General features: G+C 67.9%; 46 protein-coding genes (2 of these 46 only partly in view). 27 read left to right on the top strand and 19 right to left on the bottom strand.

The features are described from left to right. From HWY37_RS11055 to HWY37_RS11030, 6 genes are all read left to right on the top strand, one after another. On the top strand, positions 1–444 hold the 3' portion of the coding sequence (locus tag HWY37_RS11055) for an ABC transporter permease (RefSeq protein WP_176088627.1). Its footprint begins 375 nt before the window's first position; only the last 444 of its 819 coding nucleotides appear in the window; its start codon lies beyond the left edge, outside the window; the stop codon is at positions 442–444. Between the two features lie 67 nt (positions 445–511). Beyond that, complete coding sequence (locus HWY37_RS11050; RefSeq protein ID WP_175207917.1) at positions 512–1,594, top strand: ABC transporter substrate-binding protein; 1,083 nt, start codon at positions 512–514, stop codon at positions 1,592–1,594. Positions 1,595–1,628: 34 nt separating this feature from the next. Then, on the top strand, positions 1,629–2,447 hold the full coding sequence (locus tag HWY37_RS11045; protein WP_175207918.1) for an ABC transporter ATP-binding protein: 819 nt from the start codon (positions 1,629–1,631) through the stop codon (positions 2,445–2,447). Between the two features lie 12 nt (positions 2,448–2,459). Beyond that, entirely contained in the window at positions 2,460–4,745 is a 2,286-nt protein-coding gene (locus HWY37_RS11040; protein ID WP_246302255.1) for an alpha-ketoacid dehydrogenase subunit alpha/beta, read from the top strand. A gap of 17 nt (positions 4,746–4,762) precedes the next feature. Continuing rightward, positions 4,763–5,215 carry a VOC family protein gene (locus tag HWY37_RS11035; RefSeq protein WP_176088626.1) on the top strand — a complete coding sequence of 151 codons (453 nt, stop codon included), beginning with the start codon at positions 4,763–4,765 and terminating at the stop codon, positions 5,213–5,215. 64 nt (positions 5,216–5,279) lie between these two features. Further along, the gene (locus HWY37_RS11030; RefSeq protein WP_176088625.1) at positions 5,280–6,668 is read left to right on the top strand and encodes an alpha/beta fold hydrolase; all 1,389 of its coding nucleotides are present in this window, start codon (positions 5,280–5,282) and stop codon (positions 6,666–6,668) included. Between the two features lie 13 nt (positions 6,669–6,681). On the opposite strand, the gene HWY37_RS11025 is transcribed toward HWY37_RS11030, so the two are convergent. Next, complete coding sequence (locus HWY37_RS11025; protein WP_175207921.1) at positions 6,682–7,620, bottom strand: LysR family transcriptional regulator; 939 nt, start codon at positions 7,618–7,620, stop codon at positions 6,682–6,684. A 286-nt stretch (positions 7,621–7,906) separates the two neighbouring features. Here HWY37_RS11025 and HWY37_RS11020 point away from each other — a divergent pair, with 286 nt between their 5' ends. The 3 genes from HWY37_RS11020 (at position 7,907) to HWY37_RS11010 (ending at position 11,068) form a co-directional block, all read left to right on the top strand. After that, entirely contained in the window at positions 7,907–9,265 is a 1,359-nt protein-coding gene (locus HWY37_RS11020) for an MFS transporter (protein WP_175207922.1), read from the top strand. Continuing rightward, positions 9,262–9,756, top strand: a complete 495-nt coding sequence (locus HWY37_RS11015; RefSeq protein WP_176088624.1) for a GAF domain-containing protein — start codon at positions 9,262–9,264, stop codon at positions 9,754–9,756. The genes HWY37_RS11020 and HWY37_RS11015 overlap by 4 nt, the downstream gene beginning before the upstream one ends. 64 nt (positions 9,757–9,820) lie before the next feature. Beyond that, positions 9,821–11,068 carry a metal-dependent hydrolase family protein gene (locus tag HWY37_RS11010; RefSeq protein WP_176088623.1) on the top strand — a complete coding sequence of 416 codons (1,248 nt, stop codon included), beginning with the start codon at positions 9,821–9,823 and terminating at the stop codon, positions 11,066–11,068. A gap of 4 nt (positions 11,069–11,072) precedes the next feature. On the opposite strand, the gene norR is transcribed toward HWY37_RS11010, so the two are convergent. Next, complete coding sequence (gene norR / locus HWY37_RS11005) at positions 11,073–12,602, bottom strand: nitric oxide reductase transcriptional regulator NorR (protein WP_175207925.1); 1,530 nt, start codon at positions 12,600–12,602, stop codon at positions 11,073–11,075. Positions 12,603–12,753: 151 nt separating this feature from the next. Here norR and ytfE point away from each other — a divergent pair, with 151 nt between their 5' ends. The 8 genes from ytfE (at position 12,754) to HWY37_RS10965 (ending at position 21,411) form a co-directional block, all read left to right on the top strand. After that, positions 12,754–13,434, top strand: coding sequence for an iron-sulfur cluster repair protein YtfE (gene ytfE / locus HWY37_RS11000; RefSeq protein WP_176088622.1), 681 nt, complete (start codon positions 12,754–12,756; stop codon positions 13,432–13,434). A 61-nt stretch (positions 13,435–13,495) separates the two neighbouring features. After that, complete coding sequence (locus HWY37_RS10995) at positions 13,496–14,413, top strand: DUF808 domain-containing protein (protein WP_176088621.1); 918 nt, start codon at positions 13,496–13,498, stop codon at positions 14,411–14,413. A 190-nt stretch (positions 14,414–14,603) separates the two neighbouring features. Continuing rightward, entirely contained in the window at positions 14,604–15,473 is an 870-nt protein-coding gene (locus tag HWY37_RS10990) for an alpha/beta hydrolase family protein (RefSeq protein WP_176088620.1), read from the top strand. Positions 15,474–15,534: 61 nt separating this feature from the next. Then, positions 15,535–16,479, top strand: coding sequence for an ABC transporter permease (locus tag HWY37_RS10985; protein WP_175207929.1), 945 nt, complete (start codon positions 15,535–15,537; stop codon positions 16,477–16,479). Beyond that, positions 16,476–17,297 (top strand): ABC transporter permease, encoded by an 822-nt coding sequence (locus HWY37_RS10980; RefSeq protein ID WP_175207930.1) that lies wholly within the window; start codon positions 16,476–16,478, stop codon positions 17,295–17,297. Before HWY37_RS10985 ends, HWY37_RS10980 begins: the two co-directional genes overlap by 4 nt. Further along, positions 17,294–18,949: an ABC transporter ATP-binding protein gene (locus HWY37_RS10975; RefSeq protein ID WP_176088619.1), complete on the top strand. Its 1,656-nt coding sequence runs from the start codon at positions 17,294–17,296 to the stop codon at positions 18,947–18,949. Before HWY37_RS10980 ends, HWY37_RS10975 begins: the two co-directional genes overlap by 4 nt. A gap of 97 nt (positions 18,950–19,046) precedes the next feature. Continuing rightward, the gene (locus HWY37_RS10970; RefSeq protein ID WP_176088618.1) at positions 19,047–19,667 is read left to right on the top strand and encodes a GntR family transcriptional regulator; all 621 of its coding nucleotides are present in this window, start codon (positions 19,047–19,049) and stop codon (positions 19,665–19,667) included. A gap of 184 nt (positions 19,668–19,851) precedes the next feature. Next, positions 19,852–21,411: an ABC transporter substrate-binding protein gene (locus tag HWY37_RS10965; protein ID WP_176088617.1), complete on the top strand. Its 1,560-nt coding sequence runs from the start codon at positions 19,852–19,854 to the stop codon at positions 21,409–21,411. Positions 21,412–21,558: 147 nt separating this feature from the next. Here HWY37_RS10965 and HWY37_RS10960 read toward each other — a convergent pair whose 3' ends face one another. The 9 genes from HWY37_RS10960 to HWY37_RS10920 all read right to left on the bottom strand — a co-directional run bounded on the left by HWY37_RS10960 (position 21,559) and on the right by HWY37_RS10920 (position 30,954). Beyond that, entirely contained in the window at positions 21,559–22,554 is a 996-nt protein-coding gene (locus HWY37_RS10960; RefSeq protein ID WP_176088616.1) for a Bug family tripartite tricarboxylate transporter substrate binding protein, read from the bottom strand. A gap of 43 nt (positions 22,555–22,597) precedes the next feature. Beyond that, a complete protein-coding gene (locus HWY37_RS10955; RefSeq protein ID WP_176088615.1) occupies positions 22,598–23,524 on the bottom strand; it encodes an allantoinase PuuE in 927 nt (308 codons plus the stop codon). A gap of 24 nt (positions 23,525–23,548) precedes the next feature. After that, positions 23,549–24,058 carry an ureidoglycolate lyase gene (locus tag HWY37_RS10950; RefSeq protein WP_246302254.1) on the bottom strand — a complete coding sequence of 170 codons (510 nt, stop codon included), beginning with the start codon at positions 24,056–24,058 and terminating at the stop codon, positions 23,549–23,551. Next, positions 24,048–24,686, bottom strand: coding sequence for a GntR family transcriptional regulator (locus tag HWY37_RS10945; protein WP_176088614.1), 639 nt, complete (start codon positions 24,684–24,686; stop codon positions 24,048–24,050). The genes HWY37_RS10950 and HWY37_RS10945 overlap by 11 nt, the downstream gene beginning before the upstream one ends. 739 nt (positions 24,687–25,425) lie before the next feature. Next, complete coding sequence (locus HWY37_RS10940) at positions 25,426–26,991, bottom strand: ABC transporter substrate-binding protein (protein WP_176088613.1); 1,566 nt, start codon at positions 26,989–26,991, stop codon at positions 25,426–25,428. Between the two features lie 38 nt (positions 26,992–27,029). After that, complete coding sequence (locus HWY37_RS10935) at positions 27,030–28,166, bottom strand: C45 family autoproteolytic acyltransferase/hydrolase (protein WP_175207938.1); 1,137 nt, start codon at positions 28,164–28,166, stop codon at positions 27,030–27,032. Between the two features lie 123 nt (positions 28,167–28,289). Continuing rightward, positions 28,290–29,060: a polysaccharide deacetylase family protein gene (locus tag HWY37_RS10930; protein ID WP_175207939.1), complete on the bottom strand. Its 771-nt coding sequence runs from the start codon at positions 29,058–29,060 to the stop codon at positions 28,290–28,292. Continuing rightward, a complete protein-coding gene (locus HWY37_RS10925) occupies positions 29,057–29,941 on the bottom strand; it encodes a polysaccharide deacetylase family protein (RefSeq protein WP_175207940.1) in 885 nt (294 codons plus the stop codon). Before HWY37_RS10925 ends, HWY37_RS10930 begins: the two co-directional genes overlap by 4 nt. Further along, positions 29,941–30,954 (bottom strand): Bug family tripartite tricarboxylate transporter substrate binding protein, encoded by a 1,014-nt coding sequence (locus HWY37_RS10920; protein WP_175207941.1) that lies wholly within the window; start codon positions 30,952–30,954, stop codon positions 29,941–29,943. Before HWY37_RS10920 ends, HWY37_RS10925 begins: the two co-directional genes overlap by 1 nt. Positions 30,955–31,213: 259 nt before the next feature. Here HWY37_RS10920 and HWY37_RS10915 point away from each other — a divergent pair, with 259 nt between their 5' ends. After that, positions 31,214–31,984 (top strand): IclR family transcriptional regulator, encoded by a 771-nt coding sequence (locus HWY37_RS10915; RefSeq protein ID WP_175207942.1) that lies wholly within the window; start codon positions 31,214–31,216, stop codon positions 31,982–31,984. Positions 31,985–32,037: 53 nt separating this feature from the next. On the opposite strand, the gene HWY37_RS10910 is transcribed toward HWY37_RS10915, so the two are convergent. From HWY37_RS10910 to HWY37_RS10900, 3 genes are read right to left on the bottom strand one after another with little or no spacing between them, the layout of a single operon-like run. After that, positions 32,038–33,483, bottom strand: coding sequence for an efflux transporter outer membrane subunit (locus HWY37_RS10910; RefSeq protein WP_176088782.1), 1,446 nt, complete (start codon positions 33,481–33,483; stop codon positions 32,038–32,040). Positions 33,484–33,485: 2 nt separating this feature from the next. Then, positions 33,486–36,659: an efflux RND transporter permease subunit gene (locus HWY37_RS10905; RefSeq protein ID WP_176088612.1), complete on the bottom strand. Its 3,174-nt coding sequence runs from the start codon at positions 36,657–36,659 to the stop codon at positions 33,486–33,488. Further along, complete coding sequence (locus HWY37_RS10900; RefSeq protein WP_425485016.1) at positions 36,656–37,756, bottom strand: efflux RND transporter periplasmic adaptor subunit; 1,101 nt, start codon at positions 37,754–37,756, stop codon at positions 36,656–36,658. Before HWY37_RS10900 ends, HWY37_RS10905 begins: the two co-directional genes overlap by 4 nt. 222 nt (positions 37,757–37,978) lie before the next feature. Here HWY37_RS10900 and HWY37_RS10895 point away from each other — a divergent pair, with 222 nt between their 5' ends. Continuing rightward, positions 37,979–38,602, top strand: a complete 624-nt coding sequence (locus HWY37_RS10895) for a TetR/AcrR family transcriptional regulator (RefSeq protein ID WP_175207945.1) — start codon at positions 37,979–37,981, stop codon at positions 38,600–38,602. Positions 38,603–38,618: 16 nt separating this feature from the next. Here the strand turns inward: HWY37_RS10895 and HWY37_RS10890 are convergent, their stop codons facing one another. Beyond that, complete coding sequence (locus tag HWY37_RS10890) at positions 38,619–38,999, bottom strand: VOC family protein (RefSeq protein ID WP_175207946.1); 381 nt, start codon at positions 38,997–38,999, stop codon at positions 38,619–38,621. Positions 39,000–39,144: 145 nt separating this feature from the next. Here HWY37_RS10890 and HWY37_RS10885 point away from each other — a divergent pair, with 145 nt between their 5' ends. Next, positions 39,145–41,115, top strand: coding sequence for a BCCT family transporter (locus HWY37_RS10885; protein ID WP_175207947.1), 1,971 nt, complete (start codon positions 39,145–39,147; stop codon positions 41,113–41,115). 23 nt (positions 41,116–41,138) lie between these two features. Here HWY37_RS10885 and HWY37_RS10880 read toward each other — a convergent pair whose 3' ends face one another. Continuing rightward, a complete protein-coding gene (locus HWY37_RS10880; protein ID WP_217706384.1) occupies positions 41,139–41,789 on the bottom strand; it encodes an imm11 family protein in 651 nt (216 codons plus the stop codon). A gap of 149 nt (positions 41,790–41,938) precedes the next feature. Here HWY37_RS10880 and HWY37_RS10875 point away from each other — a divergent pair, with 149 nt between their 5' ends. The 4 genes from HWY37_RS10875 to HWY37_RS10860 are packed head-to-tail and all read left to right on the top strand — an operon-like array spanning position 41,939 to position 48,349. Then, a complete protein-coding gene (locus HWY37_RS10875) occupies positions 41,939–43,063 on the top strand; it encodes an efflux RND transporter periplasmic adaptor subunit (protein ID WP_175207948.1) in 1,125 nt (374 codons plus the stop codon). 16 nt (positions 43,064–43,079) lie between these two features. Then, positions 43,080–46,184: a MexW/MexI family multidrug efflux RND transporter permease subunit gene (locus HWY37_RS10870; RefSeq protein WP_175207949.1), complete on the top strand. Its 3,105-nt coding sequence runs from the start codon at positions 43,080–43,082 to the stop codon at positions 46,182–46,184. Between the two features lie 15 nt (positions 46,185–46,199). Continuing rightward, on the top strand, positions 46,200–47,642 hold the full coding sequence (locus tag HWY37_RS10865) for an efflux transporter outer membrane subunit (RefSeq protein ID WP_054065469.1): 1,443 nt from the start codon (positions 46,200–46,202) through the stop codon (positions 47,640–47,642). Positions 47,643–47,695: 53 nt separating this feature from the next. Beyond that, positions 47,696–48,349, top strand: a complete 654-nt coding sequence (locus HWY37_RS10860) for a helix-turn-helix transcriptional regulator (RefSeq protein WP_054065468.1) — start codon at positions 47,696–47,698, stop codon at positions 48,347–48,349. A 72-nt stretch (positions 48,350–48,421) separates the two neighbouring features. Here HWY37_RS10860 and oprZ read toward each other — a convergent pair whose 3' ends face one another. The 3 genes from oprZ to HWY37_RS10845 are packed head-to-tail and all read right to left on the bottom strand — an operon-like array spanning position 48,422 to position 54,171. Next, positions 48,422–49,819, bottom strand: a complete 1,398-nt coding sequence (gene oprZ, locus HWY37_RS10855) for a multidrug efflux RND transporter outer membrane subunit OprZ (RefSeq protein WP_175207950.1) — start codon at positions 49,817–49,819, stop codon at positions 48,422–48,424. Next, positions 49,816–52,953: a multidrug efflux RND transporter permease subunit gene (locus tag HWY37_RS10850; RefSeq protein WP_175207951.1), complete on the bottom strand. Its 3,138-nt coding sequence runs from the start codon at positions 52,951–52,953 to the stop codon at positions 49,816–49,818. Before HWY37_RS10850 ends, oprZ begins: the two co-directional genes overlap by 4 nt. A 6-nt stretch (positions 52,954–52,959) precedes the next feature. After that, a complete protein-coding gene (locus HWY37_RS10845) occupies positions 52,960–54,171 on the bottom strand; it encodes a MexX/AxyX family multidrug efflux RND transporter periplasmic adaptor subunit (protein WP_054065465.1) in 1,212 nt (403 codons plus the stop codon). Positions 54,172–54,395: 224 nt separating this feature from the next. Here HWY37_RS10845 and axyZ point away from each other — a divergent pair, with 224 nt between their 5' ends. The 3 genes from axyZ to HWY37_RS10830 form a co-directional block, all read left to right on the top strand. Next, on the top strand, positions 54,396–55,034 hold the full coding sequence (gene axyZ, locus HWY37_RS10840) for a multidrug efflux transcriptional repressor AxyZ (RefSeq protein WP_176088611.1): 639 nt from the start codon (positions 54,396–54,398) through the stop codon (positions 55,032–55,034). Positions 55,035–55,143: 109 nt separating this feature from the next. After that, on the top strand, positions 55,144–56,040 hold the full coding sequence (locus tag HWY37_RS10835) for a LysR family transcriptional regulator (RefSeq protein ID WP_176088610.1): 897 nt from the start codon (positions 55,144–55,146) through the stop codon (positions 56,038–56,040). A gap of 212 nt (positions 56,041–56,252) precedes the next feature. After that, on the top strand, positions 56,253–57,443 hold the 5' portion of the coding sequence (locus HWY37_RS10830; protein WP_176088609.1) for an ABC transporter substrate-binding protein. Its footprint extends 300 nt past the window's final position; only the first 1,191 of its 1,491 coding nucleotides appear in the window; it begins with the start codon at positions 56,253–56,255; its stop codon lies off the right edge, out of view.

Here is a 57,443-nt window from a genome sequence, read left to right as displayed (position 1 = left end):
CCGATTGCCTGGGTGCCGTTCGCGATCTTCTGGTTCGGCACCGGCTTCCTGTCGCCCACGCTGGTGATCTTCGCCGGGACCTTCGCGCCCTGCGTGCTGAACGCCTACCGCGGCGCCAGGCAGATCGACCGCGCCCTGATCGAGGCCGGCCAGATGCTGGGCGCAGGCCGCTGGACCACGCTGACCGAGATCCTGCTGCCGGCCTCGCTGGCGCACATCGTCGCCGGCATCCGCGTCGGCGCGGGATTCGGCTGGCAGTCGCTGATCGGCGCGGAGCTGATCGTGGGCTCCACCGGGCTGGGCTACATGATCGTGCAGGGTGGCAGCAACCTGGAACCGGCCATCGTGATCAGCGGAATGATCACCATCGGTCTGATAGGCGCGGGCATCGACTTCGGCATGCGCGCCCTGCAACGGCGGGTGCAGCGCGACTGGTCGCGCTGATACGGAAGGAAAGGAGGAAGAACGGGCAGTCAGTGCATACGCGGCATTCCATATTGGAGAGAGACAGATGAGACATTACAAAGGCCTCAAGGCCTTGGCAGCGCTCTTGATCGGGTGCTGGCTGGGGGGACCCGGACAGGCGGCGGCGCAGGCCGCGCCGGCGGCCGGGGAACTGTTCACCATCCGCATCGGGCAGCAGCCGCAGCGGTGGGCGCTGGAGTGGTACATCGCCAGCCAGAAGGGCTGGTGGCAGGAGGTGGGCCTGAAGCCCGAGATCTCGACCTTCGCCTCCGGCGCGGTGGAGATCGCGGCGGGCGCGTCGGGCTCCTGGGACGTGGGCGGCGCGGGCAACATCCCGTCCCTGCTGGGCGCGTCGAAGTACGGCCTGCAGACCATAGGCATCGCCGACGGCGAGGCCGCCATCATCACCCTGATGGCGACCAAGGAGCGCGCGGACGAATACCTGAAGAATCCGGCGCTGCTCAAGGGCAAGACCATACCCGTCACCAGCAATTCCACCGGCCAGTGGGGCGCGGCCGAATGCCTGTCGAAGAAGTTCGGCCTCAAGCCCGACGACTACCGTTTCGTGAACCTGTCGCCGCCCGACATCAACGCCGCGGTGATGAGCGGCAAGTACGACATTTCCTCCGTGTGGGCGCCCAATACCTACATCCTGCAGGAGGCCATCGGCGCGCAGGTGATCTGCACCGGCGCCGAACTGAAGATGCCCATCCACAGCTACCTGTTCACGACGCCGGCCTTCGCCAGGCAGCATCCCGACAAGGTGGCGCGCTTCCTCGCGGTGTACCTGCGCGCGGTTGCTTGGCAGCGCGCGCATCCCGAAGAGGCGAGGGCCTATCTGAAGGAGTTCTTCGGCAGCGTGGGCGTGAAGTTCCCCGACAAGTACCTGGAGCAGGAACTGCGCGACCGTCCCGCCTTCGACCTGGCGGAACAGGCCAAGCTGTTCGCGCCCGGGCCCGGCGGCACGTCCGAGATCGTCGGCTGGTGGAACAGCGTGGGGGAATTCATGGTGTCCGTGGGCGTGGTCAAGAAGATCCCCGATCCCAAGACCATGGTCACGGGCAAGTATCTGCAGATGATCCAGGACGATCCCAAGCTCAGGGCCTTCGTCGCCGACGTCGCGAAGTAGGCCGGCGGCGGGTTCTCAAAAAAGGAACGCAAGCATGAGTCAGATAACTTTCGAACGGGTGCAGCGCACGTTCAGCCGGGGCGGCGAGAGCTTCCTGGCGCTGGACGACGTGAGTTTCGAGGTGGGCGAAAGGGAATTCGTCTCCATCGTGGGGCCGTCGGGTTGCGGCAAGACCACGCTGATGCGCATGGCGGCCGGTCTGGAGTTTCCGTCCGCCGGCAGCGTGCGGGTGGGTGGCAAGGAGGTGGAGGAGCCCGGGCCGGACCGCGCCGTCGTGTTCCAGCAGTTTGCGCTGTTTCCCTGGAAGACCGTGACCGAGAACATCGGCTTCGGCCTGAAGTGCAAGGGCGCCTCGCGCGAGGCGCGAGCGCGGACGGTCGCTCGCTACATCGAGCTGATGGGGCTGTCGGGCTATGAACAGGCCTATCCGCACCAGCTGTCCGGCGGCATGCAGCAGCGCGTGGCCATTGCCCGCAGCTACGCGCTGGACCCCGACGTGCTGCTGATGGACGAGCCCTTCGGCGCGCTGGACGCCCAGACACGCGTGGTCATGCAGGAAGAACTGGTCAAGCTGTCCCGGCTGAATCCGCGCACCGTGCTGTTCATCACGCACAGCGTGGAGGAAGCGGTGTACCTGTCCGACCGCGTGGTGGTGCTGACGGGCCGCCCGGGCCAGATCAAGGAAATCATCAACGTGGCCGACGTGCGCAAGCGCGAGGACTGGGACAGCATGGAACGGATCGAGGACGTGATGGACATGGAGGCGTTCGTGCACCTGCGCACGCACATCTGGAAGCTGCTGCGCGCGCAGGAAACCGAACCGCTGGATGCCGCCATGGCCGCGGCTCACTGAAGGGAAGCGTAGATGAAGCACATCAATGAAGGCGCGGCCCATGCCGCGGGCACGGCCGGCAAGCGCCGGGCCGCCGGATCAACCTCCCGTACTGGAGACGATGCAATGACTCCCCGGCTTGCCGCCCTGCATACCGAGACGCCCTGGTGGCGGCTCAGCGCCACTGCCGCGGATGCGAAGGCGATCGAGCCGCGCGAGATGGTCCGCATGCTGGAGCAGCTGATCCTGATCCGGCGCTTCGAGGAAAAGTTGCTGAAGCTGAGCGTGGCCGGCATTCTGCACGGCCCCGCGCATTCCAGCATCGGCCAGGACGGCGCCGCGGTGGGCGCCATGTCGGTGCTGGAGTCGGCCGACAAGATCAACGGCACCCACCGCATGCACCACCAGTTCCTGGCCAAGGCCTTGAACCACGCCACGCCGGCGGACTATTCGCCGCTGGATTCGGCCACGCTGGACTCGCATCGCGACGTGGTCTACCGGACCTACGCCGAGATCCTGGGCCTGACGCCGGGCTATTGCGGCGGGCGCGGCGGGTCCATGCACCTGCGCTATCCGGAGGCCGGCATCTACGGCTCCAACGCCATCGTGGGCGGCAACCCTTCGCATGCGGTGGGCTACGCCTTCGCCGACAAGCTGCGCGGGCGCGACCACGTTTCGGTGGCCTTCTTCGGCGACGGCGCCATGCAGAGCGGCGCCGCCTATGAGGCCATGAACCTGGCGGCGCTCTACAACACGCCCGCCATCTTCTTCGTCGAGAACAATCTGTACGCCGTGTCCACCCATGTGTCCGAACAGACCCGCGAGACCCGTTTGTCGGCGCGCGGCCTGTCCCTGGGCGTGCCGGCCATCGAGTTCGACGGCATGGACGTGGTGGCTGCCAGGCTGGCGATGCAGGAGGCCCGCGCCATCATCCGCCGCGACGGCGGACCGGTGCTGCTGGAGGCCCAGACCTACCGCTACCTGCACCAGTCGGGCGCGTTGAAGGGCAGCGCCTTCCGTTACCGCGACAAGGAAGAGGAAGAGGCCTGGGGCGCGCGCGATCCCATCCAGACCTTCCCGGCGCAGCTGAAAGCGCTGGGCCTGATCGACGACGCCGGTATCGAGCGCCTGGAGCGCCGCGCCGATGAACTGATAGACGGCGCGCTGGAACGGCTGCTGGAAAACTACGGCGACGAGGCCGCGCAGCGCATCCGCCCCGAGCTGTGGCCGGACCCGGCCAGCGTGGACAGAGGCATCCGCGGCGACCTGGGCGAACTGCGGGGGCAGCGCGCGGTGGAGCTGGAAGAGCAGGCGCAAGACGGCCTGGCGGACGCCAAGTTCCAGGACGTGATCTCGCGCGCCATGCTGCTGAACATGCGGCGTGATGACGGCATCTTCATCCTGGGCGAGGACGTGCACCGCCTGAAGGGCGGCACGGCCGGCGCCACCAAGGACATCGGCGACCATTTCCCGGAACGCCTCATCGGCACGCCGATCTGCGAAAACGGCTTCACCGGCCTGGCGCTGGGCGCGGCGCTCAACGGCATGCGCCCGGTGGTGGAGATCATGTACCCCGACTTCGCGCTGGTGGCGGCGGACCAGCTGTTCAACCAGATCGCCAAGGTGCGCCATATGTTCGGCGGCAAGTTCGCGGTGCCGGTGCTGGTGCGCAGCCGGGTCACGGCGGGCACCGGCTATGGCTCGCAGCATTCCATGGACGCCAGCGGCCTGTTCGCTCAGTACCCGGGATGGCGCATCCTGGCGCCTTCGCGGCCCTATGACTACATCGGCCTGCTCAACGCCGCGCTGCGCTGCGACGATCCGGTCCTGATGGTGGAATACAACGACCTCTTCAAGAAGGTGGACAAGGTGCCGGCCGAGGACTGGGACTACATCGTCCCCATCGGCCGGGCCCGCGTCGCGCGCGAGGGGACGCGCTGCACCATCCTGACCTACGGCGTCATGGTCGAGGTCTGCTGCCAGGCGGCGGAGCGTACCGGCATAGACGCCCAGGTGATAGACCTGCGCACGCTGGACCCGCTGGGCATCGATTGGGAAACCATCGCGGCCGGGGTCAAGCGCACGCAGGCGCTGATGATCGTGGAACAGACCACGCGCGGCACCTCCATCGGCTCGCGCGTGGCGAGCGAGGCGCAGTCGCGGCTGTTCGACTGGCTGGACCACGAGATCGTCCATGTCACGGGCGCCAATTCCTCGCCCGTGGTGTCCAAGGTGCTGGAGCGCGCGGCGCTGGCGGACGCGCAGGCCGTGGAGACGGCCCTGAAGTCCATGGACAGCCGCCGCGGCGGCGCCCGCTGAGCCTGGGAGAGATAAGGATGCTGAAAGACAAATTGCTGGCGGCGCATCACACGGCCATCTGCGTCAACGATTTCGAGCGCGCGCGGGATTTCTACACGGGCTTTCTCGGCTTCGAGCTGGAGGGAGAAATGGACCACCGTTCCGAGCCCGCCCTGGCCGAGGTGGTGGGCCTGCCCGGCGCGACCGTGCGCTGGGCCATGCTGCGCCACGGCGGATACCGGGTCGAGCTGTTCAAGTACTACACGCCGGATGGCGACAAGCAGGCGCGCCGCCAATGCGACTTCGGCTACAGCCACATGGCCTTCGAGGTGGAGGACGTGGACGCGGTGTATGAACAGGCCACCCGCGCCGGCTACGAGACCGTGTCCTCGCCGTGCGTCATGCGCAAGGGACGCACCAAGGTGTTCTACCTGATGGAGCCCGAGGGCGCCATCACGGAGTTCATCCAGTTCATGAATCCAGCGGCCTGAGGCCGCGTTGGGGCAAGGGGCGTCCCGCCAGCCGGGACGCGCATCGATCTACGAAGGAACAAGCATGACGAGAACGCTGGATATGGTCGTCCCGCCGACAGGCGAGGCCCTGGACGCGGCCCGCCTGGTCGCCTGGATCGTGACGCCGGGCCAGGCCTTCAAGGCGGGCGACGTGCTGGTCGAAATCGAGACGGACAAGTCCATCATCGAGGTGCCGGCGCATGACGACGGCATCATGCTGGAACACCTGGTGGCGGTGGACGGCATCGTCAACGCGGACACGGTGATCGCGAGAGTCGAGATGGAAGGAGAAGTGCCGCCTGGATCGGGGACGAGCGCGGCGCAGACGCCGTCCGTCGCTGCGTCCGCCGGCGGCGCGTCGGTGGCAACGCCCTTGCCGCCGGTTGCGCACGCCACCTCGCAACCCGCGCCGCAATCTGTGTCGCAATCTACGCACCCCACGCACTCCGCCCAGCCCGGAGCGCGCAAGTTCGCCACGCCCGCCGCCCGTCGCGTCGCGGCCGAGCGCGGCATAGCGCTGGACGCGGTGCAGGGGACCGGTCCGAATGGCCGCGTGACCGTGGCCGATGTCGGAGAGGGACCGCAGCGGGCTGGCGCCAGGGGCGTGGAGGGCATGCAGGCGCGCGGCGCGGCCGGGGACAAGCGTGAGGGTTGGGCGGCCACGCGCCACGGCGACGTGCGGTACAGCGTGTGGGAAGGGAGCGGCCCCGCCAGCCAGACGGCGGTGCTCATCCACGGCATGTTCGGCGACCGCGACGCCTGGGCCAGCCTGGCGCACGCGCTCAACCGCGGCGGCCTGCGCGTGCTGGCGATGGACCTGCCTTGCCATGGCGCCACGCGCTCGCAGGCGGCGCGTTTCGAGCAGGTCGTCGATGCGGTGGCCGACACGGTCGCGTCGCAGTGCGCCGGGCCTTTGACCTTGATCGGCCATTCCTTCGGCGCCGCGGTGGCGGCCAGGGCCACGTCGCGTCCCGGCATGGACGTCAGCGCCCTGATCCTGATCGCGCCGGTCGGCCTGGGCACCGAGATCGACCAGGGATTCCTGACGGGCATGACGCACGCCGCCACCAACGAGGCGGTGCAGCGCGAACTGCAGAAGCTGACCGTTACCGGCATGACGCCGTCGGGAAACTTCATCGACGCCTTGCGGCAAAGCACGCAGGCGCGGCGCGAGCCGCTGATCGAGCTGTGCCGGGAGGTGGGCTGGAACGGCGTGCAGCAATTGAACATCGTGCCGGACCTGGCCAATCTGTCATCCCGCTGCACACTGATCCACGGACGGCGCGACGCCGTCATTCCCTGGCGCCACGCGCTGAACGCGCCGCCCCGCACCGCGCTGCACCTGCTGCCGGATGCGGGCCACATGCCGCAATGGGAGGCCGGCAAGCTGGTGGCGGATATCGTGCTGGACGCGCTGGCGGCCGCGCGCTGAGCAGCCGCCAGTCTCAGGCGGCCGGCGTCGCGGTGTTCTCGCCGCTGGCGAACAGGTCCACCAGGGTCCGGCGCAGCCAGCGCTGCGCCGGCACCGTGTCGTTGCGCTGGTGCCAGAACAGCGTGATGGTGCGCGGCGGCGCGAGCATGGGCAGCGCCATGGCGTGCAGATAGGGCGCGTGCGGCGTCAGTGCGCCCAGATGCAGCGGCAGCACCGCGATCATGTCGGTGTGGCGCAGCATTTCGTAGGCCACGTTGTAGTGGTTGACCAGGGCCGCCACGTCGCGCGACAGGCCGCGCGCCGACAGGTACACGTCATACGAGGGCGGTGTCTGCCCGCCCAGGCTTACGTCCACGTGGCGCGCCGACAGAAAGGCCCGCGTGCTCAGGCGTTTCATGGAGGCCAGCGGATGGTCGCGGCGCATGAAGCAGGCGTACTCCACCAGCCATAGCGAGCGCGAGCGGATATGGCCCGGGTACTGGGCTTCGTTGATGTAGGCGCTGAGCACGCAGTCGGCGCGGTTGTCTTCCAGCTGGTCGGGAATGTCCACCACATTGTTGGGCAGGGTGCGCACGCGCGCCTGCGGCGCCGCGCGCGCCATCAGCCCGCATAGCGGCGGCATGACGATGCCCGCCGTGTAATCCGACATGGACAGGCTGAATTCGACCTTGGCGCGCGCCGGGTCGAAGGCGTCTGGGTCGAGCGCGCCGCGCATGCGGTCCAGCGCCTCGGCCAGCTCGTTCCACAGCACGGCGGCGCGCTGGGTCGGCATGACGCCGTTGCCGGCGCGCACGAACAGCGGATCGCCCAGGCTTTCGCGTAGGCGGGCCAGCGCATTGCTGACGGCGGGCTGGGTCATGAACAGCGCATTGGCCGCGCGCGTGACGCTGCCCTCGGTCATCAGGGCTTCGAAGACCTTGAGCAGGTTCAGGTCCAGGGTGCGGAAGGTCATGGAAGGGTATTCACATCAGTGATAGAGGGCATCATTACTATAAATTGGATTCATGAAATCACGCGTGCCTATCATGCGCTTTCTCATCAAGTACGGCTCCAGTGTCCTATCCCGTAGATGCGTCCGCATGACGAAATTCCTCCATGAACGTCAGGGCTAGGCGCAAACCGCAGCGATACCCGTAGGTATCGCGAGGATTTGCAACGACGCTCTGGCGTTCATGGGGGGATTTCGTGTGGGCGCATCTACGGGATAGGGCACCAACCGTCGACTACAGGGGAACCGCATGTCCATGATCTCGGCGCGGATCGAGCGCCTGCCTTTCGCGCGTTTTCATAAGCATCTGCTGCTGATGGGCGGCCTGGGCTATATGTTCGACGCCATGGACGCCGCCGTGCTGGCGTTCATCCTGCCGGTGCTGCGCACGGAGTGGGGCTTGAGCAGCGTGCAGATCGGCCTCTTGGGCAGCAGCACTTTCATCGGCTTCTTCTTCGGCGCCTTGCTGGCAGGCACGCTGGGCGACCTGATCGGCCGGCGCGCGGTGATGATGTGGGCATTGGCGCTGTATTGCGTGGCGTCGCTGGTGAGCGCCTGGGTGGACAGCTGGCCGCCGTTCTTCGCGGCGCGGGTGGTCGCGGGCATGGGCACGGGCGCCGAGAGCGCCATCATCGCGCCTTATCTTGCGGAATTCGTGGCGCGGCGCTTTCGCGGCAGCTTCACCGGGGCGCTGGCGGGCTTCTTCTCGTTCGGTTTCGTGGCGGCCGCGTTGCTGGGCTATTTCATCGTGCCGGCGCACGCCAGCGGCTGGCGCATCGTGCTGGTGATCACCGCGCTGCCCGTCGTGATGCTGCTGTGGTGGCGGCGGGCGCTGCCCGAGTCGCCGCGCTGGCTGGAAAGCCGGGGCCGCGAGCAGGAGGCGGGCGTCATCCTGGACCGGATCGAGGCCGACTTCACGCGGCGCGGCCACGCGCTGGCCGAGCCGCGGCCCGAACCGGCCGAGCCCGCGCGTGGCGGCGGCAGCCTGCGCGAGAATTTCGCGCTGCTGGTCACCGGCCGCCAGGCCCGCATCACCTTCATGACCTGGATCATGTGGCTGTCCATCACCTTCAGCTACTACTCGTTCTTCGTCTGGATTCCCGGCCTGCTGGTCGAGAGCGGGATGAGCATCACCAAGAGCTTTTCGTATTCGCTGGCCATGTATTGCGCGCAGGTGCCGGGCTATTTCAGCGCGGCCTGGCTCAACGAGAAGATCGGCCGGCAGGCCACCATCGCCAGCTACATGCTGCTGGGCGGCGCCAGCGCGCTGGGCCTGGCGCTGTCGCACAGCGACGGGCAGATCATGCTGGCCGGCGTGCTGATGTCGTTCTTCATGAACGGCACCTATGCGGGCGTGTACGCCTACACCGCGGAAGTGTTTCCCACGGCGGTGCGCACCACGGGTGCGGGGCTGGCCTCCGCCATCGGCCGGGTGGGCGCCATCGTCTCGCCCATCCTGGTGGGCTATCTGTATCCGAACTTCGGTTTCCTGGGCGTGTTCGGCACCACCACGGTGACCCTGCTGCTGGGCGCGCTGGTGGTGGTGCTGATGGGCGTGCCCACGCGCGGACGCTCGCTGGAGGAAATCGCGGCCGGAGGCGTGAAATGAGCGGCGCCCGCGCGGGCGTGATTCCGGCGCTGGACGCCCTGGCGCGCGCGCATGCCGACGCCGGCCAGCCGCAGGCGGTGTACGCGGCGGCGGACCGGGCCCTGGCCGCCGCCATCGGCCACCGCCTGTTCACCATCCTGTCCTACGACCCGGACACCGCCCTGGCGACGCGGCTGTACTCGAACCTGCCCGAGGCCTATCCCGCCGGCGGCAGCAAGACCCTGGCCCCGGGGCCATGGACCGAAACCGTGTTGAACCGGGGCGAACCCTACATCGGCCGCACGCCGGAAGATCTGCAGGCGGTCTTTTCCGACCATGCGCTGATCGCATCGCTGGATTGCCAGAGCGTGCTGAACATGCCGATACGCTGGCGCGGCCGCACCGTGGGCTCGCTGAACCTGCTGCACGCCGCGCACTGGTACGGACCAGACGACGCGGCCGCGTGCCGGCCCTATGCCCAACTGGTGCTGCCGGCGCTGTGCTGCGCCTGACGCGGACGCCGCAACGCCGCTGCCGATTTCTACACGCATCCATCATCCGAACCAAGGGAACATCATGGAAAGCACATTGTTCAAGAACGCCGCGCTGCTGGACCCGGCCCGGCCCGACCTATTGGAAGGCCACGACGTGCTGGTCGAGGACGGCCTGGTCAAGGAAGTCTCGGACCGGCCCCTGACCGCGGCGAAGGCGCGTGTCATCGACCTGAAGGGCAAGACGCTGATGCCCGGCCTGATCGACCTGCACGTGCACGTGATCGCGGTGCAGCTGAATCTGCCGCAGCAGATGGCGATGCCCAACGTGCTGGTGACGTTCCGCTCCGCGCCCATCCTGCGCGACATGCTGCGGCGCGGCTTCACCACGGTGCGCGACGCGGGCGGCGCGGGCCATGCCTTCAAGCAGGCGGTGGAGCAGGGCCTGGTGCAGGGGCCGCGCCTGTTCGTGTCCGGCCGGGCCTTGAGCCAGACGGGCGGCCACGGCGACGGGCGCGCGCGCACCGACTTCATGCCGGGCGATTCGCCGTGTCCCTGCTGCGTGCGGGTCGGGGCGCTGGCGCGCGTGGCCGACGGCGTGGACGAGGTGCGCCGCGCCGTGCGCCAGGAACTGCAGATGGGCGCGGACCAGATCAAGATCATGGCATCGGGCGGGGTGGCTTCGCCGACCGATCCGGTGGGCGCCTGGGGCTATTCGGAAGACGAGATCCGAGCCATCGTGGCCGAGGCCCGCGCCCGCCAGACCTATGTGCTGGCCCACGCCTATACCGCGGACGCGATCGCGCGGGCCGTGCGCTGCGGCGTGCGCACCATCGAGCACGGCAACCTGGTCGACGCCGAGGCCGCGCGGCTGATGGCGGATAGCGGGGCCTATGTGGTGCCCACGCTCGTGACCTACGAGGCGCTGGCCACGGAAGGCGCGGATCTCGGCCTGCCCGTGGACAGCGTGGCCAAGATCGCGCAGGTGCGCAACGCCGGCCTGCATTCGCTGGAAATCTACCGCGACGCGGGCGTCGCCATGGGCTTCGGCACGGACCTGCTGGGGCCGTCGCACCGGCTGCAGAGCGACGAGTTCCGCCTGCGCGCCGAGGTGCTGGGGCCGCAGGCCGTGATCGCCAGCGCCACGCTGGTGGGCGCCGAAGTGCTGGGCATGAGGGACAAGCTGGGCCGCATCGCGCCGGGCGCGTTCGCCGACATGCTGGTGGTGGACGGCAATCCGCTGCGCGACGTGTCCTGCCTGCTGGGCCAGGGCGAGCGCATTCCGCTGGTGATGCAGGGCGGCAAGGTGCAGTTCGACGAACTGGCGGCCTGAAGCCTCAGCCCTTCAGCCCGATGCGCCGCGCCAGCTTGTGCAGGTTGCTGGAGTCCACGCCCAGCGCGCGCGCCGCGTGGGCCCAGTTGCCCTGATGCGTGTCCAGCGCCCGGCGGATGGCCTGGCGCTGGCAGGCGTCCACCGCCTCGCGCAGCGTCTGTTCCGGGCCGGCGGGAGCGGGCGCTTCGGCGTCGTCTTGCGGCGCCGCCAGGGGCATGTCGCCGTCGGACAGGTCCAGCAGCTTGGCGCCCAGGGTCACGATCTCGTTGCGCGTGGCGCCATGGCTGACGGCCTTGATCGCGGCGCGGCTGATGACGTGTTCCAGTTCGCGCACATTGCCGGGCCAGCGGTAGCGGCGCAGCATGTCCTCGGCTTCCGGCGACAGCCGCAGGCTGCGCAGGCCCAGCCGCGCGCGGTTCAGTTCGAGGTAGCGGCCGGCCAGCAGCAGCACGTCATTGCCGCGTTCGCGCAGCGGCGGAATCGGAATCGGGTAGACCGACAGGCGGTGGTACAGGTCGGCGCGGAAATCGCCGGCGCGCACCAGGTCGCGCAGGCTGCGGTTGGTGGCGGCCAGGATGCGCACGTCGACGCGGCGCGGGCGGTCGTCGCCCAGGCGCTGGATTTCGCCGTTCTGCAAGGTGCGCAGGAGCTTGGCCTGCACCAGCAGCGGCAGTTCCCCCACTTCGTCCAGGAACAGCGTGCCGCCGTTGGCGGCCTCGAAGCGGCCGGGACGGTCGGCCACGGCGCCCGAGAACGCGCCCTTGGCGTGGCCGAACAATTCGCTTTCGGCCAGCGATTCGGGCAGGGCGGCGCAGTTCACGTGCACCAGCGGCTTGTCGCGGCGGCGCGACAGGCGGTGCACGCGGTGCGCGAACAGTTCCTTGCCCACGCCGGTTTCGCCCAGCAGCAGGATGGGCAGCTCGGAATCCGCCACCACCTGGATCTCGTGCAGCAGGCGGCCGATGGCGGCGCTTTGTCCCAGGATCTCGTTGCTGTCGGCGACCGCGCTGTCCGCGGGCTCGGCGCCGCGCGCCACGCGCAGCGCCCGGATCTCCGCCTCCAGCCGGGTGGTGCGCAGCGCGGCCTCCAGCAGCACGATGTAGTCGCGCAGGTCGGACTGGGCCTCGGCGTCGAAGGTGCCGACCTCCAGCGCGTCCAGGGTCAGCACGCCCCAGGGCCGGCCTTCGATATGCAGGCTGGTGCCCATGCAGTCGTGCACCGGCAGCGGTTCGCCCGCCATGCCGTTGATCAGCCCGTCATAGGGATCGGGCAGGGTGCTGTCGTGGTGAAAGCAGGTGACCCCGCGCCGCGCCAGGATGGCCGCCAGCCGCGGATGCTGCTGGACCGCGAAGCGGCGTCCCAGCGCGTCCTGGGTCAGGCCGTCCACCGCGATGGGACGCAGGTGGTCCTCTTCCAACTGCAGCAGCGCCACGGCGCCGCAGCGGAAATGCGTGCGCAGGCTGGAGACCAGCCGCTGCAGGCGGACTGCGGGAGGAAGATCGGCGACGAGATCGGCGAGCAGCAGGTTTTGCATGGGTCAATCTTACCGTTGGGGGTGATTTGAACCCCGGGTTGCCAGGGTCATATCTACCCTTTATTTGGTAATTCCTTGATAAACCGCAAGTTTTTTCTGGCACGCTTTTCGCATCTGTCCTGGTACCCGTCACGAACCATGGAGAGACGAAATGAACCTCGCCGAACAATCCCTGGGCCAACTGGCCCGCAGCATCCCTGGCGCTACCCAGGTGTTTCATGAATACCAGCTGGATTTCTGCTGCGGCGGCAAGAAGAGCCTGGCCGAGGCGGCGGCCCAGCGCTCGCTGGACGCGGCGCAGATCGAGGCGCGCCTGGCCGAGCTGGCGCGCAACCCGTCCCAGGAGACCGATTGGGGCCAGGCCTCGACCGCCGAGCTGGTCGATCACATCCTGGCGCGCTATCACGAGGTGCATCGCCAGCAGCTGCCCGAACTGATCCGGCTGGCGCTGAAGGTGGAGCAGGTGCACGCCGACAGCCCGGACTGCCCGACCGGGCTGGCCGAACATCTGCGCGGCATGCAGCAGGAACTGGAAAGCCATATGCAGAAGGAGGAGCAGGTGCTGTTCCCGATGCTGGCCCGCGGCCATGGCGCCATGGCCGGCATGCCCATCATGGTCATGCGCGCCGAACACGACGACCACGGCGTGGCGCTGGAACGGCTGCTGGCACTGACCAACGGCATCACGCTGCCGCGCGCCGCCTGCAATACCTGGCGGGCGCTGTACCTTGGGCTGCGCGCCTTCAAGGAAGACCTGATGGCGCACATCCACCTGGAAAACAACATCCTGTTCGAGAACGCCGCCGGCATGGCGACCCGCGGCCACGGTTAGGGCCGCGCGGGCGCGCGCCCTGTACACTCCAAAAACCTTTTTGGGGTACAGGGGACGCCCGATGGCCGGAAGCAGTTTTTTCGCACTGTTCGACGATATCGCCACCATTCTTGACGACGTGTCCGTCATGACCAAGGTGGCGGCCAAGAAAACGGCCGGCGTGCTGGGCGACGACCTGGCGCTCAATGCCCAGCAGGTCAGCGGCGTGCCGGTCAACCGCGAGCTGCCGGTGGTCTGGGCGGTGGCCAAGGGCTCCTTCATCAACAAGCTGATCCTGGTGCCGGCGGCGCTGCTGATCAGCGCCTTCGCGCCCTGGGCCGTGACGCCCCTGCTAATGGTGGGCGGGGCTTTCCTCTGCTATGAGGGCGTCGAGAAGCTGGCGCACAAGTTCCTGCCGCATGGCGATTCCAGCGAGGGCAACCACGCGGCGCGCGCCCAGGCCCTGCAGGACGGCTCGGTGGACATGGTGGCCTTCGAGCGCGACAAGATCAAAGGCGCGGTGCGCACCGACTTCATCCTGTCGGCGGAAATCATCGTCATCAGCCTGGGGGCGGTGGCGGACGCGGACTTCACCCGCCAGGTGCTGGTGCTGTCGCTCATCGCCATCGCCATGACGGTCGGGGTCTACGGCTTGGTGGCCGGCATCGTCAAACTGGACGACCTGGGCCTCTACCTGAGCCAGAAGTCGTCCCAGGCCATGGCGTGGCTGGGCCGGGGCATCGTGGGCGCGGCGCCTTATCTGATGAAGACGCTCTCGGTGCTCGGCACTGCCGCCATGTTCATGGTGGGCGGCGCCATCTTGACTCACGGCATCGCGCCGGTGCAGGCCGCAGTCGATCAGGCTGCCGCCGCGGTGGGTGGGGGCGGCCTGGTACAGGCGCTGACGGCGACGCTGCTCAACGCCTTGTTCGGCATTGTGGCCGGGGCCGTGGTGCTGGGCGCGGTCAGCCTCGCCAAGCGGCTGTTCAAACGAGGCTGAAGCGGGCAGGCGCCTCCGCCTGCGCCAAAAAGGAGCGCCGCGGCGCTCCTTTTTTACATTCCTAGGGAATCCCCTGCCTTGTTGCGCCGGAATCCATGCGCCTAAAATTGGCGCCAATTTATGTGAACATTATTTCGATCACCGGCACAGACCATGGACCCGCCCGAGCGGCCATGGAAACGAGGAAATCATGCAGTCCAACGCAGCACCCGCCATCCAGCCCGACGCCGCCCGCGCGCGGGCCATGTACGACCTGGGCCACAGCACCGTCTACGCGGCGCGCAGCGACCCGCGCTTTTCCTATTGCACCTACGTGCCGCCGCACATCGACAGCGCCAAGCATCCGATGCAACTGGTGGTGATCATGCACGGCACCGGCCGCGCCTTCGTCGAATACCGCGACGCCTTCGCGGAGTTCGCGCGCTGGAACGATTGCATCGTGCTGTGCCCGTTGTTCCCCGTGAGCCCGCTGGGCGACGGCAACCGCGACGGCTTCAAGCAACTGCGCGAAGGCGACATCCACTACGACCAGGTCCTGCTGGACATGGTGGCGGAAGTGGGCGAGAAGTTCGGCTGCAATTTCGAGAAGTTCGGCCTGTTCGGCTATTCCGGCGGCGGCCAGTTCGTGAACCGCTTCGCCTACCTGCACCCGGAACGCCTGTGGGCGGTCTCGATCGGCGCGCCGGGTTCGGTCACGCTGCTGGACCCGACCCAGGATTGGTGGGTGGGCGTGCGCGACGCGCAGGCGCGTTTCGGCAAGCCCGTCGATATCGAGGCGCTCAAGCAGGTGGCCGTGCACATGATCGTGGGCAAGGCTGACCTGGAGACCTGGGAAATCACCCACCGCGAAGGCGGCAAGTTCTTCATGCCCGGCGCCAACTCCGCCGGCAAGAACCGTCCGGAACGCCTGGAATCGCTGCGCCGCTCGTTCGAGGCGGCCGGCGTGAACGCGACGCTGGACGTGGTGGATAACGTGCCGCACGACGGCTTGAAATGCGTGGGCCAGGTGCAGGACTTCCTGGCCGCCGCCTTGCGCAAGATGCGGCATGAAGGCAACTGAGATCGCCGCAAGCGGCGCTCGCGGCCGTCCGCGAGTCCGCGACGAGGAATAGGAGAGGGCCATGTTGCGTTTCGCGCTGTCCCGTATTGTCATGGCCATACCGACACTGCTGATCGTGGCGGTGGCGGTGTTCGTGATGATCCGGCTCATCCCGGGCGATCCCGCCCAATTGTTGCTGGGCGACCTGGCGACGCCGGCGGCGCTGGCCGACCTGCGGGCGCGGCTGGGCCTGGACCAGACCTGGCTGACCCAGTTCGGCATCTGGTTCGGCAATATGCTGCACGGCGACCTGGGTTCGTCCATCAACACCGGCCAGCCGGTGCTGCCGCTGGTGTGGGACCGCTTCCTGATCAGCGGCCGCGTGGTGGTGGTGGCGGTGCTGTTCGCCGCGCTGGTGGCGGTGCCCGCCGGCATGATCGCCGCCTGGAAGCAGAACAAGGCGCCCGACCTGTTCCTGGTGGGCACGGCCACGCTGCTGGTGTCGATCCCGACCTTCTGGCTGGGCCTGCTGCTGCTGATCTTCTTCGGCCTGAAGCTGCAATGGCTGCCGGTGGTGGGCTACGTGTCCATCGGCGAGGACTGGAAGGCCGGCCTGCTGTACCTGGCCATGCCCATCCTGACGCTGTTCCTGCATGAGATCGGCGTGCTGATGCGCATGGCGCGGGCCAGCACGCTGGAAGTGCTACGCCTGGACTACATCACCCATGCGCGCGCCAAGGGCCTGTCGGAATCCGCGGTGCTGATGCGCCACGCGTTCCGCAACGCCTTCGGCCCGACCTGGACGCTGATCGGCCTGGTGCTGGGCAACCTGCTGGGCGGCATCGCGGTGGTGGAAACCGTGTTCACCATCCCCGGGCTGGGACGCCTGCTGGTGGATTCCATCTTCGCCCGCGATTACCCCGTGATCCAGGGCTGTCTGCTGTTCGTGGGCGTGGTCTACGTGATCGTGAACCTGTTCATCGACCTTTGCTATCCCATCTTCGACCCGAGAGTGACCGCCGAATGAAAAAGCGAATCGCAGCCAACGCGCTACTGGGCGGCGTGATCGTGGCGCTGATGATAGTGGCGGCCATCATGGGCGCCTTCTGGACGCCGCACGACCCGCTCAAGATCAACTTCGTGGCCCGGCTCCGGCCGCCCGGCGGAGAATTCCTGCTGGGCACGGACGAGTTCGGACGCGACGAGCTGTCGCGCCTGCTGGCTGGCGCCTCCAGCAGCGTCTGGATCAGCCTGCTGACGGTGACCTTCGCCATCGTCGCGGGCACCGCCATCGGCACCCTCACGGGTTTCGTGCGCGGCTGGACCGACCGCATTATCATGGCCTTCAACAATGCGCTGCTGGCCTTTCCCGGCTTGCTGCTGGCGCTGGGCCTGCTGGCGGTGGTGGGCGCCAACAAGTACGGCATCATCCTGGCGCTGGGCCTGGCCTACACGCCGTCGGTGACGCGCATCGTGCGCGGCACGGTGCTGTCGCTGCGCGAGAAGGAGTTCATCGAATCCTCGCGCGTGCTGGGCAACTCCGAGCTCTACACCATGTTCCGCCACGTGCTGCCCAATTGCGTGGCGCCGCTGACGGTGCTGGCCACCTCCATGTTCGGCTGGGTCATCCTGGCGGAAAGCGCGCTGTCCTTCCTGGGCCTGGGCGTGCCGCCGCCCGCGCCGACCTGGGGCAACATGCTGGCCGCGGCCAGGCCCTTCATGGCGCAGGCCTCCTATCTTTCCATTCTTCCCGGCCTGGCCATCGCGCTCGCGCTGCTGGGGATCAATCTGCTGGGCGACGCGGTGCGAGACCGTCTCGATCCCCGCATGAGGGGCGTGCAATGAGCGCATTGGTATCCGTATCGAATCTGTCCCTGACGGTGGGGGCCGGCGGCCGGGAAATCGTCAGCGGCGTGTCCTTCGAGGTGGCGCCGGGCGAAATGGTCGGCATCGTCGGCGAGTCCGGCAGCGGCAAGACCCAGGCCGCGCGCGCCATCATGGGGTTGACGCCATCGCCGCTGGTGGTGGCGGGCGGCTCCATCAAATTCGAAGACGTGGAAGTGACGAAGGGTGCGCCGGCCGCGCTGCGCAAGCTGCGCGGGGCGCGCATCGGCATGGTGTTTCAGGAGCCGATGACCTCGCTGAACCCGTCCATGCCCATCGGCCGCCAGCTCGACGAAGGCCTGAAGCTGCACCGCAAGGACCTGTCCGCGGCGGCGCGGCGCGAACGCATCCTGGAAATGCTGCGCCGGGTCGGCATCCGCGATCCCAAGGGGGCGATGGAAGCCTGGCCCCACGAGTTCTCGGGCGGCATGCGCCAGCGCATGATGCTGGCGTCGGTCATGCTGCTGGAGCCCGCGCTGCTGATCGCCGACGAGCCCACCACGGCGCTGGACGCGGTGGTGCAGCGCGACGTGCTGGAACTGATGGTGGACCTGACCCGCGAGCACAACACCGCGGTGCTGATGATCAGCCACGACCTGCCCATGGTGGCGCGCTATACCGAACGCATGGTGGTGATGCAGCACGGCAAGGTGCTGGAGACCGGCGCCACGGCCGCCATCCTGGAACGGCCGCAGCATCCCTATACGCGCAAGCTGCTGGACGCCATGCCGCGCCGGCTGCCGGCGCGGCAGGTGGGCAAGGAAGCGCCCATCGTCGAAGTGAAGAACCTGGTGGTGGACTACGCCGGGCACCAGCGGCTGTTCTCGCGCACGGGCGCCAAGCGCGCGCTCGGCGGCATCGACCTGCACGTCAGGCCGCGCGAGGTGGTGGCGGTGGTGGGCGGTTCGGGTTCCGGGAAGACCACGCTGGGCCGGGCCATCGCCGGGCTGCTGGCGCCGACCTCGGGCCAGATCCTGTTCCGCGGCCAGTCCGTCAGCCGCCGTTCCGCCTCCTGGCGCGACTACCGGCTGAACTGCCAGATGGTGTTCCAGGACCCGTATTCCTCGCTGGATCCGCGCATGACCATCGGCCAGCTGGTGGGCGAGGGCCTGCGCATGCTGGACGACATGCCGGCCGCGGACAAGCGCCGCCGGGTCGACGAAGTGCTGGCCGAGGTCGGGCTGGGCTCCGAGTACGCCAAGCGCTATCCCCACGAGATGTCCGGCGGGCAGCGCCAGCGCGTGGCGATCGCCCGCGCCATCGTGCGCCGCCCGGCCTTCGTCATTGCCGACGAGCCGGTGTCCGCGCTGGACGTGACCGTGCGGGCGCAGGTGCTGGACCTGTTCGCCGACCTGCAGGAGCGCCACGGCTTTTCCTGCCTGTTCATCAGCCATGACCTGGGAGTAGTGGAGCAGGTGGCCGACCGCGTGGTGGTGATGCGCGACGGCGGCATCGTCGAACAGGGTTCGCGCGACGCCGTGTTCGACCAGCCGCAAGAGGAGTACACCCGCAGCCTGCTGTCGGCGATTCCGGCGCTGGAAGCCACCGATACCGGCGGCGTGCGCCTGCGCTGGCGGCTGGACCGGCCCGAGGAATTGCAGGCTCGCGCCTGATCGGGGGAAGGGTTTCCCAGGGGGCGGCGCCCGCGCCGTCGCCCGCGGGACTTACGCATAAAATACGCGCTTCGGATTTGATAGACGGGAGTGGTCCATGCCGAAAGCGGCAACGGCACAGCCCGGGCTGGTTGATCGCATTGCCCAGGATATACAGGCGGGCGTGTACGGTCCCGGCGCCTGGCTGAAACAGATCGACCTGCAGGAACGCTATGACGCCAAGCGTCTGGACGTCCGGCGGGCGTTAGACCAATTGGCCGCCAAGCGGCTGATCGCGCACATCCCGAACCGGGGCTACCACGTCTACGCCATGGACCCCGACCAGCACCTGCAGATCCGCGACATCCGCATCCTGCTGGAGACGGGCGCGGCGGCCGACCTGATGCCCAACGTCACGGCCGCCAAGGTGCGGGCGCTGCGCACCCTGGCCGAACGCTTCGCCAAGCTGCTGCAGGATGGCACGCTGCTGGAGCAGTACGAGGTCAACCTGGCTTTCCACGCGGGCATGTACGACATGTGCGGCAACCGCGAGCTGGTCGCGCTGATCCACGAAACCCGCGCCCGCGGTCCGGCCGCGCCGGCCAAGGAATGGGTGACGCGCTCGCGCATCGAGCTGTCCGCGCGCGAACACTTCGACATGGTGGACGCCCTGGAGGCGCGCGACGTCAAGCGCCTGCAGAAGATCATCGCCCAGCACGTGGGGCAGGATATCTCCTGACGCGCGTCCGGCGATTTCTGCCCCACGCATGCGGCGGCCCCTGACAGGGGCCGCCGTTTTTCATTCCGGCGCCACTTTCAGGGATAGCCCCGATAGCGGCGCGCCATATTCCGCCCATAATGAGCAGCTAATTTTGGCGCCAATATATGCGTGAATTTTGCGCCGCACGCCGGGGAGTCTTTGCATGCACCACCTTTTCGTACCCAGAGCGCTCGCGCTCAGCCTGGCGCTGGCCGCCGCCGGCTCGGCCCAGGCCGCGATGCTCACCATCGCCCAGCCGGCCGACATCCGCTCGACCAACCCCGGCGTCAACCGCGACAACACCACCGATGGCGTGATCCTCAACATCGTCGAGGGCCTGGTCGGCTATCGCGAGAACGGCACCGTCGGCCCGCTGCTGGCCAAGTCGGTCGACCTGTCGGACGACGGCCTGACCTACACCTTCAAGCTGCGCGACGGCGTCAAGTTCCACAACGGCGCCACCCTGACCTCGGCCGACGTGCTCTGGAGCTGGCAGCGCTACATGGATCCGAAGACGGATTGGCGCTGCCGCAGCGACTTCGACGGCCGCAACGGCCTGAAGGTGACGGACGTGTCCGCGCCCGACGCCCAGACCGTGGTGATGAAGGTGGACCGCAAGTCCGCGGTGTTCCTGGATTCCCTGGCCCGCACCGACTGTGGCATGACGGCCATCATTTCCAAGGATTCGGTCGCCGCCGACGGCTCCTGGATCAAGCCGGTCGGCACCGGCCCCTACATGTTCAAGGACTGGAAACGCGGCGAATACACCTTGATGTCGGCCTTCAAGGACTATGTCTCGCCCGGCGGCGACAAGCCGGACGGCTACGTGGGCTCCAAGCGCCCGCTGGTGGAAGAGGTGAAGTTCCTGGTGGTGCCGGATCCCTCCACGTCCAAGGCCGGTCTGCTGTCGGGCGCCATCGACGCCGCGCAGATCACCAACACCGACGTGGGCGAGCTGAAGAGCGCCAAGAACCTGAACGTGTTCAGCCCGCATGACGCGGTCAAGCACGTGCTGCTGTTCCAGACCGAGGATCCGGTGCTGAAGAACGTGAAGATCCGCCAGGCCATCGCAGCCTCGCTGGATATTCCGCAGGTCGTGGCCGCCGCCTCCGAAGGCCTGGGCCAGCTGAACAACTCCGCCGTCTATGCGGGCTCGGCCTATTACAAGGACGCGGAGAAGCGCGGCTACAAGTACGACCCGGCGCGGGCGCAGCAGCTGCTGAAGGAAGCGGGCTACAAGGGCGAGCCCGTGGTCATCTACGCCAACAAGCGCGCCCACGTGCCCAGCTACCAGGTGGCGGTGATCGCGCAGGCCATGATGCAGGCCGTGGGCATCAACGCCAAGATCGAGGTGCTGGAATGGGCCACGCAGCTGGACCGCTACAACACCGGCAAGTACCAGATCAGCTCGTTCTCGTTCTCGTCGCGCCTGGATCCATCGCTGAGCTTCGAGCAGTTCGCCGGCGACAAGGCCAAGCAGCCGCGCAAGGTCTGGGACGATCCCGCCGCGCAGAAGCTGATCGACGAGAGCTTCCTGGAATCCGATCCGGCCAAGCGCCAGGCGCTGTTCGACCAGCTGCACGCCCTGATGCTGGAGCAGACGCCGATGCTGATGCTGTACAACGGCGCCGACGCCTGGGCTTCCAGCAAGCGCACCGAAGGCTTCTCGGTATGGGAAGGCAAGCCGCGCGCCTGGGAAACCACGGTGCGTGACGGCAAGTAAGACCGTGAGGTCCGGGCCGGGCCGCGCTTGCGGCCCAGCGGCCCGGAGGCTCAGCGGCCCGGAGGCTCAGCGGCCGGCTGTCCGCCGGCCCGGCCATCCAGCGGCCGGCGCGTTTGCCGCGCACCGGCCGGCCGACGAGTACAGGCGCTAGTCGAGCTTGACGCCGGCCTGCTTGATCACCGTGCCCCAGTCGCGGACCTCATTGCCCAGGAAAGCGCCCAGTTCGGCCGGCGTGGACGCCTCCAGGATCAGGCCTTCGTCGGAAAAGCGCTTGCGCAGTTCGGCGTTGGACAGCACTTTCTCCAGCGCCGGATGCAGGCGCTGCACCACTTCCGCAGGCACGCCCGCAGGCGCCATCAGGCTGTACCAGGTGGTGGCTTCCAGCCCCTTCACGCCCTGCGAAGCCGCGGTCGAGACCTCGGGCAGGGCGGGCGATTTTTCGAGGCCCGTCACGGCTGCGGCGCCGACCCGGCCGCCCTTGTATTGCGGCAGCATTTCCACCACCTGGGTCACGCCCATGCTCAGCTCGCCCGAGGCCACCGCCAGCAGCACCGGCGAGCTGCCCTTGTACGGCACATGCACCAGCTTGCCGCCCGTGGCCAGGTTCAGCACTTCGCCCGTCAGGTGGGTGATGCTGCCCGCGCCGGAAGAGCCGAAGGTCAGCTTGCCCGGGTCCTTGTTGGCCAGGGCGATCAGTTCCGGCAGGTTCTTCGCCGGCAGGCTTGGATTGACCGCGAAGACCAGCGGGCTCTTGCCCACCAGCGTGATGGGCGTGAAGTCCTTCACGGGGTCGTAGTTCAGGTTCGGATACAGGCTGGGCGCGATCGCCAGCGTCGACACATTGCCCAGCAGCAGCGTGTAGCCATCCGGCTCCGCCCGCGCCACCGCATTGGTGCCGATGGTGCCGCCCGCGCCGGCGCGGTTTTCCACGATGACCTGCTTGCCCAGCGTGTCGTTCAGCTGCTGCGACAGCGCGCGCGCCAGCGTGTCGGCCGCGCCGCCAGGCGGGAAGGGCACGACGATGCGGATGGGCTTGCTGGGATAGGCCTCGGCGTGCGCGGCCGGGCTCAGGCCCAGGGCCAGCAATCCGGCCAGGGCCGTGGCCAGCAGGCCGCGGCGATTGATTTTCTGGTACTTCGACATACTGCTCTCCTGATGAGAAAACGTGGGCGATGCAGAAAACGAATCAGCGCGCGGCGTCCTGGCCGGCCGGATGGTGCGCATGCCAATGGCGCGCGATGTCGGCGCGGCGGCATACCCAGACATCGCCGTGCGCCGCCACGTGGTCCAGGAATCGCGCCAGTCCCGCCGCCCGTCCGGGCTGGCCGACCAGCCGCAGGTGCAATCCCACGGACATCATCTTGGGAGCCGTGGCGCCTTCCTCGTACAGCATGTCGAAGGCATCGCGCAGGTACTCGAACAGGTCCTGGCCCGTGGCCATGCCGCCGCGGATGAACTTGGCGTCGTTGTTGGCCAGGCCATAGGGCACCAGCAGGTGGGGCTTGCCGCCGACCCGGGTCCAGTAGGGCAGCTCGTCGTTGTAGGTGTCGGAGTCGTAGAGGAAGCCGCCTTCCTCGGCCAGCAGGGCGCGCGTGTTCAGGCCGGGGCCGTAGCGGCAGTACCAGCCCAGGGGGCGCGAGCCCACCGTGCGGGTGATCGATTCCACGGTGCGGCGGATGCGCTCGCGTTCCTCTTCCAGCGTCAGGTTCTGGTGCCGTTCCCAGCGCCAGCCGTGCGCACACACGTCATAGCCAGCGGCCTTGATCGCCTCGCAGACTTCCGGATTGCGCTCCAGCGCCAGGCCGCAGCCCAGTATCGTGGCCGTCATGCCGCGCGCCTGCAGCAGGCGATGCACCCGCCAGAAGCCGATGCGGCTGCCGTACTCGAACATCGATTCGGCCGCCAGATCGCGCCCCGCGAAGCCACCCGCGCCGCCCTCGGTCAGCCCGGTCTCGGATTCGGCATCGCCGTCAGGCACCGAAGGCTCGCCGCCTTCCTCGTAGTTGATGCACAGGTTCAGCGCCAGGCGCGCGCCGCCCGGCCAACGGGGATCGGGCGGGTTGGCGCCGTAGCCGACGAAGTCGCGGCGCAAATGCGGATAATCGGTAGTCATAGCGGGCCAGTCATCGGTGGAAGGTCAATCGGAAATCGAAACAAGCGCGTGCGGAGCCGGCGCCTGCCAGAACTCGTCGTCATCGCCGCGGCCGGTCTGGCCCATCAGGACCAGGAACTCCGCCGGCCCCTGCAACACAGTCAGGCCGTGATGCCAGGTGCCCAGGCGGTAGCACACCCCCTGACTGCCGCTGGCGAGAAAGGCCTCCAGCCGCGCCATGTCGGGCAGGTCGTCAGCCCCGGTCGGCGCCACCACGACCAGATAGGGCGAGGCCGTCAGCGGCACGAAGCTCTGCGCCGCGTAGCGATGTCGTTCCATCAGCCGGATCTCGACCGGCCCTGGCGCCGCCGCCTGCACCCGGCTCACCCAGCTCGCGTGCCGCGTCACCTCGGGCCCATGCCGCATGGGCTCGGTCAGATGGTGGCGGCGCTCCGAACCCTGGTGCGCGATCACCTCGCCATACGGCGCGAACGCCTCGGGCGTGAGCGGCAGGGGGCGGATCAAGCGCAACGCGCCGCCGGCGTCAGGCGCCATGGCTCAGATATCCCAACGAGTTGACATAGCTGCGCCGCACGTTCTCCAGATGCGCCGCCATCGCCTGCCGCGCACGAGCCGAATCGCCCGACAACAGCCCTTCGACGATCGCCAGATGCTCCTCGCGCGCCTGCACCTGCCGCTGCGGCAAGCGCTCCACATCGCACATCCGCACCTGCCGCCGCGCCGCCGTGATCATCGCCGCCAGATTCCGGTTGCCGCAGTACGCCGCCACCAGGTCATGCAGGGCGTTATCGACCTCCCAGTCCGATTTCTCGTCCGGCGTCTGCGCATCCAGCAACGCCTGCAACCGCGCGCGCAGCCCTTCCAGCGGTTCCGCCGGAATCCGGCTGGCCGCCATCGCCGCCGCCTCGCTTTCCAGCAGGCTGCGGATCTGCAGCAGTTCCAGCAGATCCGTTACGCCAAACGAGCGCACCACGATCGACCCGTTGGACAGCCGCTCCAGCATGCCTTCGCCCAACAACCGATTCATGGCCGCCCGCAAAGGCGTCCGCGACACCTCCAGCTCATCCGCCAGACGGCGTTCCTCCAGCACTTCCCCCGCCGGAATCCGGCGCGAAACGATCTGGTCCAGCAGCGTTTGATAGGTGCGTTGCGTAGCGTTCATGTGTATTGCAAGTAAGAAAAAGGCGCGAACGACAGAGACTCCAAGTTGCCGTCCCGCGCAACGGATGAGAAGGTACCCCACTGGTATCCCAAAGAGATACCAGTAGTATCCCTAATAGGCATGACCGAGGCTGAGAGGCGATCAGAGAGGGGGCGTGAAGAGCGGAAGGGGGAAACGCGGGAGGGGGGGACTAGGAGGAAGGGAAAAGCGCGGAGGGCAGAAGCGAGGACGGCAAAAGCAAGAACAGCAAATGCGAGGGCAGCAAAAGCAGGAACAGAAAAGACGGCAAAAGCAGGAACGGCAAAAGCAACAGCAGCAAAACCAAGAACAGCAAGAGCAAGAACAGCAAAAACGCGATCAGCAAAACGCGGCCAGCAAAACCGAGCCCCCCCGCCAGCGCGCCAGCGCACCCCGCCCCGACGCTCCACCACCACGTAAGCTGCTTGCGGCCGCCCGCGCGGCCGCAAGCAGCGGGCCCCGCAAACCTCTCCCCCACCCACAGGTCCGACGGCGCAGCAAACCAAGAAACCCGTAGCCTGGCGGCTCGGCCCTCTGGGTGGCGAGCAACCTCGATGCGCCCGAGGGAATCGGAAGGAGCCGCCGTAGGCGGTGACGACGATGACGACGGGGCAGTCCGGAGCGAAGGCTCCGGACCGCAATCGTGGGCGCTCGCCGCCCAGAGGGCCGAGCCGCCGGGCGGCCTACGAAGACACCAACAGCAGCAGCAACAAAGACAGCTTCAAGGCGCCGCCACCCTCTCCACCTCCCAAGCCCGAGGCTTCTTAACCGCCCAAGGCTGATACCCCCTGATATCCCCCCGATAAGCCCCAATATCCAACCCGTTATACAAAGGAATGCTAGGCACATCCGCCAGGAACAACTTATGCAGCTGATCGAACGAAGCCTGCCGCTTCGCCGGAGCCGTATCCGCCGACGCCGTCTCGATCAGCTTCAGCGCCGCCGGATTGTCCCAGACCTTGCGCGGCTGCTTCGCCTTGTCCCCCGTCACCATCTCGTAGTTCAGCGCCGCGTCCAGCCGCGCCGAATAGGGGAACGTCATCATCTGGTAAGTGCCCGCGTTATAGCGGTCCAGCTGCGTCGCCCATTCCACCACCGACAGCTGCGCCTTCACGCCCACCGCCTGCAGCATCGCCTGGATGATCACCGCCGAGTTGTACGACTGGGGATAGCGCTTGGTGGTCAGGATCGTCAGTTCCTGCCCCTTGTAGCCCGCCTCGCCCAACAGCTTCTGCGCCAGCGCCGGATCGTAGTTCCAGCCCTGCTTCTGCGCCGCGTCGTGGTAGGGCGACACCAGAGGCACGATCGAATTGTTGGGCTGGGCCAGGCCCTCGGTCACGGCCGCCGCCAGCTGCTGGTAGTCGATGGCGTGGGCCAGGGCCTGGCGCATCTTGGGATTGGCCAGCACCGTATCCTTGGTCTGCATCAGCAGCGCCGTCATGCTCATCACCGGCGCATGCGCCACCTTGACGTTGGGCGTGGCCTGCAACACCGGCACGTCGCTGTTGGACACGTCCTCGATGATGTCGATATTGCCGCGCTGCAAGGCCGCCTTGGCGGTGGAATCGTCCGGCACGATCAGGAAGCGCACCTCATCCACCAGCGGCCGCTTCGACCCTGTGTAGCCGTCGCGCTTGCCGTCCAGGTTCGAATAGCCGGCGAACTTCGTCAGGCGCACGTACTCGCCGCGCTTCCACTCCGCCAGTTCGAACGGGCCGGTGCCGATGGGCTTGTCCCAGCTGCCGTCCGCGCGCACCGAATCCTTGGACAGGATGCCGGTGCCGCCACAGTCGGCGCGCGCCAGCGTCGCCAGGAACAGGCTGCTGGGCTTGTCGATGTGGTAGACCACGGTCTGCGTGTCCGGCGCTTCCACGCCTGTCACCTTGACCGCGCCGCGGCCGTCGAACTCGCTGGCGCAGCGCCAGCCGGAATTGGCGGCGGTGTAGTGCTGCCAGGTCCACAGCACGTCGGCCGAGCTCATCGGCTTGCCGTTATGGAACTTGATGCCGTCGCGCAGCTTGAAGGTATAGGTCTTGCCGTCCGGGCTGATGTCGACCGACTTGGCCAGCAGGGGGCGCACCTCGGCGTCCTCGCCATAGGCCACCAGCCCTTCGACGATGTGCAGCACCACCGCGTCGCTATTGCTGTCGCGGTTGACGCCGGGCTCGGTGGAGCGGATGTCGGCCGTGAGCGAAATGCGCAGCGGCGGGGCGGATTGCGCCCACGCCGCGCCGGCCATCGCGCCCAGTGCCAGCGCAACCGCGGCGTCCAATATGTTTTTTTTCATTGATACGTCTCCCTTGGGGTTGCGCGGGCGCGCGCCGCTCAGGCGGCGGCCAGCAGTTCGGGTTCGGCGGTCAGACTGTAGCGGGTGAAAGTGCGGTTCAGTGCCGGCAGCGGCGCGACTTCCATCAGCCCGGCGGCCGGCTCCATGATGACCATGGCGACCGTGGCCGACAGGTTGTCATGGCTGCCCGGGCGCGGCGGACGGCAGACGGAATAGGGCGTGCCGAAGTCGTCGAACAGCGCGCGCTTGAGGTCCTCGCGCGTCAGCTTGGACGCTTCGTTCAGCAGCCGGCGCACGCGCCAGTCGCGGTAGGCGCTTTCCGGCGTGCTGGCGCGGCCCGTGTCGCGCAGCTTGCCCAGGGCCACTTCGCTGACCCAGTGGTTGGCGTGCACGATCAGGTCGTCGCTGCCCGGATAGATGGGGAAGGCTTCGTCGGTGGTGCATTCATAGTCCACGCCGAAGCCCGCGGCCATGCCGATCATGATGTTGTTGGAGCAGGACTTGGGCGTGGTCGCCACGGCCTTGATGGCCAGCGCGAAGTGTTCCTGTTCCAGCACCTTGCGGCGGATCAGTGACAGCGGCACGCCCAGTTGACGGAAGTCGCGGTCCGACTCCAGGTAGTTGGCGGTGATCGAAACGCCGGCGCTGTTCAGGCCGCTGCGCGCCAGGCCGCCGGCCTCGACGAAGGTCAGGATGTCGGGGCCGTTGTCGTTGCGCACGCGCAGCACGATGGCGGTCTCGGCGCATTCCGCGCGCCAGTCCCAGTTCTGGCCATGGATCAGGCGGCCGTTGGCCGAGCGCGTCGGCAGGATCAGGGCGCCGGTGCAGCCGTCGCCCGGCTCCAGTTCGGCGGCCTTCTTCTTCTCGGCGCGGGCCTTGGCGATGACCTCGGTGCGGGCGTTCACCATCACGATGTCTTCGAACGGCACGTCGGCGCCGGCGGCGATGCCGCGCATTTCTTCCAGGTAGTGCGGCGCGAAGTTCTCGATCTCGCGCGCGAAGCTGTTGATGAGCTGGGTGCGCGCCATGGCGTCGTAGCCCAGGTCGACCAGCGTCTGGCCATACATCTTGGCGCTCTTGCGCACGCGGTCGGCGGCTTGCTGGCCATAGGAACGGCCGCGGGCTTCGGGCGCGCCCGAAACCGATACGAAGGGAAATTGAGTGATCTGGGTCATGGACGTATGGCGGCGCGGCGCGCCGCAAGCGGAGGGAATAATGTGGCGAAAAAATGTTAGCTTATTTTGGCGCCAATATTGCTCAGGGTTTACCAGTGCAAAGGCGCCGGGCGCGCCGCGGCCTCAGCGCGCCTGCGTCTGGCCGGCGGCCAGTTCCGCGCAGGTCCTGAAGCTTGCGCCCGCGGCGCGGAAGCGTTCCAGCAACTGTTCGACCTTTTGCAACCGGGCGGCGCGGCCGACGCCGTTGTCCGCGCGCGGATGCAATGTCAGGCAGGCATAGCCCTCGGCCGCCAGCAGCGCGTCGCCCTGTTCCACCCAATGCGCATAGGCGCGGTCCTGGGTGACGCGGCGGCTGAAGTGGGTGGCGTCGCACAGGCCTTCGCTCCAGGGCAGTTCCACCATGCCCGGGGCGCCGTCCGCGTCCAGCGCGTAGGGCGCGTCGTCGTCGATGGCGCTGCTGTCGTAGCGGTAGCCCAGCCGCTGCAGCAGCGGCAGGGTGGCGGCGGTGAATGAGCTGCCGGTGTAGCGGAAGCCTTGCGGCGTTACGCCGGCCAGTTCGGCCAGGCGGTCGCGGGCCTGTTCCAGCACGTCGCCTTCGCGCTCACCCAGCTTGGCCAGGTCTTCGTAGGCGTTGCCCTGCGAAGCCGCCTCATGACCGTCGCGCAGGCTTTGCTCCAGCAGGCCGCGGCAGCGTTCCGCCTCGAACACGGGCCAGAACAGGGTGGCGCGCACGCCCTGGCGGCGCAGCATGTCCAGCACGCGCGCCAGGCCGCCGCCATAGGTGTAGCGGCCATGCGCGTCGCGCCCGTGCAGCGCAGTCTCGGGCTGGGTCGCGGCCTCGGGGCCTATGCCCTGCACATTGATGGTGACCAGCACGGTCTTGTCGGCGCTCATGCGTTTCTCCAGGCGTCGGGGCGGGCAAGGCAGTGGCGCGCCAGCGCTTCCAGCGTCATGACGTGCACATCGGGTTGGGCGGCCAGATAGGCCAGGTAGCGGTCCAGCGCGGCGGCGCGGGCGGGCGTGCCGGAACCGCCGGCGGCCTTGGGATGCACGGTCAGGTGCACGTAGCCTTCGGCCTGGCGCAGCGCCTCGAACTCCTGCACCCAGTTGTCATAGGCTTCAGCCGCCAGGCTGTGGCCCGAGAAATAGAATGGATAGTCGTCCAGCGAGACGGTGTTGTTGGGCAGCATGATGAAGTCCGCCGCGCCCGCTGGCAGATATGGACGGTCCTGGTCCTTTTCGCTGGCGTCGTAGCAATAGCCCAGGCGTTGCAGCGCGGGCAGGGTGCGGTGGCTCTTGCGGCCCGAGGGCGAGCACCAGCCCACCGGCGTCACGCCCAGCTCGCGCTGGATGATGCGGTGGGTCTTCTCCAGCAGCGCGGGCTCGTCCTCGCCCAGGTCCCAGGCCTCGTGCAGATAGCCGTGCGCGGCGATTTCGTGTCCCGCCTCCAGGATGCGGCGGAAGGTGGCAGGGTAGTGCTCGACGTCGTAGCCGCAGGCGAAGAAGGTGGCCGGCATGCCGTGGCGCGCCAGGATATCCAGGTGCCGCGGCACGCCGCGCCGGATCGCATAGCGGCCGGCGGTATGGGGGCCGGCGGGAAACTGCTTGCGGCCGACCTCGACGGCGGGGCCGTCCACGTGGACCGTGACGCAGACCACCGCGCGCACCGGCGCGGCGTTCGCGGCGCGCAGTCCCTGCGAACGCAGTTCGCGGTCCAGCGGCAGCCAGGGGTTGGAGCCGGCATCCAGCGGGACGCCATAGGGTATCCGTTGCATCAGGTGGCCTTGATATTGGCGTTCTTGATCAGCGTGCGCCATTTCTCGCTTTCGGTGGCGACGAAACGGCCCAGCTCCTGCGGCGTGCTGCCGTGCAGCTCCAGTCCGTTCCGGGTCAGCTGTTCCAGGGCGGGCTGCTTGAGCGCGCTTTGCACGGCGGCGTTCAAGGTCTGCACGATGGCGGCCGGCGTGCCGGCGGGCACGAACACGCCGTTCCAGCCTATGGCCTGGTAGCCGGGAAAGCCCGATTCCGCCACGGTCGGAACGTCGGGCAATGCCTGGGCGCGCTGCGCCGAGGTCACGGCCAGCGGGCGGGATTTTCCGCCCTGGATGAACTGCTGCTGGTTGATCACCACGTCCATCAGGATGGGGAACTGTCCGCCCAGGAAGTCGTTGACGGCCGCGGCCGCGCCCTTGTACGGCACGCCGGGCAGGTCCAGGCCCGCCGTGGCCTTGAGCAATTCCATGGCCAGGTGCGCCGAGCTGCCGTTCTGCGTGATGCCGTAGAAGTACTTGCCCGGATTGGCCTTGATGAGGGCGACGAACTCTTGCAGCGTGCGCGCCGGAAACGACGGGTGCACCACCAGCACGTTGTTGTAGTAGCAGACCATCGACACGGGCTCGAAGTCCTTCACGGGGTCGTAGCCGATGTTCTCGTAAAGGCTTTGGTTCACGGTGTGCGTGCCGGTGGAGCCCAGGGCGACGGTGTAGCCGTCCGGCGCGGACCGCGCGGCCTGCTGGGTGCCGATGTTGCCGGCGGCTCCGCCCTTGTTGATGACGATGACGCTCTGCTTGAGCGCTTCGCCTATGCCCTGGGCCAGCGGACGCGCCACCAGGTCGGTGCCGCCGCCGGCCGGGAAGGGCACGATGAACTGGATGGGACGCTCGCCCGGATAGCCGGCCGCCCAGGCGCGGCCGGGACGGGCCAGCGCCGCGCCGGCCAATGCGGCGGCCGAAGCCCCCAGGAAATGCCGGCGGCTGATGCCGCCCTTGGTCCCGCAAGACTGCTTCATAGGTGTTCCCCTTGGAGTTTTCCGCAAGGCCCGGGGCATGTGCAATGCCGCGTCGCTCTTGGTTTGAATATCATTATTCGATAAAAAATTTATCTAACCAATTAGTTTTTATCTATAAATGATAAAAAATAGGAAAACGATAGATGAAACCACGGCGTCAGAACGATGGCGATAGGCGGCATCAATGGGCCGGGCGCGAGGCCTGGACCCCTGTGATACGCTGCGCCCGATCCCGCCTTGTTCCCAACCCACGAGCGTCATGTCCACCCTGAAGCGAGCCCTAGCGATTCTTGACCTCTTCAGCCTGGAAGCTCCGGTGCTGACGGCGGACGAGATCATTTCGCGCCTGTCGTATTCGGCGCCCACGGGCTATCGCTACATCCGCGACCTGACGGACCTGGGCTATCTGCTGCGCGTGACGGGAGAGGGCTACAAGCTGGGACCGCGCATCATCGAACTGGACCACCTCATCATCGACGGCGATCCGGTGCTGGGAGTGGCGCGGCCCATCATGCGCGAGGTGGTGGACCAGGTGGGCGGTGACGTGCTGCTCAGCGTGATCCACGGCCTGCGCATCCTCAACATCCACCATGAACGCGGCCCCGACGAACTGGGCATTCCGCATGGACGGGGGCGCGCCCATCCGCTGTTCCGCGGCGCCACGGCCAAGACCATCGTGGCGTTCCTGCCGCGCAAGGACCAGCGCCGCCTGTACGAGTCCCATTCGGACGAGATCCGCGGCCTGGGGCTGGGCGCGACGCTGGCCGAATTCACCGCCAATCTGGACAGGATCCGGGTGCAGGGGTTTTATCTGGGAGTCGGCGAGATCTCGCCGGAACGGGCCGGCATCGCGGTGCCCGTGTTCCAGGAAGACCGCCGCGTGTTCGGCGCGCTGACGGTGACCTTTCTGGCGGCCCGGCTCAATACCATCGCGCAGGACAAGACCACGGCCCTGTTGCAGTCGGCAGCGCGCCGCATCGAATCGCTGGCGCTGGCCACGCGCATGAAGGAACAAGCCCCCGCGCCATGAGCGCGAGGGCTTGCATGCGCGGGCCCGGCGCAGCCGCCGCGCGCGGAACCCGTCTATTGCTGCGCGGCGCGCGCCGGAGAACCCATGGCCTGGAACAGCGCCGCGGTTTCGGTCAGGCGCGCATTGGCGTACTCGATCTCGCGCAGCCTGGCCGCCACATAGTGTTGTTCGGCGGCGTGCTCGGTATAGGGTGCCAGCGCGCCCAGGCGCACCCGGCTGGCCGTATTGCGGTAGGACTGCTCCGCGGCGCGGCGCGAGGCTTCGGCCGAGGCCAGCGCCTGGCCGTCGGCATCCAGCCGCGACAGCGTGTCGGCCACGTCGCGGAAGGCCGTCAGCACGGTCTGCTTGTATTGCAGCAGCGCGGCTTCATAGCGTTCCTTGGCGGCGCTGCGCTCGGCCAGCAGGGCGCCGCCATGGAAGATGGGCTGCGTGAGCGATGCGCCGATGGCCCAGATGGAGCCCGTGCCGGATAGCGCCGCGGGCCAGTTGAAGCCGCCCTTGCCCATGGACGCGGACAGCGACAGGCTGGGGTACAACTGCGCCGTGGCCACGCCCACGTCGGCAGCGGCGGCCTGCACCACCGCATCGGCGAACAGGATGTCCGGGCGCGCGGCCAGCAGTTCCGACGGCACCACCACCGGCACCTGCTCTGGCACGGCCAGCAGGTTGAAGGCCAGGTCGGGGGGCGCCTGGTCGGGGCTGCGGCCCAGCAGCACCGCCAGCGCATGCCGCGTGGCGTGCCATTGCGCGCGCAAACCGGGCAGGGACGCGGCCAGCGTGGCGGCGTCCTGGTCCGCGTCCAGCGCGTCGTTCTGCGATGCAGAACCCAGCTCGTAGCGGCGCTGGGTGTCGCGCGCCACCTGGCGCGCCAGCACCACCTGCTTTTCGGTCAGCGCCACGCGTTCCGCCAGCGCGGCGGAGGCGAGGGCGCCCGTGACGATATTGCCGGCCAGCGAGCGGCGCGCGGATTCCAGCTGGAAGGCCTGCTGCTCGACCTGCGCCGCCAAAGAGGCGTTGGCGAAGCGCGCCGCGCCGAACAGGTCCAGGTCGTACTTGGCATGGATCTGGCCGGTGAAGATGTTGTATTGCGCGGTGGGCTCGGGCAGGCTCGGCATGGTCAGCGCGCGGCGGCGCGAGACGTCCGCGCCCGCGTCCACCGAAGGCAGCAGCGACGAATTCACCTGTCCGCGCAATTGCTCGCGCGCGCCCGCCAGCCTGCGCTCGGCGGCCGCCAGGTCGGGACTGTGTTCCAGGCCCTCCGCCACCAGCGCGTCCAGCTCGGGCGAGCCGTAGCGCTTCCACCATTCGGGCACCGGCCGCGCGCCCTGTTCAAAGCGTTGCGCCACGCCCTGGGCGGGGGCGCTGGCCGCGGGCGCGGCTTCCACGCCATATTGCGCGGGCTGTGCGATCGCGGGCGGCTTGCTGCTGGGCGCGAAGGCGCAGGCGCCCAGCGCCAGCGTCAGGGGCAGCGCGGCCAGGCTATGGGTCAGTCTGCTCATCGTCATGCTCCCCGCTCCACCGTGTCGCCGGCATTGGCGCCCGGCGGCACGCCCTCGGGTTCGTCGCGCTCGTCGTGGCGGACGCGGAACCACGCGGCGTACAAGGCCGGCAGGAAGAACAGCGTCAACACGGTGGCGATGGTGATGCCGCCCATGAGGGCGGTGGCCATGGGGCCGAAGAAGTTGCTGCGCAACAGGGGGATCAGGGCCAGCACGGCGGCCGCGGCCGTCAGCGTGATGGGCCGGAAGCGCCGCACCGTGGCGCCGACGATGGCGTCCACGCGCTTGTGCCCCGCGCCGATGTCCTGTTCGATCTGGTCCACCAGGATGACCGAGTTGCGCATGATGATGCCGAACATCGCGATCACGCCCAGCATGGCCACGAAGCCGAAGGGCTTGCCGAACAGCAGCAGCGCGGCGACCACGCCGATCAGGCCCAGCGGCGCGGTCAGCACCACCATCAGCACCCGGGCGAAGCTTTGCAGCTGCAGCATCAGCAGGGTCAGCACGGCCACCGCCATCAGCGGCATCTGCGCGTTGATGGAGGACTGGCCCTTGGCGCTTTCCTCCACCGGGCCGCCGACCTCGACGCGGTAGCCCACGGGCAGTCCGGCGCGCAAGGCCGCCAGCTTGGCGTCGATGGCGTGGGTGACGTCTATGCCCTGGGCGCCGGCGGTGACGTCGGCCTGCACCGTGATGGTGGGCTGGCGGTCGCGTTCCCAGATGACGCCATATTCCAGGCCGTAGCGCACGTGGCCGATGCTGCCCAGGGGCACCGGGCCGTTGGGCGTGGGCATGGCCAGGGTGGAAAGGCGCGCCGGATCGATCCGTTCCTCGCGCGGCGCGCGCAGGCTGACGTTGATGAGCTTGTCGCGTTCGCGGTATTGCGTGACCGTGTAGCCCGACAGCGTCATGGCCAGGAAGTCCGATATATCGCTGGAGCTGATGCCCAGTTCACGCGCCTTCTGCTGGTCGATCTCGAATCGCACCGAGCGTTCGGACGGCTCGTCCCAGTCGAACTGCACATTGGTCGAACGCGGGTCGGCGCGGACTTCGGCGGCCACCTGCTCGGCCACCGCGCGCACCTCGGCGATCTTGTCGCCGCTGACGCGGAACTGCACCTGGAAGCCCACGGGCGGCCCGTTTTCCAGGCGCGACAGGCGGCTGCGTATGGCCGGGAACTGCTCGCGCAGCACCGGTTGCAGCCACTGGGCCAGTTTTTCGCGGTCTTCCACGGAATGGGCGGTGATGACCAGCTGGGCGAAGTTGGGCGTGGCCAGCTGCTGGTCCAGCGGCAGGTAGAAACGCGGCGCGCCGGTGCCGACGAAGCTGACCGAGTGGTCGATTTCGGGGCGGCCTTCCAGCGCCTTCTCCAGGCGCTCGACCTGGCGCAGCGTGGCCGCGAACGACGCGCCTTCCTGCAGGCGCACGTCCACCAGCAGTTCGCTGCGGTCGGAGCTGGGGAAGAATTGCTGGGGCACGAAGCGGAAGCAGGCCATGGACACGACGAACACCAGCACCGTGGCGCCCAGCACCAGGTAGCGGCGGTCCACGCACCAGCCCACCCAGCCGCGCAGGCGCTGGTAGAAGCGGGTGTTGTAGATGTCGTGCTCGTGGTCGTCGGGCAGGTGGGCTTCGCGCTTGCGTTCCGGCAGCATGCGGTAGCCCAGCAGCGGGATCAGCACCACGGCGGCGAACCAGGACGTGATCAGCGCGATGGCGGACACCTGGAAGATGGAGCGCGTGTATTCGCCGGTGCTGGACTTGGCCAGCGCGATCGGCAGAAAGCCCGCCACCGTGACCAGGGTGCCGGTCAGCATCGGAAAGGCGGTGCTGGTGTAGGCGAACGCCGCGGCGCGCGCGCGGCTCCAGCCCTGTTCCAGCTTCACGGCCATCATCTCGACCGCGATGATGGCGTCGTCCACCAGCAGGCCCAGCGCCAGCACCAGCGTGCCCAGCGATACCTTGTGCAGGCCGATGCCGAACATGTCCATGAACAGCGCCGTGACCGCCAGCACCACGGGGATCGAGATGACCACCACCATGCCGGTGCGCAGGCCCAGCGACACCAGGCTCACGGCCAGCACGATGGCGACCGCCTCGGCCACGGAACGCAGGAAGTCGTCGACCGAATGCGAGACCGCCTTGGGCATGCTGGAGACTTCCTTCAGCGTCAGGCCCGCGGGCAGCTGGGCCTGCAGTTCGTCGAACTTGGCGCCCAAGGCCTTGCCCAGGTGCACCACGTCGCGCCCCGGCTGCATGGTGATGCCTATGCCCAGCACCGCGGCGCCGCCCAGGCGCATCTGTTCGACGGTCGGGTCGTCGTAGCCGCGGTGGATGGTGGCGATGTCGCCCAGCCGGATCGATTTGCCGTCGACCCGGATCAGCGTGTCGGCCAGGGCCCGGCTGTCGGGATACTGGCCGGTGGGACGCACGAAGATGCGGTCGTCGGCGGTGGTCAGGGTGCCCGCGCTGGCCACGGCGTTCTGGCTGTTGATGGCCTGGACGATCTGCTGCGGCGACACGCCCAGCCGCGTCAGCTGGGTATTGGAGATTTCAACGTAGATGTGCTCAGGCTGGTCGCCGAAGTAATCCACCTTGGCCACGCCCGGCACGCGCAGCAGCACGGTGCGCAGCCTGTCCGCGTAATCGCGCAGCTGCGCCGCGGAAAAGCCGTCGCCCTGCAGCGTGTAGATATTGGTGTAGACGTCGCCGAACTCGTCATTGAAGAACGGGCCCTGCACGCCCGGTGGCAGCGTGGCCGCGATGTCGCCGACCTTCTTGCGCACCTGGTACCACTGTTCGGCCACCGTGCTGGCGGGCGCGGAATCCTTCATGGTGTAGAAGATCAGCGATTCGCCCGGGCGCGAATAACTGCGCATGAAGTCCGTGTTGGGCGCTTCCTGCAGCTTCTTGGCGACGCGGTCGGTGACCTGCTCCTGCACCTGCTGCGCCGTGGCGCCGGGCCAGAGCGTCTTGATGACCATGACGCGGAAGGTGAAGGGCGGGTCTTCGGACTGCGCCAGCTTCGAGTACGACAGCACGCCGAACAGCGTGATCAGCGTGATGATGAAGATGACCAGGGGCTGGTGCCGCAGCGCCCAGGCCGACAGGTTGAAACGGCCTTCCTCGTGGCGCTGGGCCTGGGCCGGGGCGTCCTGATGCGCGCCGCTCATGAGGCGAAATCCTCGGGATGCAGCGGCGGCACGGCGCGGACCTTCTCGCCGGCGGCGACGGTGTGCACGCCTTGCCACACCACGCGCTCGCCTGCCTGCAGGCCCTTGGACAGGGTCACGCTGCGGGCGTCGTAGCGCAGCACTTCGACGCGGCGCAGTTCCAGCGTGTCCTCGCCCGCCTTGACGATCCAGACAGCGGGTGCCGGACCATCATGGAACAGGGCAGTGGCCGGTACCGTGTAGGTGGCCAGCCCCGCGCCGGAACGGTTGTCGAAGCTGATGTTGGCGGTCATGCCCAGGCGCACGTCCGGGGTCGGCGCTTCCAGAGTCAGCTTGACGCGGTAGGTGCGGCTGCGCGGATCCGCGGCCGGCGCGATCTCGCGCAGCACGGCGGCATAGGACTGGCCGGGCAGGGGGCCGAGCGTGACGCTGGCGCGCTGGCCGATGGCCAGGCCCGCCAGCACGCTTTCCGGCACGTCGCAGATGGCGTCGATGTCGCCGGACCAGGCCAGGTTGTAGACGGGGTCGCCCGCGGCCACGTTCTGGCCGGTGTCGGCCTGTTCCGCGGTGATGACGCCGGCATGATCGGCCTGCAGGGTGGTGTATTTCAGCTGGTCGGCCGCCAGCGCCGACTGCTGCGCGGCCTGGTCGCGCTGCGCCAGCGCGGCGGCATAGGCGTTGCGCGTCTGCTCCAGCTGGGTCGCGGCGATCAGGTTTTCACGGGCCTGGGCGCGGTCGCGGTCCAGTTGCTGGCGCGCGTAGTCCAGCTGGTGCTGGGCCGCCGTCAGCTGCGCGCGGGCGCTGGCCGCGTTCTTGGCGGCGTCGGCGGGATCCAGCTTGGCGACCACCTGGCCGGGGACGACGGCGTCGCCCAGCCGGACCTGGCGCTCGATGATCTTGCCGCCCACGCGGAACGACAGTGGCGTGCTGTAGCGGGCCTGCACTTCGCCCGGCAAGGTCCAGGCCGGCAGGCGTTCATCGGCCTGGGCCGGCATGGCGACCACGGGACGCGGCGCCGGCGCGGGCGCTTCGTTGCGGCCGCAACCGGCGACCAGCAGCGCGAGGGCCGCCGCAGCCGGCAGGGATAGCATGCGCATCCAGCGGCGTTGCGGGACGGAGGAAGGCGGCGCCGCAGCGGCGGCGGCGGGGCTGTGCGCGGCGGGGCGCGCGCAAGGGCCAGGGCAATTCACGTAACACCTCGCGGCGCTGAAAGTGGCGGAAGCTGGCCGGATCCGGCCAATACGGCCTGGATTCTAATACAGGTATGAATCCAGATTCAATAATGAATCCGAAATGTCGGCCAATGCTAAACTCGCGCCATGTCAAAAGTCCGCCTTACGCGAGAGCAAAGCCGTGATCAGACGCGCCAGCGTCTGCTCGACGCTGCGCAATCGATCTTTGTAGCGAAAGGATTCATGGCGACCAGCGTAGAGGAGATCGCCGAGCAGGCGGGCTACACGCGCGGCGCCTTCTATTCCAACTTCAGCAGCAAGTCCGAACTGTTTCTGCAACTGCTCAGGCGCGACCACGAAAGCGTCATGAACGAGATGCGCGCCATCTTCGAAGACGGGTCGTCACGGCCGCAGATGGAAGCGCGCGTGCTCGAGCACTATTCCACGCACTTCCACCAGAACGACTGTTTCCTGCTGTGGATGGAAGGCAAGCTGCAAGCGGTCCGCGATCCCGAATTCCGCGTGGGCTTCCTGGCGTGCATGCGGGAATTGCGCGCGGCCGTCACGGACTACGTGCGGCAGTTTTCGGCCCGGGTCGGCACGCCGCTGCGCATGCCGGCGGAACAGATGGCGCTGGGCCTGCTGGCCCTGTCCGATGGCATGCAATTCAACTATGCCTTCGATCCGCAGGCCGTCACGTCGGAGATGACCGAGGCCGTGCTGGCCGGCTTCTTCCGCAGCGTGGTCTTCGGCGAACCCACGCCGGAATAATGGCTGGGGGCGGGCCTCAGGCCTGCAGTTCCGATATCTCGATCAGGTTCAGATCCGGGTCGCGCAGATAGACCGAGAGGATCTTGCCGGTGGCGCCAGTGCGCGGCACCGGCCCTTCGATGATCCGCGCGCCTTCACGGTTCAGGTGGGCGATCACCTCTTGCAGCGGGCGGTCGGCAATGAAGCACAGGTCCAGCGCGCCCGGCACGGGCAGGTGGGCCTTGGGCTCGAACTCGCGGCCGCGCACGTGCAGATTGATCTTCTGGTTGCCGAAGCGCAACGCCTGGCGGCCCTCGCCGAAGGTTTCCAGGCGCATGCCCAGGATCCGGGTGTAGAAGTCCACCGTGGCGTCGGGGTCGGTACAGGTCAGGACCAGATGGTCCAGGTGATCGATCATGGAATGGTTCTCCTGAGGCCGGCCCGCCTTGATGTTTCGGATTGTCAGGCGGCCGTTGGCCGTGATAGTAATACCTGCAGCGCGCGGCTGGACTGAGGGGGGCGCGCGCTGGAATTTCCCACCCTCGGGCGAAAGGAGAGGCTGCATGGCTTCAGAAAACCGACCATCCACCATCAATCGCCCCGTGTTCTTTCCAGCAGCCGTATTCACGCTGCTGCTGGTCGGATTCGCGATCCTGGCGCCCAAGGCGGCGCAAAGCCTGTTCGAATCCATGCAGGGCTGGATCCTGGGCAACGCCAGCTGGTTCTACATCCTGGTCGTCGCCATCATCCTGATCGCGGTGGTGTTCCTGGCGGTCAGCCGCTACGGCGACATCAAGCTCGGGCCGGATCACAGCGAACCCGACTACCGCAACTTCACCTGGTTCGCGATGCTGTTTTCGGCGGGCATGGGCATCGGCCTGATGTTCTTCGGCGTGGCCGAACCGGTGATGCACTTCATATCGCCGCCCGTGGGCGAAGGGGGCACCGCCATCGCAGCCCGCGAAGCCATGAAGATCACCTTCTTCCACTGGGGCCTGCATGCCTGGGCCATCTATGCGGTGGTGGCGCTGATCCTGGCTTTCTTCAGCTACCGGCATGGTCTGCCGCTGACCTTGCGTTCGGCCTTGTATCCCCTGATCGGCAACCGCATCCACGGTCCCATCGGGCACGCGGTCGATATCTTTGCCATCATCGGCACGGTGCTGGGCGTGGCCACTTCGCTGGGCTTGGGCGTGGCGCAGATCAATAGCGGCCTGAATCACCTGTTCGGCATTCCGGTGGGCGTGACCACGCAGATCATCCTGGTGGTCGTCACCTGCGGCCTGGCGACCCTGTCGGTGGCCAGCGGCCTGGACAAGGGCATCCGCATCCTGTCCGAAACCAATCTGGTGCTGGCGGCGGTGCTGCTGCTGTTCGTGCTGGTCGTCGGCCCCACGGTGTTCCTTTTCCAAACCTTCGTGCAGAACACCGGGGCCTACCTGTCGGACATCGTCAACAAGACCTTCAACCTCTATGCCTACGAACCCACCGACTGGATCGGCGGCTGGACGCTGTTCTACTGGGGCTGGTGGATTGCGTGGTCGCCCTTCGTGGGCCTGTTCATCGCGCGCATTTCGCGCGGCCGCACCATCCGCGAATTCGTCACCGGCGTGCTGCTGGTGCCGGCCGGCTTCACCTTGTTCTGGATGACGGTGTTCGGCGATACCGCCATCCACATGATCCTGGTCGACAAGGTGCAGGGCCTGGCGGAAGTGGTGCAGGCGGATTCGTCGCTGGCATTGTTCGCCTTCCTTGAGCAACTGCCCTGGAGCGGCGTGCTGTCCGTCGTCGCGATCGCAATGGTGGCCGTGTTCTTCGTTACCTCGGCCGACTCGGGCGCGCTGGTGGTGGACCTGCTGGCCTCGGGCGGCTCGGACCGCACGCCCGTGTGGCAGCGCATCTTCTGGTCGGTGCTGATGGGCGCGGTGGCCATCGCGCTGCTGCTGGCCGATGGCTTGACCGCATTGCAGACCGCCACCATCGCCAGCGCCTTGCCGTTCTCCATCATCCTGCTGCTGTCCCTGTGGGGCTTGTTCAAGGCATTGAAGCTGGACGCGACCAAGCGCGGCATCCGCTACCAGTCGCTGACGCTGTCGCGCCCGGCGCGCGGCGGCCAGTCCTGGGAGCGGCGTTTGCGCAACATGGTCATGATGCCGCGCCGCGCCCACGTGCAGCGCTTCATCAGCGACGTGGTGCGGCCCGCGCTGGAAGACGTGGCCGACGAATTGCGCAAGCAGGGCTACCAGGTCGAGGTGCGGGAGAACGGCAACGACGAGGGCGTGATCATGGAGGTCTCGCACGGCGAGCACCTGGATTTCTCCTATGCCGTGCAGCCCGAGGCCTTCGTGCGTCCCAGCCTGACTCCGGAGGAAGCCGCCGACGAGGAAGAACGCAAGTACTTCCGCGCCGAGGTCCATCTGCGCGAGGGCGGGCAGGACTACGACATCATGGGCTGGAGCCGCGACGCCGTCATCGGCGACATCCTGGACCAGTACGAACGCCACCGCCACTACCTGCACATGGTGCGGACCTGACGTTCGATTGAGGGGGACTTCGTTTAGAGCTCCGCTACGTCACGAAGCCGGACGCCGTTCAACTTCGCCGCAACCAGGGCATCAGACATCACCCGGTCGCAGATGGGAGGAGCACCCAAGCGCTCTTGGCGAAAGATGTGGGCATTTTCCACGGCGTCCGCTTTGAAGATCAGGCTCGCTCCACCCACCACGCTGTACAGCTTTACGTCCTGGCCAGTCTGGTGGTCGTGGTCAAGTTTGATCTTCACCCGCGATCGGGCTTCGTCCAGCGCATTCAGCGTGCGCAGCACATTGCAGAGGTAGTACTGCGGACCGGGGGAGCCGTCGGCAAGGGTGAAGTCGCATGGGACGAAGGCGAATGCTGCGGGGTCCACCCGCAGGAATACCTGTCTGAGCGCCTCGGAGACAACCCAGATGCCTGCCAGCACTTCAAAGTCGCGCGGTAGCCCCCCTTTCTCCGGCACGTGCACCAGATGTGGCCGCTCGGGGTACTGATCGGGTTCGCCAGTCGGTCGCTCGACAATATTCATGCCCGGGTGGATCAGTGCGTCTTCGTTCGCAAACTCCAGCCCCGAAACCTGGCCATTCCCTCCGAAGCTCGGGTCAACGAGAAAGAACCTGCCCTTGCGGGCCTCGGTCTCGACTGAAACGGGAATGGCGGTCTGCTCGTTCATAGGTTTCCAAAGTGCTTCCCGCATTTTAGGACGGGAGCCCTTGTCCGCCATAGTCCGCCGCTATGCCAGGGATTGGATTAACCCTTTTGACGAAAGCCTCGATATCGTGGATTATCCAAGAACATTCTTTGATAAATAGCGAGTCGATCATGAAGGCGAATTCAGGAGCGTGGGCGGCGGGCGCCGTGGCGCTGGCGGTGGTCCTGGCGGGTGCCGGGCTGTATTGGAAGTACGGCGGCGCCCAGCAGAAGGGCGGTTGGGCCATGGCGCCGGCCAAGGTCGCGGTGGCCGCCGCGCGGCAGGCGGATTTCCCGGTGACCCTGGGCGGCATCGGTTCGCTGGAGGCCGCGCGCCAGGTGCAGGTGGCGGCTGAAGTGGACGGCCGGGTGGACCGGATCCTGTTCGCGTCCGGCGCCCAGGTCCAGGCTGGGCAGCTGCTGGTGCAGCTGAACGACGCGCCCGAGCAGGGCGAACTGGCCAGGCTGCAGGCCCAGGCGCGCAATGCGCGGGCGCTGCTGGACCGCACCCGCCGGCTGCTGCCGCAGCAGGCGGCCACGCGTGAACAGCTGGACCAAGCCCAGGCCGACTACGACCAGGCCGCGGGCGACATCAAGCGGGTGCAGGCGCTGATCGAGCAGAAGCGCGTCAAGGCGCCGTTCGACGGGGTGCTGGGCGTGCGCCGCGTGAACCTGGGGCAATTCGCCCGCGCCGGCGATGCGCTGGTGTCCCTGACCGATGCCTCCGCCGTGTACGCCAACATCACCTTGCCCGAGCAGGCCATGGGCGCGCTGCGCGCCGGACAGCCGGTGTCGGTGACGGTGGACGCCCATGCCGGGCGCGTGTTCGACGGCAAGATCTCCACGGTGGAGCCGCAAGTGGACGCGGGTTCGCGCACCGTGCGGGTGCAGGCGACCCTGCCCAACCCGGACGGCGCGCTGGCGGCCGGCATGTTCGCGCATGGACAGATCGGCCTGCCGGCGCGTCCCGGCGTGATTACGGTGCCGGAAACCGCGGTCAGCTATAGCGCCTACGGCGATTCCGTGTACGTGCTGAATCCGTCCAAGGACGGGGCGCCGCCGACGGTCAGGCAAGCCTATGTGAAGACGGCGGAGCGCGTGCGCGGCCGTGTCGTCGTGAGCGAGGGCCTGCAGGCGGGCGACCAGGTCGTGACCTCGGGCCAGCTGCGCCTGCACAATGGGGCGGCGGTGGAGGTCAGCGCCGAGGACACCGTGGCGCTGGACGCCGCGCAACAGACCGTGGCGCAAGCCCGGTGATGGCGCGGAGTCGAACATGAAATTCACCGATCTCTTCGTGCGCCGGCCGGTGCTGGCCCTGGTGGTCAGCACCCTGATCCTGCTGCTGGGCATCAAGGCCCTGAGCGGCCTGCCGGTGCGGCAGTATCCGCTGACCGAAAGCACCACCATCACCATCACCACCCAGTACCCGGGCGCGTCGCCCGACCTGATGCAAGGCTTCGTCACGCAACCCATCGCGCAGTCCGTGGCCACGGTGGAAGGCATCGACTACCTGTCGTCCTCGTCCACCCAGGGCCGCAGCGTGATCACGGTGCGGATGAAGCTGAACGCCGATTCCAACAAGGCCATGACCGAGGTGATGGCCAAGGTCAACGAGGTCAAGTACCGCCTGCCGCGCGACGTCTACGACCCGGTGCTGGTCAAGTCCGCCGGCGAGGCGACCGCGGTGGCCTATGTCGGCTTTTCCAGCAGCACCTTGTCGCTCGCGTCGCTGACCGACTACCTGTCGCGCGTGGTGCAGCCGCAGCTGTCGTCCATCGACGGCGTGGCCAGCGTGGAACTGTACGGCGGACAGAAGCTGGCCATGCGGGTGTGGCTGGACCCGAACCGGATGGCGGCGCGCGGCATCTCCGCCGGCGAGCTGGCCGACGCCTTGCGCGACAATAACGTGCAGGCGGCGCCGGGGCAGGCCAAGGGCCTGTACGTGGTGTCCAACATCCAGGTCAACACTGACCTGGTCAACGTGGCGGAATTCCGCGACATGGTCGTCAAGCGCGACGGCGACGCCATCGTGCGGCTGGGCGACGTGGCCACGGTGGAACTGGGCGCGGCTTCCACCGATTCCAGCGGCCTGATGGACGGCGAGCCCGCGGTGTACTTCGGGCTGAACGCCACGCCGGTGGGCAATCCGCTGGTCATCGTCAAGCGCCTGAACGAGCTGCTGCCCAACATCAAGCAGAACCTGCCGCCGGGCACTAGCGTGCAGGTGCCGTTCGAGCTGGCGCGCTTCATCAGCGCCTCCATCGACGGCGTGGTGCATACGCTGATCGAAGCCATCGTCATCGTGGTGGCGGTGATCTTCCTGTGCCTGGGGTCGTTGCGCGCCGTGCTCATTCCGGTGCTGACCATACCGCTGTCCATGCTGGGCGGCGCGGCCATCATGGCCTTGTTCGGCTTCAGCGTGAACCTGCTGACCCTGCTGGCCATGGTGCTGGCCATCGGCCTGGTGGTGGACGACGCCATCGTCGTGGTGGAAAACGTGCACCGGCACATCGAAGAGGGCAAATCGCCCGTGCGCGCGGCCCTCATCGGCGCGCGCGAGGTGGCGGGACCGGTGATCGCCATGACGATCACGCTGGCGGCCGTCTATGCGCCCATCGGCCTGATGGGCGGGCTTACCGGTTCGCTGTTCAAGGAATTCGCCTTCACCCTGGCCGGGGCGGTGGTCGTGTCCGGCGTCATCGCGCTGACCCTGTCGCCGGTGATGAGTTCCTTCCTGCTGAACAGCCGCGTCTCCGAAGGCTGGATGGCGCGCCGCGCCGAGCATTTCTTCGGACGTCTGGGCGATGCCTATGGCCGCTTGCTGGATGTTTCGCTGCATCACCGCTGGGTCACCGGCCTGCTCGCCGTGGCGGTGCTGGCCAGCGTGCCGTTCCTGTACAACGCCGCGCAGCGCGAACTGGCGCCGGTGGAAGACCAGTCCACCGTGCTGACCGCGATCAAGTCGCCGCAGCACGCCAATATCGACTATGTGGAGAAGTTCGGCCGCAAGTGGGACGACGTGATGAAGACCCTGCCCGAGCAGCAGGGGCGCTGGCTGATCAACGGCTCCGACGGCGTGTCCAACAGCATCGGCGGCGTGGACTTCGTGCCCTGGGAAAAGCGCCAGCGTTCGGCCGACCAGATCCAGGCCGACATGCAATCCATGGTGAACCAGGTCGAAGGCAGCAACATCTTCGCCTTCCAGCTGCCGTCCCTGCCGGGTTCCACCGGCGGGCTGCCGGTGCAGATGGTCATCATGAGCGCGTCGGACTACCCCGTGGTCTACGAGGCCATGGAAGGCTTGAAGAAGGCGGCGCGCGAAAGCGGGCTGTTCATGGTGGTCGACAGCGACCTGGACTACAACAACCCGGTGGTGCAGCTGAAGGTGGACCGCGCCAAGGCCAACAGCCTGGGCGTCACCATGAAGGCCATCGGCGACACCCTGGCGGTGCTGGTGGGCGAAAACTACGTCAACCGCTTCGGCATGGACGGGCGCTCCTATGACGTGATTCCGCAAAGCCTGCGCCAACAGCGCATCTCGCCCGAATCGCTGGCGCGCTACTACGTCAAGAGCGCCAGCGGCGAGCAGGTGCCTCTGTCGAACATCGTGACGGTGTCCATGGGCGTGGAGCCGAACAAGCTGACCCAGTTCAACCAGCTCAACGCCGCCACCTTCCAGGCCATCCCCATGCCGGGCGTCACCATGGGCGACGCGGTGCAGTTTCTGACCAAACAGGCCAGGTTCCTGCCCGCCGGCTTCAGCTACGACTGGCAGTCCGATGCGCGCCAGTACAGCCAGGAAGGCTCGGCGCTGATGATCACCTTCATCTTCGCCATCATCGTGATCTACCTGGTGCTGGCCGCGCAGTACGAGAGCCTGCGCGATCCCTTCATCATCCTGGTGAGCGTGCCCATGTCGATCTGCGGCGCGCTGATCCCGCTGGCGCTGGGCATGGCGACCGTCAACATCTATACCCAGATCGGGCTGGTGACGCTGATCGGCCTGATCAGCAAGCACGGCATCCTGATGGTGGAGTTCGCCAACGAGATGCAGGTCAGCCACGGGCTGGACCGGCGCGCCGCGATGGAGCAGGCCGCCCGCATCCGCCTGCGCCCCATCCTGATGACGACCGCCGCCATGGTCATGGGCCTGATCCCGTTGCTGTTCGCCAGCGGCGCGGGCGCGCACAGCCGCTACAGCCTGGGCCTCGTCATTGTGGTGGGGCTGCTGGTCGGCACGCTGTTCACGCTGTTCGTGCTGCCCACCGTCTACACCGTGTTCGCCCGCGACCACCGCGCGGCGCACGACACGCCACGCGCCAAGGAGTTGGCGCTGGCCCAGGCAGAGGACGCCGCCGTGCCGGGCGCCGCCGCCTAGCCGAAGGAAACGATCATGAAGAATTCCCAACTATCCCAACGTCTGCGCCGCGGCGCCGTGGTACTGCTGGCGGCGCTGGCCGCCGCGGGCTGCGCCGTCGGCCCCGACTACCACAAGCCCCAATCCGCGCCGGTGACGCTGGCCAGCCCCGAGCAGGCCCGCTTCTCCGCCGACCGGCTGCAGCGCGACTGGTGGAAGCAATTGCAGGACCCGCAGCTGGACCGCCTGATCGAACTGGCGCTGGCCCGCAATCTGGACATACGCATCGCGCAGGCGCGGCTGGCCGAATCGCGCGCGGCGCTGGACGAGAAGCAGCTGGACCAGCTGCCGGCGGTCACTTTGGGCGGAGGCTATGAGCGCAGTCTGTCCCAGGCCAACGCCGGCGCCGGCCAGCGCAACCTGGCGCAGAGCTACCGGGCGGGCTTCGACGCCACCTGGGAGCTGGACCTGTTCGGCCGGCTGCGCCGGGCGGCGGAAGGCGCGGCCGCGCGCAGCGAAGCGCAGGCCGCCGACCTGGCCCAGACCCGCATCGTGGTGGCCGCAGAAGTGGCGCGCAACTATTTCGAACTGCGCGGCGCGGAGCAGCGCCTGGCGGTGGCGCGCGCCAACCTGGACAGCCAGCGCGACAGCCTGCGCGTGATCCAGGCCATGGTGACGGCCGGCCGCGGTGACGAGGGCGATCTGGCCAGCGCGCGCGCCGAGCTGGAGACCGTGCAGGCCAGCGTGCCGGTGCAGATCGCCGCCCGGCGGCTGGCGCAGTACCGGATCGCGGTGCTGGCGGGCCTGCGGCCGGTGGAGCTGGGCGAACTGGACGGGGACAGGGTGCTGCCGCCGCTGGACACCCGTCTGCCGATCGGCGACGTGAGCGCCTTGCTGTCGCGCCGCCCCGACGTGCTGGCGGCCGAACGCAACATGGCCGCCGCCAACGCCGACGTGGGGGTGGCGACCGCCGAGCTGTACCCGCGCATAGACCTGGGCGGCTTCCTGGGCTTCGTCGCCTTGCGCGGCGCGGATTTCGGTTCGTCGGCCAGCCGCGCCTTCAGCGTCGCGGCCAATGCCAATTGGCCCGCCTTCCACCTGCCGACGGCACTGGCGCGCAAGCGCGGCGCGGTGGCGCGCTCCGATGGCGCCGTCGCCAGCTACGAGCAGACCGTGCTGCGCGCGGTCGAGGAGCTGGAGTCGGCGCTGACGGAATACGGTCAGACGCAGCAGCGGTTGGGCAGCCTGGCGCAGGCCGCCGTGCATAGCGGCAGGGCGGCGGAGCTGGCGCAGCTGCGCTACCGCGAAGGCAGCGCGCCGTATTTGACGGTGCTGGACGCGCAGCGTACGCTTTTGCGCGCCCAGGACGCCGTGGCCGTCGCCGAGACCGAGTCCTATACCCGCCTGATCGCGCTGTACAAGGCGCTGGGCGGCGGCTGGGAAGCGCCCGAGGCGGCGCCGCAAGCGGCCGCCGGCTGACCGCCAGGCGCGGTTCGTGGCACCATAGGCACCTATCCGGAGACCCCACATCCATGTCCGACAGCCCGTCCCATCCCGTCGCCTGGCAGCATCAACCGGCGGACCGCGTGCTCATGACCCTGAAGACGCGCGGCCCGCAATCGGTCGCGGTCATCGCCAAGGCCATGGACGTGACGGCCGAGGCCGTGCGCCAGCAGATGGCCCGCCTGCATGCCGAGGGATTGGTAGATTCGGAAAGCCAGAGCGCGGGCCGGGGCCGGCCTACGCAGATCTGGTTCCTGACGGAAGCGGGGCATGGGCGCTTTCCGGACACGCATGCCGAAATGACGGTGCAGATGATAGGCGCCATCCGCCAGGTGTTCGGCGAGGATGGCGTCGAAAAGCTGATCCAGGCGCGCGAGACGGCCATGCTGAACGGCTACCGCCAGGCCATGCAAGGCGCCCGCAGCCTCAAGGAAAGGCTGGAGCGGCTGGTGGAAGTGCGGTCCGCGGAAGGCTACATGGCCGAGCTGCGCAAGGACGGCAAGGACTATCTCTTCATCGAGAACCATTGCCCGATCTGCTCCGCGGCCAAAGCCTGTATGGGCTTTTGCCGCAGCGAGCTGGAACTCTTCCACAAGGTGCTGGGCGACGAGGTCCAGGTGCGGCGCGAAGAGCATATCCTTGCGGGCGCGCGCCGCTGCGCCTATCGCATCGAGAAAAGCTGACGGCGGGATGGGGCCGCGTCGAAAGGCCGGAACAGGAATTCCGGCCTGCGGCGCGCGTAGCCCGCCAGCGCATCAACCGGAAATGCCCGGCGGGTCCGCCTGTTCCCAGCCTCCCAAGGCCTTGTACAACTCCACCGCATTGACCAGCCGGCGCTGTTGCAGCCGGATGAACTCCTGCTCGGATTCGAACAGGCTGCGCTGCGCTTCCAGCATTTCCAGGTAGCTGGCCACGCCGCGTTCGTAGCGTCTTTCGGTCAGGCGCTGGCGGTCGCGGTCGGCGTCGCGGACCTTGCGCTGGGCGTCGATCTGGGCGCGCAGCGTGTCGCGCGCGGACAGGGCGTCGGCCACTTCGCGGAAGGCTTGCTGGATGCTGCCTTCGTACTGCGCCACCGCGATGTCCTTGCGCGTTTCGGCCAGCGACAGGTTGGCGCTGTTGCGCCCGGCGTTGAAGATGGGCAGCGTCAGCTTGGGCACGAAGCTCCAGGTGCCCGTGCCTGAACCGAACAGGTCCGAGAAGCTGCCGGCGGTGGTGCCGATGTCCGTCGTCAGCTGCACCGACGGAAAGAACGCCGCGCGCGCCGCGCCGATGTCGGCGTTGGCGGCGCGCAGCGTGTCTTCGGCTTGGCGCAGGTCCGGGCGCCGGACCAGCAGCGTGGACGGCAGGCCGGCCGCCAGCGGCGTCAGGCTTTGGCTTTCCAGCGTGACGGCGTCGGCGTCGGGCGGCAGGGAAAAGTCGCCCGCCAGCAGGCCCAGCGTATGCACGGCCTGGCGGTACTCGCGGCTCAGCTCGGCGTGCGTGGCGCGCGACGACTCCACCAGCATCTGCGCGGTGCGCAGTCCCACGGCCGTTTCCAATCCAGCGTCATAGCGGCGCTGCGTGAGTTTGAGCGAGGCCTCGCGCACCGCCAGGGTGCTCTCGGTCAGGCGCAACTGCTCGGCCAGCGAGCGCTGGTTGAAATAGGCCGTCGCCGTTTCCGAGACCAGCGACAGCGTGGCGGCGCGGTGCGCCTCCTCGCTGGCCAGGTAGCGCGACAAGGCGGCGTCGCTCAGGCTTTTCACGCGGCCGAAGAAATCCAGCTCGAACGCGGAAATGCCGACGGCGGCGCGGTAGCGGTCCGCCACGGGCATGCGCGGCTGGCCGGGTTCGGCGCCGCGGCCGCGGCTGTACTCGCCCACGCCGTCGATGGACGGCAGGCGGTCGGCCTGTTGCACGCCATAGAGCGCGCGCGCTTCCTGGATGCGGAGCGCCGCCACCCGCAGGTTGCGGTTGTTCTTCAGCGCGGCTTCGATCCAGGCTTGCAGCGCCGGGTCGTTGAAGTAGCCGCGCCAATCCTGCGGCATGGCCGCCAGGCCTTCGGCGGCAGGCGTGTCATAGGCCTGCGGGACCGGCGCGGCCGGGCGTTCGTACTTGGGGGCCAGCGAGCAGCCGGCCAGGGCCAGCGCAAGCAGGGTCATTGCCATAGCCTTCATGGCGAGGTCTCCAGCGTTTCGCGGCCTTGCGGACGCGAGGGGCGGACGCGCGTGCCCAGCACGCGGCCCACGATGAGAAAGAACAGCGGCACCAGGAAGATGGCCAGCACCGTCGCGGTGATGATGCCGCCCAGCACGCCCGTGCCGATCGCGGCCTGGGCGCCCGAGGCCGCGCCGGTGGCCAGCGCCAGGGGCAGCACGCCCACGCCGAAGGCCAGCGAGGTCATCACGATGGGGCGCAGCCGCAGCCTTGCCGCCTCCAGGGTGGCGGACACGATGCCCTGGCCGTCGCGCACCAGGTCCTTGGCCACTTCCACGATCAGGATCGCGTTCTTGGCCGACAGCCCGATGGTGGCGATGAGGCCGACCTTGAAGTAGATGTCGTTGGGCATGCCGCGCAACGTCACCCCCAGCACCGCGCCGATCACGCCCAGCGGCACCACCAGGATCACCGCCAGCGGGATGGACCAGCTTTCATACAGCGCGGCCAGCGCCAGGAACACCACCAGCACCGACAGCGCGAACAGCACGGGCGCCTGGTTGCCGGACAGCCGTTCCTCGTAGGACTGGCCCGACCAGTCGAAGCCGATGCCGCGCGGCAGGTCGGCCGCCAGGGCTTCCATGGCGCGCATGGCTTCGCCGCTGCTGTGACCCGGCGCCGCCGAGCCGTTGATCGTGAACGAAGGGAAGCCGTTGTAGCGGTTGAGCTGCGGCGGCCCCATCGACCACGTCAGGGTGGCGAAGGCGGACAGCGGCACCATCTGGCCCTGCAGGTTGCGCACGTGCAGGCGCGACACGTCGTCCACCTTGACGCGGCTCTTGCCGTCGGCCTGCACGGTCACGCGCCGCACCTGGCCGTTGAGCATGAAGTCGCCGATGTAGTCCGATCCATACATCACCGCCAGCGCCGTGTTGATCTCGTCGATCGTCACGCCCATGGCCTGGGCCTTGTCGCGGTCGACGAACAGCTGCAGCTGGGGGGCGTCTTCCTGGCCGGCGAAGACGACCTCGGTGAGCGCGGGATGCTTGGCCGCCGCCGCCAGCAGCTGCTGGCGGGCCTGGGTCAGGGCCTCGTAGCCCAGGCCGCCGCGGTCCTGCAGGCGGAAGTCGAAGCCGGAGGTGGAGCCCAGGTCGGGCAGCGGCGGCGAGTTCAGCGCGTGCACCATGACGTTCTTGCGGTCGGCGAAGGCGGCGTTGATGCGTTCGACCACCGCATTCACGTGCAGGTCGGCGGCGCCGCGCTGCTTCCAGTCCTTCAGCGTGACGAAGAACATGGCCGAGTTCGGTCCGCTGCCGTAGTTGCTGAAGCCGTTGACCGAATAAACGTATGCGACGGGCTCGTGCTCCATCATGTAGCGCTCGACCTCCTTCACCATCGCCATGGTCTCGGCCTGCGGCGAGCCCTGGGGCAGGATGACCATGGCCATGAAGCTGCCCTGGTCCTCGTCCGGCAGGAAGGAGGAGGGCAGGCGCGCGAACAGCAGCGCCACCGCGGCGATCACCGCCAGGTAGGCCAGGCCGAAGCGCACTGGCCGCGCCAGCACGCCCGAGACCCGCGCCGTATAGCGCGTGGTCAGGCGCGCGAAGGCCCGGTTGAACCAGCCGAAGAAGCCGCGCTTCTCGTGGTGGCCCGCGGCGATGGGCTTGAGCATGCTGGCGCACAGCGCCGGCGTCAGCGACAGCGCCAGGAAGGCCGAGAACGCGATCGACACGGCCAGCGTCACCGCGAACTGGCGGTAGATGTTGCCCACCGCGCCGTCGAAGAAGGCCATGGGCACGAACACCGACACCAGCACCACCGTGATGCCCACGATGGCGCCGCTGATCTGGCCCATGGCCTTCACCGTGGCCTCGCGCGGCGGCAGGCCTTCCTCGGCCATGATGCGCTCGACGTTCTCCACCACGACGATGGCGTCGTCCACCAGGATGCCGATGGCCAGCACCATGCCGAACATCGTCAGCACGTTGATGGAATAGCCCAGGCCCAGCATCACGCCCAGCGTGCCCAGCAGGGCCACGGGCACGACCAGCGTCGGAATGAGCGTGGCGCGGAAGTTCTGCATGAACAGGTACATCACGCAGAACACCAGGGCCACGGCTTCCAGCAGCGTCATCAGCACCTTCTTGATGGAGATCTCCACGAAGGTGGAGGTCTCGTACGGAATGTCCCAGGTCACCCCCGGCGGGAAGTACTGGGCCAGCTCCTGCATCGTGGCGCGGATGCGCTTGGTGGTTTCCACCGCGTTCGACCCGGGCGCCAGCTTGATGCCCAGGCCGGTGCCGGTCATGCCGTTGACGCGCGACAGGTACATATAGTCGGTGCCGCCCAGCTCGACCCGGGCCACGTCCTTCAGGCGCAGCGTGGCGCCGTCCGGCTGCGCGCGCAGCGGGATGTTGCCGAACTGCTCGGGCGTGCGCAGGGATTCGCCGGCGACGATGCTGGCGTTCAGCGGGGCGTCCTTGGGCACGGCCTGGTTGCCGAGTTCGCCGATGGTGACCCGCGCGTTATGGCTGCGCAGGGCCGTGACGATGTCGCCCGGGGTCAGGGACATGGCCGTCAGCTTGGCCGGATCGGGCCAGATGCGCATGGCGGCTTCGGCGCCGAAGGATTGCACCTTGCCCACGCCTTCCACGCGGCGCAGGGCCTGCAGCACGTTGGAGGCGGCCAGCTCGCCCAGCTGGATGTCGTCCAGGCTGCCGTCCGATTTCAGCGACACCACCAGCTGGATGTTGTCGGCCGCCTTCTCCACGCGCACGCCGTCGCGACGCACCGATTCGGGCAGGCGCGGCTCCACCGCCTTCAGGCGGTTCTGCACTTCCACGGCCGCCAGGTCCGGATTGGTGCCTTGCTTGAAGGTCAGGTTGATGCTGGCCCAGCCCGTCGAATCGCTGCTGGACGAGGTGTACATCAGCCCCGGGGCGCCGTTCATCTCGCGTTCGATGATGGCGGTGACGGCCTCTTCGACCACCTTGGCCGAGGCGCCGGGATAGCTGGCGCCGACGTTGACCACCGGCGGAGCGATGTCGGGATACTGAGCCACCGGCAACGCGCGGATCGACAGGATGCCGACCAGCACGATCAGTAGCGAGATCACCCAGGCGAAGACCGGGCGATCGATAAAAAAACGCGCCATTGCGGTTTATCCTTTTTTGCCCTCGGCGGCCGTCCTTGCCTGGACGCCGGCCTCGGGATTTTCTGCGGCGGCGGCCTGCGCGCTGGGCGCGGCCCGTTCCACCGGTTTGATTTTCTGGCCCGCGGCCAGGTGCGCGGCGTTCTCGACGACGATGCGCTCGCCGCCCGCCAGTCCCTGCGTGACGATCCAGTTGGCGCCCTGCAGCCGATGCGCCGTGACGGCGATCTTCTTCAGTTCGCCGTCCGGCCCGGCGGCCAGCACGTGCGCGCCTTCGGCGTTGCGCAGCAGGGCGTTGCGCGGAACCAGGTAGGTGTCGCGATTGATCGCCTGCTCCAGCCGCACCCGCACGTACATGCCCGGCAGCAGGTCGCGGCCCGGGTTCTCGAACAGCGCCCGCATGGTGACGTTGTCCGTGCCCGGATCGACCGCCAGGTCGGCAAACGACAGCGTGCCGCCGCGCGCGTACTCGGAACCGTCAGGCAGCAGCAGCCGCACCCGAACCTGGTCCGGCGCCACGCTTTCCAGGGCGCCGGCGCGGATCTGCTTCTGCAGCTGCATCACCTCGGCGGCGGGCTGCGCGAAGTTCACGTAGATGGGATCGATCTGCTGCACCACCGTCAGCGGCGTGGCCTGGCCTTCGCCGACCAGCGCGCCTTCCGTCACCAGCGCGCGCCGCGCCCGCCCGTCGATGGGCGAGGTGACGCGGGCGTAGTCCAGCTTCAGCTTGGCGCTTTGCAGGTTGGCGCGGGCCAGGGCGACCTCGGCCCGGGCCTGGCGTTCCTGTGCCACGCTTTCGGCGTGGTCGCGTTCGCTGATGGCGCGGTCCGACACCAGGTCCGCGTAGCGGCGCAGCTTGTCGGCGGCGGCGGACAGGTTCGCCTGCGCCCGCGCCAGGTTGGCGGCTTCGGAATCGTAGGCGGCCTGCAAGGGGGCGGGATCGATCTGGAACAGGGCGGCGCCGCGCGCCACGTCCTGGCCTTCCTCGTACAGGCGCGCGGTGACGATGCCCGCCACGCGGGCGCGCACCTCGGCCTCGCGATAGGGTTCCAGCCGGCCCGGCAGTTCGGTGGCGACGCTGGTGGGCGTGGCCGCCGCGACGATGACGCCGACCTCGGCGGGTTCCTGGGCGGCTTGCTGGGCTTCCGGCTTCGAGCAACCAGTAATAAGAACTACTACGGATAAAAGGGCGAGCGTGCGTAGAGAGACTCTTTGCTTCATTTTTAAAATTGTCGTGGTGTGGCCGCAGGGGGCCGTGGTGGGGAAAGGCGCCGACTTTCCCGGTGGGGAAGCGAGTCTATCATTTAATCCGTCATGCTTGATTAATTAGTTTGTTCGAAAGTATGCTTCGCGCTTCACACTTGTTAACAGTGTGGAAAAGGCGGCTTCTCGGTTGTGGAGCCGCCGTTTTTTTGCCACCGACATTTTTGGAAGGAGACCCCAGCATGGCCCGCAAGACGAAGGAAGAATCCCAACGCACCCGTGACCGCATCCTCGATGCGGCCGAACACGTATTCCTGTCCAAAGGGGTGGCCGGCACCACCATGAGCGACATCGCCGACCACGCGGGCGTGTCCCGGGGCGCCGTCTACGGCCATTACAAGAACAAGATCGACGTCTGTATCGCCATGTGCGACCGCGCGCTGGGCGAGGCGGCGACGCTGACCCAGGTGTCGACCGACGGCGAGGTGCTGGAATCGCTCTACGCCTCCATGCGGCAGTACATACAGATCTACGCGCAGGAAGGATCGGTGCAGCGCGTGCTGGAAATCCTGTACCTGAAGTGCGAGCACAGCGACGAGAACGCGCCGCTATTGCGCCGGCGCGACCTGTGGGAACGCCACGCCCTGCGCACGTCGGAGAAGCTGCTGCGCGCCGCGGTCAGGCGCGAAGACCTGCCGCGCGCGCTGGACGTGCGCCTGTCCAATGTCTATCTGCACTCCCTGGTCGACGGCATCTTCGGCAGCATCTGCTGGTCCGACCGTCTCAAGGGCGATATGTGGCCGCGCGTCGAGCGCATGCTCCGCGCCGCCATCGATACCCTCCGGCTTTCCGCGCACCTGTTGACGCCGCAAGCCGCCTGATTCAGCGGGGCTTCCGGTCCCGGAGCCTGAGCATGGGGCCGCCGGGCGCCCCTAAGCCGGGCGCCCCTACGCCGGGCGCCCCTATGCCGGGCGCCCCTACAATCCACGCATGACCCTCAAGCAACTTGAAGCCTTCTACTGGGCCGCCACCTGCGCAAGCTTTGCCGTGGCCGCCGAGCGCCTGCACCTGTCGGTGTCGTCGCTGTCCAAGCGCATCGCCGAGCTGGAGGAGGGCCTGGGCCTCTCTCTCTTTGACCGCAGCGGCCACAAGGCGGTGCTGACCGACGCCGGCCAGCGCCTGCTGCCGCAGGCGCGCGACCTGCTGGCCTCGGCCGAGCAGATCCGGGCCTCGCTGGCGCAAAGCACGGGGCTGAGCGGCCGCTGCCGTTTCGGCGTGGGCGAATTGACCGCGCTGACCTGGCTGCCACGCCTGATCCGCGGCGTGCGCGCCGCCTATCCCGACCTGGTGCTGGAGCCCTATGTCGACATCGGCCAGGTGCTGGAGCAGCGCGTGGCCGATGGCGAACTCGATTTCGCCGTGATCGCGGGCCGATCCTCGCGCCCCAACATCGCTTCCACGGCCATCGGCCAGGCCGAGTTCTCCTGGGCCGCCGCGCCAGCCGTGCTGGACGGCGCCACGCGCATGACGCCGGCCTTGCTGGAACGCCTGCCGCTGGTCACGCTGCCGGCGGGGGCCGGCACCACGCGCATCATCGACGACTGGCTGGCCGGCCGCGAGGCAGGCGGCGAACGTCTCTGCTGCAATAACTGGGGGGCGGTGGTCGGCCTGCTGATCGAAGGCACCGGGGTCGGCCTGCTGCCCAGCCATTGGGCCGGCGCGCTGCAGGCCGAGGGCAGCCTGCGCGTGCTGGACGGGGACCGGCCCCTGGCGGCCTTGCCCTATGCCTTCCAGTACCGGCGCGACGACGCCAGGCCCCTGGTGAGCAAGCTGCGCGCCGAGGTCCAGGCCGCGGCGGACTTCGCGGCGCCTTGCCGCATTCCCTGAAAACGCGTCCGCAAGGCGGCCGGCCGGCGGCCGTTTAGGCCCGAGACAGCCGCGCCTCTATACAATCGCGCCGCGCCTGGCGCAGAATCCAACAAGAACGTGCGCAGCGGGGGATGGACCCGGCGATGCAGCACGGCTCGGGTCTGTTCCCTCATGCCAGGCGGCGCGTCCGCGCGGGGAACCAGGCCGACCTGAACCGACGGAGATCTTTCATGCGTAAACTTTGCCTCGCCATGGCCATGGCGGGAATGCTGGCCAGCGGACTGGCGCAAGCCCAGTCCACCCTGCGTATCGGCCTGCAGGACGACCCCGATGTGCTGGACCCGGTGCGCGCGCGCACGTTCGTGGGCCGCATCGTCTTTGCCTCGCTGTGCGACAAGCTGGTCGAGATCACGCCGGATCTGAAGATCGTGCCGCAGCTGGCGCAGTCCTGGACCATCAGTCCGGACAACAAGGTCCTGACGTTCAAGTTGCGCACCGACGCCGTGTTCCATGACGGCACGCCGGTGGACGCCGCCGCCGTCAAGGCCAACCTCGACCGCGCCCGCACGCTGCCCGACAGCAACCGCAAGAGCGAGTTGGCCACCGTCGCCAGCGTCGAGGCGCCCGATGCCCACACCGTGGTGCTGAACCTGTCCGAGCCCGACGCCTCGCTGTTGTCGCAACTGTCGGATCGCGCCGGGATGATGATGTCGCCCGCCGCGTTCGACAAGGATCCGGGCGGCAAGCCGGTGTGCTCCGGCCCCTACCAGTTCAAGGAGCGGGTGCAGAACGACCGCATCGTGCTGGAGAAGTTTCCCAAATACTGGGATGCGGCCAACTATCACTTCGACCGCCTGGTCTACACCCCGATTCCCGACAACACCGTGCGCCTGAACAATCTGCGCGCGGGCGACCTGGACATCATCGAGCGCGTCGCGCCCAGCGACGCCAAGGCCGTGAAGGACGACAAGAACCTGAACCTGGCGCCGGTGACGGGCCTGGGCTTCCAGGCCATTTCGGTGAACCTGGCCAACGGCGCGCGCGCCAACAACCCCCTGGCCAAGGACAAGCGCGTGCGCCAGGCGCTGGACCTCGCGATCGACCGCGACGTGCTCAATCAGGTGATCGGCGAAGGCATGTTCCAGCCCGCCTACCAGCCGTTCCCGCCGGCCAGCTTCGCCTACAACACCGCTTTCGAGCACAAGGGCCGCGATCCCAAGAAGGCGCAGGCCCTGCTGAAGGAAGCGGGCTATGACCGCGTCAAGTTCGAGATCACCTTCGGCAACAACACCACCATGCAGCAGGTGTTCGAGCTGGTGCAGGCCATGGGCGCCGAAGCGGGCTTCGACATCACCCTGCGTCCGGTGGAGTTCGCGTCCCTGCAATCCTCGCTGGCGCGCGGCGACTTCGAAGTGGGGCAG

Source organism: Achromobacter anxifer, assembly GCF_903652925.1.
GTDB lineage: Bacteria > Pseudomonadota > Gammaproteobacteria > Burkholderiales > Burkholderiaceae_B > Achromobacter > Achromobacter anxifer.
Note: the sequence above shows the minus strand (reverse complement) of the source record. Positions and strands in the feature narration are given on the sequence as shown.

Bases quoted from the DNA above. Each gene is read 5' to 3' on its own strand.
- HWY37_RS11030 (WP_176088625.1), top strand. From the start codon at position 5,280: ATGACGAGAACGCTGGATATGGTCGTCCCGCCGACAGGCGAGGCCCTG.
- HWY37_RS11050 (WP_175207917.1), top strand. From the start codon at position 512: ATGAGACATTACAAAGGCCTCAAGGCCTTGGCAGCGCTCTTGATCGGG.
- HWY37_RS11020 (WP_175207922.1), top strand. From the start codon at position 7,907: ATGTCCATGATCTCGGCGCGGATCGAGCGCCTGCCTTTCGCGCGTTTT.
- HWY37_RS10975 (WP_176088619.1), top strand. From the start codon at position 17,294: ATGAGCGCATTGGTATCCGTATCGAATCTGTCCCTGACGGTGGGGGCC.
- HWY37_RS10870 (WP_175207949.1), top strand. From the start codon at position 43,080: ATGAAATTCACCGATCTCTTCGTGCGCCGGCCGGTGCTGGCCCTGGTG.
- HWY37_RS10880 (WP_217706384.1), bottom strand. From the start codon at position 41,789: ATGAACGAGCAGACCGCCATTCCCGTTTCAGTCGAGACCGAGGCCCGC.
- HWY37_RS11015 (WP_176088624.1), top strand. From the start codon at position 9,262: ATGAGCGGCGCCCGCGCGGGCGTGATTCCGGCGCTGGACGCCCTGGCG.
- HWY37_RS11045 (WP_175207918.1), top strand. From the start codon at position 1,629: ATGAGTCAGATAACTTTCGAACGGGTGCAGCGCACGTTCAGCCGGGGC.
- HWY37_RS10950 (WP_246302254.1), bottom strand. From the start codon at position 24,058: ATGGCGCCTGACGCCGGCGGCGCGTTGCGCTTGATCCGCCCCCTGCCG.
- HWY37_RS10970 (WP_176088618.1), top strand. From the start codon at position 19,047: ATGCCGAAAGCGGCAACGGCACAGCCCGGGCTGGTTGATCGCATTGCC.
- HWY37_RS10885 (WP_175207947.1), top strand. From the start codon at position 39,145: ATGGCTTCAGAAAACCGACCATCCACCATCAATCGCCCCGTGTTCTTT.
- HWY37_RS10835 (WP_176088610.1), top strand. From the start codon at position 55,144: ATGACCCTCAAGCAACTTGAAGCCTTCTACTGGGCCGCCACCTGCGCA.
- HWY37_RS10940 (WP_176088613.1), bottom strand. From the start codon at position 26,991: ATGAAAAAAAACATATTGGACGCCGCGGTTGCGCTGGCACTGGGCGCG.
- HWY37_RS10995 (WP_176088621.1), top strand. From the start codon at position 13,496: ATGGCCGGAAGCAGTTTTTTCGCACTGTTCGACGATATCGCCACCATT.
- ytfE (WP_176088622.1), top strand. From the start codon at position 12,754: ATGAACCTCGCCGAACAATCCCTGGGCCAACTGGCCCGCAGCATCCCT.
- HWY37_RS10875 (WP_175207948.1), top strand. From the start codon at position 41,939: ATGAAGGCGAATTCAGGAGCGTGGGCGGCGGGCGCCGTGGCGCTGGCG.
- oprZ (WP_175207950.1), bottom strand. From the start codon at position 49,819: ATGAAGGCTATGGCAATGACCCTGCTTGCGCTGGCCCTGGCCGGCTGC.
- HWY37_RS10925 (WP_175207940.1), bottom strand. From the start codon at position 29,941: ATGCAACGGATACCCTATGGCGTCCCGCTGGATGCCGGCTCCAACCCC.
- HWY37_RS10900 (WP_425485016.1), bottom strand. From the start codon at position 37,756: ATGCGCATGCTATCCCTGCCGGCTGCGGCGGCCCTCGCGCTGCTGGTC.
- HWY37_RS10895 (WP_175207945.1), top strand. From the start codon at position 37,979: ATGTCAAAAGTCCGCCTTACGCGAGAGCAAAGCCGTGATCAGACGCGC.
- HWY37_RS10890 (WP_175207946.1), bottom strand. From the start codon at position 38,999: ATGATCGATCACCTGGACCATCTGGTCCTGACCTGTACCGACCCCGAC.
- norR (WP_175207925.1), bottom strand. From the start codon at position 12,602: ATGCAAAACCTGCTGCTCGCCGATCTCGTCGCCGATCTTCCTCCCGCA.
- HWY37_RS11035 (WP_176088626.1), top strand. From the start codon at position 4,763: ATGCTGAAAGACAAATTGCTGGCGGCGCATCACACGGCCATCTGCGTC.
- HWY37_RS10865 (WP_054065469.1), top strand. From the start codon at position 46,200: ATGAAGAATTCCCAACTATCCCAACGTCTGCGCCGCGGCGCCGTGGTA.
- HWY37_RS10850 (WP_175207951.1), bottom strand. From the start codon at position 52,953: ATGGCGCGTTTTTTTATCGATCGCCCGGTCTTCGCCTGGGTGATCTCG.
- HWY37_RS10935 (WP_175207938.1), bottom strand. From the start codon at position 28,166: ATGACCCAGATCACTCAATTTCCCTTCGTATCGGTTTCGGGCGCGCCC.
- HWY37_RS10955 (WP_176088615.1), bottom strand. From the start codon at position 23,524: ATGACTACCGATTATCCGCATTTGCGCCGCGACTTCGTCGGCTACGGC.
- HWY37_RS11010 (WP_176088623.1), top strand. From the start codon at position 9,821: ATGGAAAGCACATTGTTCAAGAACGCCGCGCTGCTGGACCCGGCCCGG.
- HWY37_RS10845 (WP_054065465.1), bottom strand. From the start codon at position 54,171: ATGAAGCAAAGAGTCTCTCTACGCACGCTCGCCCTTTTATCCGTAGTA.
- HWY37_RS10960 (WP_176088616.1), bottom strand. From the start codon at position 22,554: ATGTCGAAGTACCAGAAAATCAATCGCCGCGGCCTGCTGGCCACGGCC.
- HWY37_RS10905 (WP_176088612.1), bottom strand. From the start codon at position 36,659: ATGAGCGGCGCGCATCAGGACGCCCCGGCCCAGGCCCAGCGCCACGAG.
- axyZ (WP_176088611.1), top strand. From the start codon at position 54,396: ATGGCCCGCAAGACGAAGGAAGAATCCCAACGCACCCGTGACCGCATC.
- HWY37_RS11040 (WP_246302255.1), top strand. From the start codon at position 2,460: ATGAAGCACATCAATGAAGGCGCGGCCCATGCCGCGGGCACGGCCGGC.
- HWY37_RS10920 (WP_175207941.1), bottom strand. From the start codon at position 30,954: ATGAAGCAGTCTTGCGGGACCAAGGGCGGCATCAGCCGCCGGCATTTC.
- HWY37_RS10915 (WP_175207942.1), top strand. From the start codon at position 31,214: ATGTCCACCCTGAAGCGAGCCCTAGCGATTCTTGACCTCTTCAGCCTG.
- HWY37_RS10860 (WP_054065468.1), top strand. From the start codon at position 47,696: ATGTCCGACAGCCCGTCCCATCCCGTCGCCTGGCAGCATCAACCGGCG.
- HWY37_RS10990 (WP_176088620.1), top strand. From the start codon at position 14,604: ATGCAGTCCAACGCAGCACCCGCCATCCAGCCCGACGCCGCCCGCGCG.
- HWY37_RS10945 (WP_176088614.1), bottom strand. From the start codon at position 24,686: ATGAACGCTACGCAACGCACCTATCAAACGCTGCTGGACCAGATCGTT.
- HWY37_RS10980 (WP_175207930.1), top strand. From the start codon at position 16,476: ATGAAAAAGCGAATCGCAGCCAACGCGCTACTGGGCGGCGTGATCGTG.
- HWY37_RS10985 (WP_175207929.1), top strand. From the start codon at position 15,535: ATGTTGCGTTTCGCGCTGTCCCGTATTGTCATGGCCATACCGACACTG.
- HWY37_RS10930 (WP_175207939.1), bottom strand. From the start codon at position 29,060: ATGAGCGCCGACAAGACCGTGCTGGTCACCATCAATGTGCAGGGCATA.
- HWY37_RS10965 (WP_176088617.1), top strand. From the start codon at position 19,852: ATGCACCACCTTTTCGTACCCAGAGCGCTCGCGCTCAGCCTGGCGCTG.
- HWY37_RS10910 (WP_176088782.1), bottom strand. From the start codon at position 33,483: ATGAGCAGACTGACCCATAGCCTGGCCGCGCTGCCCCTGACGCTGGCG.
- HWY37_RS11025 (WP_175207921.1), bottom strand. From the start codon at position 7,620: ATGACCTTCCGCACCCTGGACCTGAACCTGCTCAAGGTCTTCGAAGCC.